A 57166-nucleotide genomic window follows, 5' to 3' on the forward strand; every position below is an offset into this window, starting at 1 on the left:
CCCCCCCGCGCAGAAGCCACCGACCTGCGCGAACAACCCCTCGTCCCCTCGCCGCGGCCACCCGCCGTCACTACCGGCTCCCGCACCCCCACCTGATCAACACCGTTCGGCGGTGACGAAACTGTCGGGGGGTGCTGGGAGAATCGGGCCATGGCCATCCGACCTGCCACCGACAACCTCGTCCTCGCCGGGCGCCCCTTCCCCTTGGGCGCGCACCCGGAGGGCGGGGGCGTCCGGTTCGCCGTCACCTCGACCGTCGCCGACGCCGTCGAGGTGTGCCTGATCAGCGAGGACGGCTCCGAACGCCGGGTCGAGCTCACCGAACGCACCTTCGGCGTGTGGCACGGCCTGGTGCCCGGCGTGACGTCGGGCCAGAAGTACGGCTACCGCGTGCACGGCCCGTACGACCCGTCGCGCGGCCTGCGCTGCAACCCGGACAAGATCCTCGTCGACCCGTACGCCACCCGTATCACCGGCGCCCTCACCGACCTGACCGCCGCGCTCGGCTACGCGGGTGACCCGATGCACCACCGGCGCTCCAAGGTCGACTCGCTGGGCAGCGTGCCGCTGTCGGTGGTCACCTCGCACGGCGGCCCGGACACGGGCGTGAAGCCCGAGGTGCCGTTCGAGGAGTCGGTCATCTACGAGATGCACGTGAAGGGCTTCACGCAGCGCAACCCGGAGATCCCGGCGAACCTGCGCGGCACCTACCTGGGCCTGGCGCACCCGGCGGCGATCGAGCACCTGGTGCGGCTCGGGGTGACCGCGGTGGAGCTGCTGCCGGTGCACTGGTTCACCGAGGAGCCCTACCTGGTGCGCACCGGGCGGAAGAACTACTGGGGGTACTCGCCGCTGGGGTACTTCGCGCCGCACGCCGGGTACGCGAGCGAGCCGGGGCGCGAGGTCGCCGAGTTCCGCACCATGGTCGCCGCCCTGCACGCGGCCAACATCGAGGTCATCCTCGACGTGGTCTTCAACCACACCTGCGAGGGCGGCCTGGACGGGCCCACCCTGTCCTTCCGCGGCCTGGACGCCCCGGCCTACTACCTGCACGCCGGCCGCGGCAACGTCATCGACCTGACCGGCTGCGGCAACACGCTGGAGCCGCGTTCGCCGACGGTGATCCGGCTGGTCACCGACTCGCTGCGGTACTGGGCGACCGAGATGGGTGTCGACGGGTTCCGGTTCGACCTGGCCAGCACGCTCGGGCGGCCCGGGGGCGGCGCGTTCGACCGCGACTCGGCGCTGCTCACCGCGATCACCACCGACCCGGTGCTGTCCCGGTGCAAGCTGATCGCCGAGCCGTGGGACGTGACCGGCCACGGCTACCGCGTCGGCGACTTCGGGGCGCAGTGGGCGGAGTGGAACGGCCGCTACCGCGACACGGTGCGCGACTTCTGGCGCGGCGCGGTGGGCGTGGACGACCTGGCGTTCCGGCTGTCCGGGTCGTCGGACCTGTACGACCACAACCTGCGCCGCCCGTGGCAGTCGGTCAACTTCATCACCGCGCACGACGGCTTCACGCTGCGGGACCTGGTGTCCTACAACGAAAAGCACAACGAGGCCAACGGCGAGGACAACCGCGACGGGACGAACGACAACCGCTCGTGGAACCACGGCGCCGAGGGCGAGACCGACGATCCGGAGATCCGGGAGCTGCGGGCCAGGCAGGCGCGCAACCTGCTCGCGACGCTGCTGTTGTCGACGGGCACCCCGATGCTCGTCGCGGGTGACGAGCTGTGGCGCACCCAGGGCGGCAACAACAACGCGTACTGCCTGGACGACGAGACGTCGTGGCTGGACTGGTCCGGCGACCCGGACGCGACCGCGATGCTGGCCTTCACGCGACGGCTGGTGCACCTGCGGGCCGCGAGTCCCGCCCTGAGGCAGCCCGAGTTCTTCGAAGGCCGCACGACGCCCACCGGGCGGCCCGACCTGATCTGGTTCCGCCCCGACGGCGAGGAGATGACGGAGGAGGACTGGTTCGACGGCGGCCGCCGCACGCTGATGATGTGGATCGACGGGTCGAACAGCCAGTCCCGCACCCGTGAGGGCGAACTGATCGCCGACCACTCGTGGCTGCTGATCCTCCACTCCGGCGACGAGCCCGTGAAGGTCACCCTGCCCGGCCCGGAGTTCGGCGAGACCCTGAAGCCGACCCTGGACACCACGACACCGGACGGCAGCCCAGCCACCCCGGGTGCCCTCACGCCCGGCAGCAGGCTGACCCTGCCCGCGAGGGCGCTGCTGCTGCTCCGCGCCCCCCGCGACATCACGCCGAGGTAGACCGGCCGAGCGCTGTCACAGAGGTGGAGCACCGTGCGGCAGGAGCACGCCGCGCGGCGACACGTGTGGCGGCAGGTGGCACCGCGAACGCCAGCGCCGCGCTCCCCCTTGCGGGCGCGGCGCCACAGGCGGTCAAGGCGGGGCGAGCACCGTCCGCCCACGCCGGAGCGTGACCACCCCGGCAACCACCGCCCGATCCCCCTCCCCCACCAACCAGCACCACCCGCACCCCTCCACGACCACCGGAACAGACCAGCGCCCCCAGGGTTACCGGCGGGTACGACGGGGCACCCCGATCCCAGGCGTGGCAAGCCCTTCCGAGCTGACGCCCGTTGGTGTTACCCGACTTGCCTGAACGCCGTTGAGGGGTCGAAAGTGCGCGTGGAAGGCGCCGAAGCGAACCACGCCGTGACGCGTGGGTTACCAGTCGATGACCACACTGGACACACGTGGCCCGCCGACGGAGAGTGACACCCGAGGCGGTAGTTTGCGCACGTTCGCAGCTGGGTACCTCCTTCCGAAGACCTGTACGTCCCCACCGGGCCGTCGGGTGGGGCTGCATATTCGACAACAACGGTGAGAGGGGCGCTGCCGATGACCGGCCGGCTCGGCATCGACGACGTGACCCCAGCGGTCAGCTGTGGCCACTACCCGGCGAAAGCGGTGGTGGGGGAACACGTTCCGATCTCGGCGACGGTCTGGCGGGAGGGTCACGACGCGGTCGCCGCCACGGTGTCCTGGCGCGGCCCGCACGACCGGATCTCCCGCCGCACCCGGATGACCGAGCAGGGCACTGGTCTGGACCGCTTCGGCGCGGTCATCGTCCCGGACGCCGAGGGCCTGTGGACCTTCCGCGTCGACGCGTGGAGCGACCCCTGGTCGACCTGGAAGCACGCCGTCAAGGTCAAGGTGGCGGCCGGGCAGGACGCCACCGAGCTGGCCAACGACCTGGAGACCGGCGCCCGCCTGCTGGACCGCGTCTCGCGCCGCCCGGACCGCCGCCGCGAGCGCGCCCTGCTCACCAGCGCCGCGCACGCCCTGCGCGACACCGACCGCTACCTCGCCGAGCGCGTCGGCCCCGCGCTGTCGGTCGACGTGGACCGGATCATGCACGAGTACCCGGTGCGCGAGCTGGTCACCAAGGGCAAGCCGATGCGCATCTGGGTCGACCGGGAACGCGCCGCGTTCGGGTCCTGGTACGAGTTCTTCCCCCGCTCCACCGGCGGCTGGGACGAGCAAGGCCGTCCCGTGCACGGCACCTTCCAGACCGCGGCCAAGGCCCTGGACCGCATCGCGCGCATGGGTTTCGACGTCGTCTACCTGCCGCCGATCCACCCCATCGGCCGCGTGAACCGCAAGGGGCGCAACAACACCCTCACCCCGGACGAGACCGACGTCGGCTCGCCGTGGGCCATCGGATCCGACGAGGGCGGCCACGACGCGGTCCACCCGCAGCTGGGCACCATCGACGACTTCGACGACTTCGTCGCCCGCGCCACCGAGCTGGGCCTGGAGGTCGCCCTCGACCTGGCGCTGCAGGCCGCCCCGGACCACCCGTGGGTGCTGAAGAACCCGGAGTTCTTCACCACGCGCCCGGACGGCAGCATCGCCTACGCCGAGAACCCGCCGAAGAAGTACCAGGACATCTACCCGATCAACTTCGACAACGACCCCGAGGGCATCTACGCCGAGGTGCTGCGCGTCGTGCTGCACTGGGTTTCGCACGGGGTCCGCATCTTCCGGGTCGACAACCCGCACACCAAGCCGCCGGACTTCTGGGCCTGGCTGATCAAGACCGTGAAGGACGCGCACCCGGACGTGCTGTTCCTGTCCGAGGCCTTCACCCGCCCGGCCCGGCTGTGGGGCCTGGCCAAGCTCGGCTTCACCCAGTCCTACACCTACTTCACCTGGCGCACGACGAAGGAGGAGCTGACCGAGTTCGGCGTCGACCTGGTCGAGCACTGGGACGTCGGCAGGCCGAACCTGTTCGTCAACACGCCGGACATCCTGCACGAGTCGCTGCAGAAGGGCGGCCCGGCCATGTTCGCGCTGCGCGCCGCGCTCGCCGCGACGCTGTCGCCGACCTGGGGCGTCTACTCCGGTTACGAGCTGTACGAGCACGAGCCGGTGCGCGAGGGCAGCGAGGAGTACCTCAACTCGGAGAAGTACGAGCTGCGCCCGCGCGACTTCGACCAGGCGCTGGCGGAGGGCCGCTCGCTGGAGCCGTGGCTGACGAAGCTCAACTCGGTGCGCCGCGCCCACCCCGCGCTGCAGCAGATGCGCACGCTGCGGTTCCACCACGTGGACAACCCGGCGCTGCTGGCGTATTCCAAGCAGGATCCGGCGACGGGCGACACCGTCGTCGTGGTGGTGACCCTGGATCCGCACCAGGCCCAGGAGGGGACCCTCTGGCTCGACCTGGCCGCGCTCGGTTTCGACTGGCACGAGCGGCTGATCGCGCACGACGAGGTCACCGGCGAGACCTGGGACTGGGGCCAGGCGAACTACGTGCGGCTCGAACCCTGGCGTTCGGTCGCGCACGTCGTCGGCGTCCAGCGGCGCCTGGCCGGCCGCGACTGATCCGGCCCCGACACAACACGGTTTTTCCACGGAGAACCCCGCGCACCGACCGGCGCCGGGGTAGTCGAACGCACCCGGATGAGGTGGGGAGAGGTGGAGTTCATGGACGAAGACGCCCGGCCCGACGCGGCGCTCGGTCTGGAGGGCATCCCGCACACCGGTGAGGCGATGACCCCCGACGGGATGCTCGTCGAGCCGCAGGCCGACGACTTCAAGCACGCGAAACAGGCCCCGGACAACCCGCACTGGTACAAGAGCGCTGTCTTCTACGAGGTGCTGGTGCGCGCGTTCGCCGACTCCAACGGCGACGGCACCGGCGACCTGCGCGGCCTGGCCGGCCGTCTCGACTACCTGGAGTGGCTCGGCGTCGACTGCCTCTGGCTGCCGCCCTTCTACGCCTCGCCGCTGCGCGACGGCGGGTACGACATCAGCGACTTCCGCGCGGTGCTGCCGGAGTTCGGCACGGTCGAGGACTTCGTCTACCTCCTCGACGAGGCCCACCGGCGCGGCATCCGCGTGATCACCGACCTCGTCCTCAACCACACCTCGGACGTGCACCCGTGGTTCCAGCAGTCGCGGTCCGACCCCGACGGGCCCTACGGCGACTACTACGTCTGGAGCGACGACGACTCGCGCTACGCCGACGCGCGCATCATCTTCGTGGACACCGAAACGTCGAACTGGACCTACGACCCGGTGCGCGGCCAGTTCTACTGGCACCGCTTCTTCTCCCACCAGCCCGACCTCAACTACGAGAACCCGGACGTGCAGGAGGCCATGCTCGACGTCCTGCGGTTCTGGCTGGACCTGGGCATCGACGGCTTCCGCCTGGACGCGGTCCCCTACCTGTTCGAACAGGAGGGCACCAACTGCGAGAACCTGCCGCGCACGCACGAGTTCCTCAAGCGCTGCCGCAAGGTCGTCGACGACGAGTACCCGGGCCGGGTCCTGCTGGCCGAGGCGAACCAGTGGCCCTCGGACGTGGTCGAGTACTTCGGCGACCCGGCCACCGGCGGCGACGAGTGCCACATGGCGTTCCACTTCCCGCTGATGCCGCGCATCTTCATGGCCGTGCGCCGGGAATCCCGCTTCCCGATCTCGGAGATCCTGGCGCAGACGCCGAAGATCCCGGACGGCGCGCAGTGGGGCATCTTCCTGCGCAACCACGACGAGCTGACGCTGGAGATGGTCAGCGACGAAGAGCGCGACTACATGTACGCGGAGTACGCCAAGGACCCGCGGATGAAGGCGAACATCGGCATCCGCCGCCGCCTGGCGCCGCTGCTGGAGAACGACCGCAACCAGCTCGAGTTGTTCACGGCTTTGCTGCTTTCGCTGCCCGGGTCACCCGTTCTGTACTACGGTGACGAGATCGGAATGGGCGACAACATCTGGCTGGGTGACCGCGACGCGGTGCGCACACCCATGCAGTGGACGCCCGATCGCAACGCCGGTTTCTCGGGTTGCGACCCGGGCCGGATCTACCTGCCGGTCATCATGGACCCGGTCTACGGGTACCAGGCGATCAACGTCGAGGCCCAGCGGGACAGCGCGTCGTCGCTGCTCAACTGGACGCGGCGGATGATCGAGGTCCGCAAGCAGCACCACGCGTTCGCCGAAGGCGACTTCGTCGAGCTCGGCGGGTCCAACCCGAGCGTGCTGGCCTACAAGCGGACCTGGATCCGGCCGGACGGGCGGCTCGACATCGTCCTGTGTGTGAACAATCTGTCGCGATTCCCGCAACCGGTCGAGCTGGACCTGTCGGAGCATCACGGTTACACGCCCCTGGAGCTCACCGGCGGTGTTCAGTTCCCCGACATCGGGGAACTGCCTTATCTGCTGACGTTGCCGGGGCACGGCTTCTACTGGTTCCAGCTGCTGGACGCGGACGCGAAGGCGAGGCGAGGTGAGTGACTTGACCGATCCCCGTGAGCTGGTCGGCGCGCTGGTGACCGAACTGCCGGAGTGGCTGCCCACGCAGCGGTGGTTCGCCGGGAAGGACCGCCCGATCACCGCGGTGCGCCCGCTGAGCACGACGGTCCTGATGCCGGGCGACCCGCTCCTGCTCCACCTCGTCGTCGAGGTGGCGCAGGACGACCGGCGCGAGCCGTACCAGCTCCTCATCGGGAGCCAGGCCCACCTGCCGGAGTACCTCGGGTCGAGCTGGATCGGCACCGAGAAGGGCCTGCCCTGCTACGAGGCCACCGGCGACGCCGACCTGACGAGCAAACTGCTCGACCTGATCGCCGGGGACGCGCGGATCGGCTCGCTGCGGTTCGAGCGCGAACCGGGCACCGAGCTGCGGAGCGGGTTGCGGGCCCGGCCGGTGGGCGCGGAGCAGAGCAACACCTCGCTCGTGTTCGGTCACCACTACATCCTCAAGCTGTTCCGCAAGCTCACCCCGGGCGAGAACCCGGACCTGCGCCTGCACCGGGCGCTGCACGACGTGGGCAGCAAGCACATCGCCGACCTGCTCGGCTCGATCACCGGCGAACTCGACGGGGAGCCGGTCACGATCGGGATGCTGCAGAAGTTCGTGTCCGACGCGGTGGACGGCTGGGCCATGGCCACCACCAGCGTCCGCGACCTCATGGCCGATCCCGAGCTGCCCCCCGACGAGGTGGGCGGCGATTTCGCCGGGGAGGCGCAGCGGCTCGGCCAGGCTGTCGCCTCCGTGCACAGCGACCTGCGGCGGGCCCTCGGCGACGAGATCGCCGACGAGGGCGAGTTCGACCGCACGGTCAAGGCGATGCGGGATCGACTGGACACCGTCAGCCGCGCGGTGCCGCAACTGGCCGAGCACGCCCCGGCGCTGCGCGCCGCCTTCGAGAAGCTGCGGGAGGCGCGCGGACCGGTGTCCATGCAGTACATCCACGGTGACCTGCACCTGGGACAGGTGCTGCGCTGCGTCACCGGGTGGCTGCTGATCGACTTCGAGGGCGAGCCGGCCGCGCCGGCGGCCGAACGGGTGGCGCTGCGCTCGCCGCTGCGGGACGTCGCCGGGATGCTGCGCTCGTTCGACTACGCGGCGCACCAGATGCTGATCGGCCACGACGAGGACGATCCGCGGCTCACCGAGCGGGCGCTGGAGTGGGCGCGGCGCAACCGGTCGGCCTTCTGCGACGGCTACGCCAAGGCGGCGCCGGAGACGGTGGGCGACCCGCGGGCGCACGGCGACCTGCTGCGCGCGTTCGAGCTCGACAAGGCCGTCTACGAGGTGGCCTACGAACACGCCAACCGGCCGGAATGGCTGACCGTGCCGTTGGCATCCATCGCACGGATCACCGCAGGAGGCGAACAACCGTGAACGCGGTCCCAGCCGAACTGCCCGAGGCGGCCCCGCCGCCCGGCGACATCGACCGGCTGCTGGCCGGCTCGCACCACGACCCGCACTCGGTCCTCGGTGTGCACACCGTGGGCGACGCGGTGGTGGTGCGGGCGCTGCGGCCGGGTGCGCGCCGGGTGAGCGTGGTCGCCGCCGACCACAAGTTCGACCTGGAACGGGTCGTGGACGGCCTGTTCGCCGGAACGGTGCCCGAGCACCCCGGCGACTACCGGCTGGAGGTCGACTACGACGGGCAGGTGTGCACGCTCGACGACCCGTACCGGTGGCTGCCCACGGTGGGCGAGCTGGACCAGCACCTGATCGGCGAGGGCAGGCACGAGCGGCTGTGGGACGTGCTGGGCGCGCACCCCCGGTCCTACGAGACGCCGAGCGGGGTCGTCACCGGCACGTCGTTCGCGGTGTGGGCGCCGACCGCGCGGGGGGTGCGGGTGATCGGCGACTTCAACGGGTGGGACGGCCGGTCGCACCCGATGCGCTCGCTCGGCTCGTCCGGGGTGTGGGAGGTGTTCATCCCGGGCGTGGAGATCGGCACGCACTACAAGTTCCGCGTCCTCGGCGCCGACGGGCAGTGGCACGAGAAGGCCGACCCGATGGCGTTCGCGACGGAGAAACCGCCCGCGACCGCGTCGGTGGTCACCGCGTCGGCCTACGAGTGGTCCGACGAGGAGTGGCTGGCCAAGCGCAACGCCACCAACTGGGCGAACGCGCCGATGAGCGTCTACGAGGTGCACCTCGGTTCGTGGCGGCCCGGGCTGGGCTACCGCGAGCTGGCCGAGGAACTGGCCGACTACGTGCAGGACATGGGTTTCACGCACGTCGAGCTGCTGCCGATCGCCGAGCACCCGTTCGGCGGGTCGTGGGGCTACCAGGTCACCTCCTACTACGCGCCGACCGCGCGGTTCGGCCACCCGGACGACTTCCGGTACTTCGTGGACCGGCTGCACCAGCGCGGCATCGGCGTGATCGTGGACTGGGTGCCCGCTCACTTCCCCAAGGACAACTGGGCGCTGGCGCGCTTCGACGGCACCCCGCTGTACGAGCACGCCGACCCGCGCCGCGGCGAGCAGCTGGACTGGGGCACGTACGTGTTCGACTTCGGCCGCAACGAGGTGCGCAACTTCCTGGTCGCGAACGCGCTGTTCTGGCTGGAGGAGTACCACCTGGACGGTCTGCGCGTGGACGCGGTGGCCTCGATGCTGTACCTGGACTACTCGCGGCCGGAGGGCCAGTGGGTGCCCAACCAGTACGGCGGCCGGGAGAACCTGGACGCGGTGCGGTTCCTGCAGGAGCTGAACGCGACCGTCTACAAGCGACACCCGGGCGCGGTGATGATCGCCGAGGAGTCGACGGCGTGGCCGGGCGTGACGCGGCCGACGCACCTGGGCGGGCTCGGGTTCGGGTTCAAGTGGAACATGGGCTGGATGCACGACACGCTGCACTACCTGGCGCACGATCCGGTGCACCGGTCCTACCACCACAACGAGATGACGTTCTCGCTGGTGTACGCGTGGAGCGAGAACTTCGTGCTGCCGCTGTCGCACGACGAGGTCGTGCACGGCAAGGGCTCGCTGTGGGGCCGCATGCCCGGCGACGACTGGAACAAGGCGGCCGGCGTGCGGTCGCTGCTGGCGTTCATGTGGGCGCACCCCGGCAAGCAGCTGCTGTTCATGGGCGGCGAGTTCGGCCAGGAGCAGGAGTGGTCGGAGGAGCGGTCGCTGGACTGGCACCTGCTGGACCAGCCGCTGCACGGCGGGATCCAGAAGCTGATGCGGGACCTGAACGCCGCGTACACGTCGTCGCCGGCGTTGTTCAGCGCGGACACCACGCCGGAGGGCTTCGCCTGGATCGACGCGAACGACTCGGGCGGCAACGTGCTGAGCTTCCTGCGCATCGGCGAGGACGGCTCGCGGCTGGCGTGCGTGGCGAACTTCGCCGGGATGCCGCACCACGACTACCGGGTCGGGTTGCCCGCCGCGGGCCGGTGGCGCGAGGTCGTGAACACCGACGCCGAGATCTACGGCGGCTCCGGGGTGGGCAACTACGGCGCGGTCGAGGCCGAGCTGGAGCCGTGGCACGGACAGCCGGCGTCGGCGGTGCTGCAGCTGCCGCCGTCCGGGGTGCTCTGGCTCGCGCCGGAGGAGTGATCGTCGCCACCAGCACTAATGGCACGGGGTGCCACTCCTGCGGGAGTGGCACCCCGTGCCGTTTCAGTCGGCGGAGCGCAGCGCCTGGCTGATCTGGCGGACCACTTCGGACAGCGGGGCGGAGGTCTTGAGCACGGCGACCACCGACTCGTCGTCGCGGTCCGCGCGCGGGGCGGCGGTGTCCGCGAAGGCGTCGATCACCAGCGCGAACGCCTCCTTCGCGTGCGCGTGGGCGTCCTCGGCGCCGCCGCTGCGCAGCCACCGGCGCAGGACGTGGTTGTGGGCCGCCGCGACCGCCGCCGCGGCGACCGAGCCGCGCAGGTCCCACAGCGGGTCGCCGGCCGCCTGGAACCGCGCGCGCAGGAACGTGGCGAGCACGCGCTGGTAGCGGTCGACGCTCGCGACCTCCTTGTCCCGCAACGAAGGCACGGTGCGGGTGAGGGCGAAGCGCTTGACCGAGACGTCCGGGTCGGCGAGGTAGGAGTCGAGCACCAGCCCGACCCCGGCGCACGCCACTTCAAGGGGGTTCTGCCGCTCGTCCGCGGTGGCGAAGAGCTGCTCGATGCGCCCGAGGACCTCCTCGTGGTTCGGGAAGATCGCGTCCTCCTTCGACCGGAAGTACCGGAAGAAGGTGCGACGGCCGACACCGGCGGCCGAGGCGATCTCGTCGACCGTGGTGGCGTCGTACCCCTGCTCGGAGAACTTCTCGATCGCCGCCACGGTGAGGGCGTGCCGCAGCCGCCTGCGCCCCGCGGTGGTCCTGCCCACCCGCGGTCGCGGCGCGGACCGGGACTCGTCGGACATGAGGACGAAACTAACAGGCCGGTCTTGCTAAGGGCACGCAGTGCCATTAGCATCACAGTCATCCACCGCCGACTCGGGCACTGCCGCTCTGGTGCCCCGCCTCACCGGGAAGGGGGCTCGTCATGAGCGTCGATCACGATCTGGGCACCAAGCGTCCGGCCAGCACGCCCGTGGACTACCGCCGCACGTTCGGCTGGCCGGTCCACTGGCAGAACGGCACCCTCAACTTCGTGATCGGGGCGGGCATCGGCGCGGTCGCCGTGCCGCGGGCCCGGGCCGAGCAGGTGCTGGAGAACCTAACGCGCCAGGGCTGCCGAGGGCCCGCGCTGAGCGTGCCCACCAAGCACGGTTCGGTGGTCATCTTCCTGGTCGAGGCCGACATCCTGGGCAGCGACGCCGAGTTCCTCCCCCGCGACGTGCGGGTGCTGACGGCGGGCACCTCCATCCCGATGCCGGGCACCCACGGCCCCGCCGACCTCGCGCGGTGGATCGTGCCGCCGGACCCGCAGCAGCGCTGGCTGCCGAGCCTGACGGCGGTGCTGGCGGCGATCCGCTCGGCGGGCCGCTACCGCTGAGGTTCGTAAGCGGATTCCGGCCGCAGCGGGCTGTTCCTATCGCTTGGGCACGAGCGCTTCCCCGACGCGGAGACAGCGCCGCCGAGCGGGGGCGGCGCTGGCCGCCCCCGCTGCGTGAGCCACTACCGCTGAGCCTGTAAGCGTTTTCCAGCCGCAGGGGGCTGTTCCCCAATCGCTCAGGTACGAGCGCTTCCTCCGCGCGGAGGCAGCACCGCCGCGCAGCGCGGCGCTGGCGCCGTTCGCTCAGTGGGCCGCTGCCGCTGAGGCCAGTAGGCCCTTTCCGGCCGCGGCGGGCTGTTTCCTATCACTGAGGCGTGCGCGCTTCCCGGGCAGGAAGGCATCGCCGCCGCGGCGCGGCGCTGCCGACACGCACCCGGAGCGTCCTGAGCGGCGCGGTATAGATCGTTATACGCTCGGCCACCACGGCCCGAGGGCAGCGGCCGGGCCGTCCCCCTCGCCCGGGCGGCCCCCCGGAGTCAGCGGATGCGCATGCGCGCCACGTGGTCGTCCCGGAGGACGAACTCGAACGTGCCGGGTCCGTTGAAGCCGTTGCCGCTCACCTGGAGCGTCACCGTCGTCGTGTCGCCGGTCGTCCGGGCGTCCCGCACCTCGAAGTGCGCCTGCACGCCGATGTTCTCGCGGTCGTTCCAGCCCGCGATCTCGGCGCGGCCGGTGAAGGTGCGGCCCCAGTCGTCGACCTGGCCGTCCTCGGTGAAGGCGTCCAGGAACGCTTCGCTGTCACCACGGTTGGTGGCGTCGAACACCTGCTGGACGGCGGGCGGCAGCTCGGTCATCACGCCAGCTTAGACACCCGGCGGCAACCGCAACTGCAGCGACGCGAACAACCGCTCCAGCGGGTCCGCCAGGTCGATCCCCGCGACCTCCGCCGCTCGGCGGACCCGGTAGCGCACCGTGTTCGGGTGGACGTGCAGTGCGCGGGCCGCGGAACGGACGTCGCCCAGGGCGTCCAGGTACGCGAGCAACGACGAGGCCAGGTCCGGGTGCTCCGCGCGCAACGCCGTCAGCCTCGGGTCGCGCAGGCGCGGGTTGTCCGCCAGCACCGCGAGCGTTTCGCTGACCAGGACCTGCGACCGGACGTCCGCCAGCGTCGCCACCTCCAGGTCCAAGCCGCGCGCCATCGCGTCCAGCACCCGGTCCGCCTCCTGCCGCGACACCCCCACGTCCGCCACCGCCACCACCCGGCCGACCGCCGCCCGCACCGGCACCTCCGCCGACGCCACCATCTCGCGCGTCAGATCCAGCAGCGACACCCCCGCCGGCAGGTCGGGCAGGAACGCGTACGTCCGGTCGCCGAGCTGGGTCACCATCGCGCTGCGCCGGTACGCCGCCGCGTGCACCGAGATCACCGCCGCCAGCGCGGACCGCCGCAGCTCCAGCTCCGACCGGTCCACCGGCTCGGCCTCCCGTGGCGCGAAGGCGACCACGGCGGCCGGCTTCGCCGGGTCGGCCCCGATCTGCCGGGCGACCGACACCGGGTCACTGCGCCCCTCGAGCATCCCGGCCAGCAGGTTCTCCCGGAACCGCGTGCCCGCCGCGCTGCGCCGCCGGACCAGGTGCAGCGCGGCCACCCGCGCCGCGCCGATCAGGGCCTGCTCCGCCCTGGCGGCCAGCGGCGCGGCGCCCTCCTGCACCCAGATCGACCCGAGCGGCCGCCCGCCCGCGTGCACCCCGATCGCCAGCCGCGTGCGGATGCCCAGATCCGGCCGCTCCTCGATGCGCACGACCTCCTCGGTCGCCCGCAACCGCTGGTAGACGCCCCACTCGTGCAGCATCTTCAGGTACGGCGCCGGCCCCTGCCTGCCCAGGATCGACAGCCGCCGCAGCTCGTCCACCTCGTCGTCGGACCGCGAGTACGCCAGCACCCGGCTCGCGGTGTCCTCGATGCTGACGATCCCGCCTGTCAGCACGGCGATCGTCTGGGCCAGCGAGAACAGGTCGCCGAGCGTCTCCCCCGCGTCCTCGTCCGCCGCGCCGCGGGCGGCCTCCAGCACCCCGCGCACCAGCGTCGCGAGCTGCTCCCACCGCACGTCGGCCGCGACGGCCAGCAACGCGACCCCGGCGTCGGTGGCCGCGGACCGCAGCAGCGGCAACGCCGAATCGGACTCCACCTTGACCGCCACCGCGGCCGCGCCCCGGCGCCCGGCTGCCCGGATCAACGGCACCGCCGCCCGCCCGCGCGCCCCGATCACCAGCGCCAGATCGCCGCGCCGCAACTCCGGGTCGTCGTCGGGCTCCAGCACCACGACGTCGCCGACCTCGCCGTCCAGGCCCTCCGGCGCGACCTCCACCTCGACCAGCGGATCGCCCAGCGCGATCAGGACCTGCCGCAGTTGTGCCACCGGACAAACAGTAGCGCCGGAACTGGCCGAACTCACAACCTTCGGAGACCACGGCGTTCCTACCGTTGAGACATCCGACACCGAGGAGGAGCTGCCGTGGATGCCGTGACGACCGTGCCCACCCCGGCCAACGAGCCGGTCCTGCAGTACGCGCCGGGCAGCCCGGAGCGCGCCGAGGTGCAGGCGGCGCTGGCCGAGCTGACGAAGGAGCCGCTGGAGCTGACCGCGACGATCGGCGGCGAGCAGCGGATGGGCGGCGGGCCGCGGATCGACGTCGTCCAGCCGCACAACCACCGCGCCGTGCTGGGCGTCCTCGGTTCCGCGACCCAGCAGGACACCCGCGACGCGCTGGCCGCCGCCCGCGAGGCCGCCCCCGCCTGGCGGAAGCTGTCCTTCGACGACCGCGCCGCGATCCTGCTCCGCGCGGCCGACCTGCTCACCGGCCCGTGGCGCGCGAAGCTGAACGCCGCCACCATGCTCGGCCAGTCCAAGACCGTGCACCAGGCCGAGATCGACGCCGCCTGCGAGCTGGCCGACTTCTGGCGCTTCAACGTGGCCTTCGCCCGCCGCCTGCTGGCCGAGCAGCCCGCCAGCTCCCCCGGCGTCTGGAACCGCACCGACCACCGGCCGCTGGAGGGGTTCGTCTACGCGATCACCCCGTTCAACTTCACCGCGATCGCGGGCAACCTGCCCACCGCGCCCGCGCTGATGGGCAACGTCGTGCTGTGGAAGCCCTCCCCCACCCAGACCTTCGCCGCGCACCTCACGATGCGGCTGCTGGAGGAAGCCGGCCTGCCGCCGGGCGTGATCAACCTGCTGCCCGGTGACGGCCTGGCGGTCTCCGAGGTCGCGCTGGCTTCGCCCGATCTCGCCGGCATCCACTTCACCGGCTCCACCCGGACCTTCCAGCACCTGTGGTCGCAGGTCGGCGCGAACATCGCGAACTACCGCACCTACCCGCGGATCGTCGGCGAGACCGGCGGCAAGGACTTCGTGCTCGCCCACCCGTCCGCCGACACCGGCGTGCTGCGCACCGCGCTGGTCCGCGGCGCGTTCGAGTACCAGGGCCAGAAGTGCTCCGCCGCCTCGCGGGCGTACGTCCCCCGGTCGCTGTGGACGCGGATGCGCGACGACTTCCTGTCCGAGGTCGAGTCGCTGCCCATGGGCGACGTCACGGACCTGCGGAACTTCCTCGGCGCGGTGATCGACCGGCGCGCGTTCGACCGGCTGGCCGGGGTGCTGGACCGCGCCCGCTCCGACGACCGGCTGGAGGTCCTCGCCGGTGGCACCGCCGACGACAGCGAGGGCTTCTTCGTGCGCCCGACCGTGCTCGCCTCGGACCACCCGGAGCACGAGGTGTTCACCACCGAGTACTTCGGGCCGGTGCTCGCGGTGCACGTCTACGACGACGCCGCCTACGACACCGTGCTGCGCCAGCTGGAGGGCGTCGCGCCGTACGGGCTGACCGGGTCGATCATCGCGACCGACCGGGCCGCGATCGCCCACGCCACCGAGGAACTGCGGTTCGCCGCGGGCAACTTCTACGTCAACGACAAGCCGACCGGCGCGGTCGTCGGGCAGCAGCCCTTCGGCGGCGGGCGGGCGTCGGGCACCAACGACAAGGCCGGGTCGATCCACAACCTGCTCCGCTGGGTGAGCCCGCGCTCGATCAAGGAGACCTTCGTGCCGCCGACCACCGTCGGCTACCCGCACCAGGGCTGAGGAGGACCGCCGTGCTGCGCACCGCACTGCTCGCCGCGGCCGGGTCGCCGGCCTGCCGGTCCCTCGTCGAGCGGACCCCGCTGACCCGCCCGGTGGTCCACCGGTTCGTCGCGGGGTCCACTGTGGACGACGCACTCGCCGTGACCGCCAACCTGATCGGCAGCGGCCGGGCGGTCACGCTCGACCACCTCGGCGAGGACACCACCGACCCGTCGATGGCCGCCGCCACGGTGAAGGCGTACGCCGAACTGCTGACGCTGCTGGCCGACCACGGTCTCGCACCGGACGCCGAGGTGTCGGTGAAGCTGTCCGCCGTCGGGCTGCGCCTGCCCGACGGCGACCGCGTCGCCCTGGACAACGCGCGCCGCATCTGTGCGACCGCGGCCGCCGCGGGCACCACGGTCACGCTGGACATGGAGGACCACACCACGACCGACGCCGCCCTCGGCGTGCTGCGGGAGCTGCGTGCGGACTTCCCGTGGGTCGGCGCGGTCCTGCAGGCCTACCTGCGGCGCACCGAGCAGGACTGCCGGGACCTGGCGTACGCGGGCTCGCGGGTCCGGCTGTGCAAGGGCGCGTACGCCGAGCCCGCCTCCGTCGCATATCCAGACAAGTCCGAAGTGGACCGGTCCTACGTGCGCTGCCTGCGGGTGCTGATGGACGGGGCCGGGCACCCGATGGTCGCCACCCACGACCCGCGGATGATCGCGATCGCCGCGGAACTGGGGAAGGACCGCCCGGACTGGGAGTTCCAGATGCTGTACGGCGTCCGGGACGCCGAGCAGCGGCGGCTCGCGCGCGATCACGCGGTGCGCGTCTACCTGCCCTACGGCGACGAGTGGTACGGCTACTTCATGCGCCGCCTGGCGGAGCGTCCGGCGAACCTGGCGTTCTTCCTGCGGGCGCTGGTCACGCGGTGAGCTCGGCGATCCGGCGCGCGACCGGCCACGCGCCGTCGGAGGTGTTGGACAGCACCGTCCAGGTCGTCGCACCACTGTGGACGGTCCGGAACGACACGCCGGCGTCGTAGCCCTCCAGCCGGACCGCGTCGCCGTCGAGCCAGAACCCGAGCCCGTACCGCAGGCCCTCCTCCGGGACGTCGCTGCGGGGATCGGTCAGCCGGCGCACCCGCGACAGCGTCACGATCCGCCCGGCGGACAACGCCGTCCAGAACGCGTGGACGTCGGCGGCGGTGGAGTAGATCCCGCCGTCGCCGCTGCCGAGCACGGGCAGGTGGAACACGTTGGTCCGCCGCTCGCCGACGTAGCCGAGGGCGACCCCGGCCGCGGGCTCGTCGGAGCGGAGGAACGCCGTGTCCGTCATGCCGGCGGGCACGCACACCAGGTCGTGCACCAGGCCGGCGAACGGGCGGCCCGCGGCCCGCTCCGCGAGGAGGGCGAGCACCACGTAACCGCTGTTGCAGTAGGAGAACCGCTGCCCCGGCGGGAACTTCGGCGGATGCCCGTCCAGGACGCGCAGGTAGTCCTCGGTGGCGGCCAGCTCGTGCACCGGCACGGGCAGGATGTGGTCGGTGATCGGCCGGTCGACGTCCTCGTCGCAGTAGTCGCCGATGCCCGAGCGGTGGGCGAGGAGGTGTTCGACGGTGACCTCGTCGCCGATCAGCGGCAGGTCGTCGCCGAGCAGCGACCGGGCCGTGGTGTCCAGACCGAGCACACCGCGCTCGGCCAGCGCGGCGACGGTGAGCGCGGTGAGGCCCTTGGTGCCGCTGGCCAGCGCGAACCGGGTGCCGACCGTGTTGGGCACGCGAAGCCCGCGGTGGGCGAAGCCGTAGGCCTTGGCGAACGTGCGGCCGCCGGAGTCCACCCGGATCACCCCGGAGAACCCGGTGTCGTCAGCGAGCGCGTCGATCCCCTCCACCCGGGCCATCCTGCCGGGTGGAGGGGATCGGCTCACCTGGTTTTACCGAGCGGCCCTGAATTCACTGAGCTGCGACGTGCCGCTCCTCCCGCAGGGTGCTCCGCTGGTCGCGCGTGCCGCGCAGCAGGCCGCGGTGCGCCAGCTCGGGCAGCACGCCCTCGGCGAACCAGTACGCCTCCTCCAGGTGCGGGTACCCGGACAACACGAACTCCTCGATGCCGAGCGAGTGGTACTCCTCGATGAGGTCGGCGACCTCGCCGTGGCTGCCCACCAGCGCCGTGCCCGCGCCGCCGCGGACCAGGCCGATGCCGGCCCACAGGTTCGGGTGGATCTCCAGCCCGCGCACGCCGCGGTCCAGGCCGCCGCCGTGCAGGGCGACCATCCGCCGCTGCCCCTCGGACTCGCTGGCGGCCAGCTGCGCCTGCGCCTTCGCCACCTGCTCCGGGCTCAGCGCGTCCAGCAGCTTCTGCGCCTCCGCCCACGCCTCGGCCGAGCTGTCCCGGGACAGGGTGTGCAGCCGGATGCCGAACCGGATCGTCCGCCCCTGCGCCTCGGCCAGCTCCCGCACGCGCCGGATCTTGTCCGCGACCTGGGCGGGCGGCTCGCCCCAGGTCAGGTAGACGTCGGCGTGCCGGGCCGCGACCGGCAGCGCGGCCGGGGACGAGCCGCCGAAGTACAGCGGCGGCACCGGGTCCGGCGGGGCGAGCACCGTCGCGCCCTCGACCGAGAGGTGCTCGCCGGTGAAGTCGAACGGCTCGCCGCTCCACACCCCCCGCGCGATCGTGAGGAACTCGTCGGTGCGGGCGTAGCGCTGGTCGTGGTCGTGGAAGTCGCCGAACCGCTTCTGCTCGATCGAATCGCCGCCGGTGACGATGTTGAGCAGCAGCCGCCCACCGGAGATCCGCTGGTAAGTGGCGGCCATCTGGGCGGCCAGGGTCGGCGAGATGACGCCGGGGCGGAACGCGACGAGGTACTTGAGCCGCTTGGTCTCGCGGATCAGCGCCGCCGTGGTCAGCCAGGCGTCCTCGCACCAGGTGCCGGTCGGGGTGAGCACGCCCTCGAAGCCGAGCTGCTCGGCGGCGCGGGCGACCTGCGCCAGGTAGTCGATGGTGGGTTCGCGCTGCGCGACCGGCCCGAGGGACCGGTTGGCGTGGAACCGTTCCACGATGGTCCGGCCGTCGCCGGTGGTGGGCAGGAACCAGTGCGGTGTGATCGTCATCGTCATCCCCTCGCTGCGGCCAGGTCGGCGGCGAACCGGGTATCGGTGAACCCCGCGAAGTCGATCTTGCCGGGCAGCACCTTGTCGTCGGCGAACGCGTCGGCGAGCTCCTGCTCGGAGGCGATCACCTTGTCGTCCAGCGGCACGGGCAGGTCCGGGCCGTTCCCCACGGCGGCGAGCGTGACCTCCGGCTTCAGCCCGGTCTCCGCGGACCAGGCCTGGGCCCACTGCTCGCGGTGGGTGTCGGCCCACTGCTGCGCCTTGGCGATCCGCACGACGTAGTCGCGGATCGCGGCGTTCTTGCCGGCGTCGGACAGCGCGTTGTGCCCGGCGACCTGGAAGGTGTAGCCGTTGGCGACCCCGGTGCCGTCGGCCAGTACCCGGGCGTTCGCCTCCAGCTTGGCCTGCGAGGTGTAGGGGTCCCACACCGCCCACGCGTCGATCTGGCGCTGGGTGAACGCGCCGTAGGCGTCGGCCGGCTGCAGGAAGGACAGCTTGACGTCCTTCGTGGACAGTCCGTTCCTGGCCAGGGTCAGCAGGATCTGGCCGTGCGCCGAGCTGCCCTTGGCCACGCCGATGGTCTTGCCCTTGAGGTCGGCGACGGTCCGCAGGGGCGAATCGGCGGTCACCAGCAGGGCGTCGCTGGCGACGTTGCCCTGCGCGGAGCTGACGATCGAGATCTTCGCCTTCGCGGCCGCGGCGAAGATCGGCGGCGTGTTGCCGACGCCGCCGATGTCGATGGCGCCGGCGGAGGCGGCCTCCAGCAGCGGCGGGCCGGAGGTGAAGGTGGACCACTCGATCTTGTACGGCAGGTCGGTCAGCAGGCCGGCGGACTTGAGCAGGGCCTGCGAACCACCCTTCTGGTCGCCCACCTTCAACGTCACCTTCGCCAGGTCGGCCGCGCTGACCGGCGGCGGCACGGACGGGCTCGACGACGGCTCGCTCGCCCCGCCGCACGCGGTGAGTGTCAGCGCGAGCGCGGTGACGGCGGCGAGGACTCTAGGCAATCGCATGGTCGGTCACTCCCAGATCGGCCAGCACCCTGGCGCGAACGTCGATGTGGTCGGACACGGCGCGGGGCCGCGGGTGGTCCAGGACGTGCTCGGCGATGATCCGCCCCTCCCCCAGCACGAGGACGCGGTCGGCGAGCAGCAGCGCCTCGTCCACGTCGTGGGTCACGAGCAGCACGCCCGGCCGGTGCTCGCGCCACAGGTCCTCGACGAGCCGGTGCATCGCCAGCCGGGTCAGCGCGTCCAGCGCGCCGAACGGCTCGTCGAGCAGCAGCAGGTCCGGTTCCCGCACCAGCGCCCTGGCGAGCGAGACCCGTTGCGCCTCACCGCCGGACAGGGTGCGCGGCCAGGCGTCGGCGTGGTCGGCGAGGCGCACCTCGGCCAGCGCGCGCTCGGCGAGCGCCCGGTCGCGGCCGCGGTCGCGCAGGCCCAGGACGACGTTGCGCCACACCCGCCGCCACGGCAGCAGCCGGGGTTGCTGGAACGCCACGGACACCGCGCCTTCGACCCTGGCCTCGCCCTCGATGGCGGTGTCCAGCCCGGCGAGGATCCGCAGCAGCGTCGACTTGCCCGAGCCGCTGCGGCCGAGCAGGGCGACGAACTCGCCGCGCCCGATCTCGAGGTCCACATCGGACAGCACGGCGCGCTCGCCGAAGCGCTTGGTCAGGCCGTGCACCCTGGCGATCAGTTCCCGCGCCACCGCAGCGCCCTCCGTTCGATCAGGCGGACCAGCGCGTCGGTGATCAGGCCGAGCGCGGCGTAGACGATCAGGCCGACCACGATCACGTCGGTGCGCAGGAACTCCCGCGCGTTGTTGATGAGGTAGCCCAGACCCGCGTCGGCGTTCACGGTCTCGCCGACGATCAGCGCGAGCCACGCGACGCCCAGCGCCTGCCGCAACCCCACCAGTGTCTGCGGCACCGCGGACGGCAGCACCACGTGGACCAGCCGCTCCCAGCGGGTGTAGCCGAGCGCGGTGGTGGCCTCGACGAGGTGGTCGTCGACGTTGCGGATGCCGGAGTAGATGTTGAGGTAGAGCGGGAACGCAACACCCAGCGCGACCAGGACGATCTTCGGTTCCTCGCCGATGCCGAACCACAGGATGAACAGCGGGATCAGGCCCAGGAACGGCAGGGTGCGCAGCATCTGCACGGGCGGGTCGATGAGCACCCCGCCCCAGCGGGACAGGCCGGCGACCACGCCCAGCACCAGCGCGACGCCGGCGCCGATCGCGAAGCCGAGGCCGACGCGCACGATCGACACGGCGAACGCCTCGCCCAGTTCGCCGGACCGTGCGGTCTCGGCACCGGCCTGCAGGACCGTCCACGGTGAACTCAGTTTGTCCGGGGACAGCACGCCCGTCGAGGACGCGAGCTGCCACAGGGCGAGCAGCGCGAGTGGACTGATCCAGCGGCGCAGGTCGGGCAGGCGGCGTCTCCGGGCCGGACGCGGCCGCGTCCCGGTTGCCTCCTCCGGGCGCGCGAGAACGTCCGTTGCGGAAAGCGACACGGATCTTCTCCCATTTTTTCGGGGGTTTCACCGAAAATGCTTCCTCCCACGATCGGGTGGGTCAACGTGCTCCCGGATCGCGGAACCGGTTCCGCTGAGCAGGCCGGAGTTTCTTTCACCACTTGGGGAAACGTTGACAGGACAGCCGATCGGCGGTCAGGCTGCCCCGGTGACCGACTTCCAGCCACTGACCTCCGTCGAGGGACTCCCGCTCCTCGGCGGTTCCGGCCGCTTCCGCGTCCTGCAGAACACCGAGCGCGGGCTGCTGCTCGAACTGGAATACCCCGCCGGGGTGGCTTCGCCCGAGCACTTCCACGACCACGACAGCTTCATCTACGTGCTGTCCGGTGAGCTGACCGGCTCGGTGGACGGGCGGGAGGCGCGGCTCGGCGCCGGGGACACGCTGGTGCACCCGCGCGGGGTGCGGCACACGGTCGCCGCGGTGACCGACAGCCGGTGGCTGGAGTTCAAGGCGCCGCCGCCGGAGGTGGGGCGCGTGCTCAGGTGATGTCGGCGCGGCCGTCGAACCGGTAGCCGACGCCGCGCACGGTGGTGATCGAAAACCGGTCGATCTTGCTGCGCAGCTTGCGCACGTGCACGTCGATCGTGCGGCCGCGGCTCGGTCCGGGCAGGCGCCACACGTGCTCGGTGAGGGCCGCGCGGTCGAAGACCCGGCCGGGGTGGCGCGCCAGGAACAGCAGCAGCTCGTATTCGAGCCGGGTGAGCTCGATCTCGGCGCCGTGCGAGCGGACCCGGCGCGACGTGGTGTCGATGCGCAGTGCCGGTTCCGGCGCGGGTTCCAGCGCGCCGAGCGCTTCGCCGATCACCGCGCCGATGCGGTCCGGATCGCCGTGGACCACGATGTGCAGCTCGACCGCGCCGTCCGGCCGGTCGACCCGGGTGAGGGACTGCGTCATGATCCCAGCAAGCCACGACGGCCCTGGCCGGTCAATCGCGTCCCGGCAGGTGGGCCGGGCTCGCGCGGATCCGTGACACACTCGGGCCGTGCCCAGGCAGCCGACCGGTGAATCCGTCCTCTCCCGCGCGGTGCGGATCTTCGAGGCGTTCACGGCGGAGGAGCCGGTCCTGCAGGTCTCCGAAATCGCCCGGCGGACCGGGCTGCACCTGGCGACCGCGTCCCGCCTGGTCGCCGAGCTCACCGGCCACGGCCTGCTCACACGCGACGACGACCGGCGGGTGCGGATCGGCGTGCGGATGTGGGAGCTGGCCCTGCGCCTCCCCCACGGCCACGCTGCGCGACGCGGCCATGCCGTTCATGGAGGACGTCCACGCGGTCGTCGGGCACCACGTGCAGCTCGGGGTCCGCGACGGCGACGAGGTGATCTTCCTGGAGCGCCTCTCCGCCCCGAAGGCGGTCATCAACTACACCCGCATCGCCGGGCGGCTGCCGATGCACGCGTCCTCCTCCGGGCTCGTCCTGCTCGCCCACGGGCCCGCCGACCTGCGCGACCGCGTGCTCGCCGGGCCGATGCGGGCCTACACCGCGAACACGATCACCACCCCGGACCGCCTGCGGAGCACGCTCGCCGACATCCGCAAGCAGGGTTTCGCCTGGTGCCCGGGCCACATCCACGAGGAAGCGCTCGGCGTCGCCGTGCCGGTCAAGGACGCCCGCGGCGCCGTCGTCGCGGCGCTGTCGGTCATCGTGCCCAACACGGCCGAGAGCAGGGCGGTCACCGGCATCCTGATGGCCGCCGCGCGCGGCATCACCCGCTCGCTGCCGCCCTCGCCTCTCATTCATTGAGAACCCGGTCGCCGCCCGTCGTCGCGAAATCGCATCCTGCGTGCCAGCAACCCAGCGCAAGGAGGCGTCCGGTGAGCCAAGTCGTGACCCTGGAGGTCACCGCCCGCGAAGAACGCGCCGAGGGGGTGCTGGCGCTGACCCTGTCCCGTCCGGACGGCGGACGGCTGCCGGACTGGACCCCCGGCGCGCACATCGACCTCGTGCTGCCGAACGGACTGACCCGGCAGTACTCGCTGTGCGGCGACCGGTGGGACGCGCACCGCTACCGCATCGGCGTGCTGCGCGAACCGCGGGGACGCGGCGGCTCGGCTTACGTGCACGACCACCTGCGCGTCGGCGATCGCGTCGGGGTGGGCGGGCCACGCAACAACTTCCCGCTCGTGCCCAGCGACGGCTACCTGTTCGTCGCGGGCGGCATCGGGATCACCCCGCTGCTGCCGATGATCCACCAGGCGGACCTGCTCGGCGCCGAGTGGACCCTGCTCTACGGCGGCCGCCGTAGAGCGTCGATGGCCTTCACCGACGAGCTCGCCTCCTACGGCGACCGCGTCCACCTGGTGCCCGAGGACGAACACGGCCTGCTCGACCTGGCGTCCTGGCTCGGCACCCCGCGCCCCGGCACGAAGGTCTACTGCTGCGGGCCCGCTCCCCTGCTGGCCGCCGTCGAATCCGCGTGCCGCGACTGGCCGGCGTTCTCCCTGCACGTCGAGCGCTTCACGGCACGCGAGCAGGCGCCGGCGCGGGACGAGCCGTTCGAGGTCGAGCTGCGGCGGACCGGGGCGACCGTCACCGTCACGCCGGGGACCTCGGTGCTGGAAGCGGTGCGCGGCGCGGGGGTGGACGTGCTGTCCTCGTGCCGGCAAGGCACCTGCGGCACCTGCGAAACCGGTGTCCTGGCCGGAGTTCCGGACCACCGCGACTCGATCCTCGCCGACCACGAACGCGCCGCGGGCGAGGTCATGTTCGTGTGCGTGTCCCGCTCGTGCACCGACCGCCTCGTCCTCGACCTGTGACCTGAGGAGAATTCGTGATCACCGACGACACCGACCCGTTCGCGCCCGAGGTCCTGGCCGAACCGGAACCCCTGCACGCCAAGCTGCGTGACGCCGGCCCGGTCGTGCGCCTGAGCCGCTACGACGTTTACGCCCTCGCCCGCTACGAGCACGTGCACGCCGCGCTGACGAACTGGCAGGACTTCTCCTCCGCCGCGGGGGTCGGGCTGGCCAACTTCCACGTCGAGGAGCCGTGGCGGCCGCCGAGCCTGCTGCTCGAGGCGGACCCGCCGCGCCACGACGCCCCGCGCCGGGTGCTGTCCGGCATCCTCGGCCCGCGCGCGTTACGGAAGCTGCGCGAGGACTGGTTCGCCGCGGCCGAGGACCTGGTCGAGCGCGTGCTGGACACCGAGCTCGACGTCGTCCCCGCGCTCGCCGAGGCGTTCCCGCTGCGGGTGTTCCCGGACGCGGTCGGGATCGGCCGCGCGGGGCGCGAGAACCTGTTGCCCTACGGCAATTTCGCCTTCAACGCGTTCGGCCCGCGCAACGAGCTGGTCACCGCGCTGGCGCCAGACATGCCGCGGTGGTCGGGGTGGGTGAACGAGCAGTGCGCCCGCGACCGGCTCACCGGCGACGGCTTCGGCGCGGCGATCTGGGCGGCCGCCGACCGCGGCGAGATCACCCACGAGCAGGCGCCGCTGGTGGTCCGGTCGCTGCTCACGGCCGGGGTGGACACGACGGTGCACGGGCTGGCCGCGGTGCTCTACGCGTTCGCCACGCACCCGGGCCAGTGGGACCGGCTGCGCGCGGAACCCCGGCTGGCCCGCGCTGCCTTCGACGAGGCGGTGCGCTGGCAGTCGCCGGTGCAGACGTTCTTCCGCACGGCCACCCGGGACACCCGGGTCGCGGACGTGACGATCCCGGCCGGGCACAAGATCCTGATGTTCCTCGGCGCGGCGAACCGGGATCCGCGCCAATGGGCCGATCCGGACGTCTTCGACCTCGGCCGCGACCCGTCCGGCCACGTCGGGTTCGGGATGGGCCTGCACCAGTGCGTCGGCCAGCACGTCGCCCGGCTGGAGGCCGAGGCGCTGCTGACCGCGCTGGCGAAGCGGGTGCGCCGGTTCGAATTGCTCGGCCCGGGCACCCGCCACCTGAACAACACGTTGCGTGCCTGGCGGTCGTTGCCGATGCGGCTGCACCTCACTCCGCCGCACCGGTGAGCGACACCGGGTTGGGCCGGGTCGCGGACAGCGCCGTCCACGCGCTGGTCGCGCCGACCACCGCGAACGCCCCCAGCACCACGACCGCGATCAGCGCCCACGGCACCACCAGGACGCTCTGCCCGGCGATCCGTCCCGCCGCGGCGGAGATCCCGATCAGGGTCGTGGTCGCGGCGAGGCCGCCCAGCACCAGTCCGATGCCGGTGACCGCGCCGGACTCCAGCACCGCGGACCGCACCACCTGCGCGCGGGTCAGGCCGGTCACCCTGGCCACGGCGAACTCGCGGCGCCGGTCGGCGGCGGCGATGACCACGGCGTTGACCACCGCGATCAGCGCGTACAGCCCGGACAGGCCCATGATCACGGTCATGATGCCCGTGCTGGTGTCCTGCTGCTCTGCGCTGTTGGCGGCGATCCAGTCGTCCACTGTGGTCACTTCGCCGCGGCCGGCGAGCGCGCTCGCGTCCGCGCCGGGCCCCAGCCGGACGATGGATTCGGTGGGCGCGGCGGACAGCACCGCGGCGGGCACGATCTCGCGCGGCAGCAGGAAGTCCGCGCCGCCGCCGAGGGTCGCCGGCAGCACGGCCACGACCCGCAGGTCCAGCTCGCTGTCGCCGATCCGGGCGGTGACGGTGCTGCCGACCGGCTGGAACCCGGAGGCGACGGCGATGGTCGGCCCCGTCAGGTCGGCGAGCGATCCCTGTTCCGGGCCGCGCACGTGGGTCGCGGCGTAGGCGGCGGGGTCGATCGCGGCGGCGTAGCCCTGTTCGGTGTCGGTGTCGTCGTCGCTGTAGGTGACGACCGAAACCGGCACCCGGGTCTGCGGGGACACCGCGGCGACGCCGGGACCGTCCAGATCGGACGGTCCGGTGGTGGTCACCACGAGGTCGCCGCGGATGTCGGCGCGCTGCTCGATTTCGGCGCCCTTGCCGATGGTGGCGAGCGTGCCCGCCTGGGCGACCAGCAGCGCGACGAGCACGATCAGCGGCGCGGCGGTGGAGGCGCTGCGGCGGACGCCGTCGCGCAGGTTCGCCTCGGCGAGCCGTCCCAGGGGCCCGCGCAGGACCAGCCCGGCGATGCGCCCCGCCGCGGGCACGACCAGCGGGCTCAGCGCGGTCAGGGCGACCGCGGCGGCGAGCGCGGTGTTGATCGACAACGCGATGGCGCCCTCGGGCGGGGCGAACGCGGACACGATCGCCATGGCGACCGCCCCGGCCAGGAACAGCACGCCGAAGAACCAGCGAGCGCCGGTCATGACGCGGGCCGCCGCGCCGGTCTCGCGCAGGGCTTCCAGCGGGCGCACCTTCGCGGCGCGGCGGGACGCGGCGAGCACCCCGGCGACCGCGACACCGAGCCCGATGCCGGCGGACACGCCGAGGATCCAGTCCTGCCAGCGCGGGGTGAACGCGGACGGGACGAAGCCGAGTTCGCGCAGCAGCCAGGTCTGGATCCGCATCACCAGCAGGCCGAGCGGGACGCCGAAGGCGGTGCCGAGCACGCCCAGCAGCACGGCCTCGGACAGCAGCAGGCGGCGGACCTGGCCGCGCCCGCCGCCGACGAGCCGCAGCAGCGCCAGGTCGCGGCGGCGCTGGGCGACGGTGAAGGCGAAGGTGGAGCTGACGATGAACACCGCGAGGAACGCCGAGATGCCCAGGGTCAGGCCGAGCAGGGTGACCGCCTCGACGACCTCGCCGCCCGCGGTCGCCGCGGAGACGAGGATCAGCAGGGACGACTGGACGAGCGCGACGCCGAGGCAGACGGTGAGGATGGCGCCGAGGAACAGCGTCCAGCGGTCGGTGAAGGTGTTCCAGGACAGTCGCAACACGGTCAGGCCTCCAGCCGGGCGAGGCGGTCGGCGACCTCACGGGCGGTCGGGGTGACGGCGTGGTCGACGACGCGGCCGTCGCGGAGGAACACCACGGAGTCGGCGCTGGCCGCGGCGGCCGGGTCGTGGGTGACCATGACGATGCTCTGGCCCGCGGTGACGAGGTCGCGCAGCAGGCCGAGGACCTTGCGGGCCGCGGCGGAGTCGAGGGCGCCGGTGGGTTCGTCGGCGAAGAGGACGCGCGGGCGGGTGACCATGGCCCTGGCGATCGCGACGCGCTGCTGCTGGCCGCCGGACAGCTCGCGGGGCCGGTGCCGGCGGCGGTCGTCGAGCCCGACGGCGGCGAGCACGGCGCGAACGTCCTTCGTGGACGGCCGGGTGCCGGCGAGCTTGAGCGGCAGTGCGACGTTCTGCTCGGCGGTGAGTGAGCCGATGAGGTTGAAGCTCTGGAAGACGAAGCCGATCTCGCTGCGGCGGAGCGCGGTGAGGTGGGCGTCGTCGGCGGTGGTGATGTCCTCGCCGCCGAGGAGGACCTGCCCGGTGGTGACGCGTTCCAGGCCGGCGGCGCAGTGCAGGAGGGTCGACTTGCCGGAGCCGGAGGGCCCCATGACGGCGGTCCAGGACCCGGCGGGGAAGGCGACGGTGACCCCGTCGAGCGCGCGGACCTCGTGCTGGCCGGCGGCGTAGGTGCGGGAAACGGCCCGAAGCTCGACGGCCGGCTCCCCGTGCGGCCGAAGCCGGCCGGCGACGGCGGTTTCCAGAGGCGTTGTCATGGGTTAGATCCCATCGCGGATCGGGGCGCCGGTCAGCGGTGCCGACCACCGAATCCCCGGTGGGGCTGGCCCTACCCCCGGCTCCCTGCGCGGCCTGCGGGGGCGCACCGGCCCCCCGGCCGCACCGCCTCCCGAACTCGGCCCCCGCAGCGGGGCCTGAGTGTGCAGCCCGCCCAGCTGCGCGACCGAGCGACCCGGCTATCCGCTCCTCGCGCGACCTGCGCGCTCAGCCGGCCTGCGGCCGCACGACCAGCACGGGACAGTCGGCGTGGTGGATGAGCGCCTGGCTCGTCGACCCGAGCACCAGTCCCCGGAACCCGCCGCGGCCGCGGCTGCCCACGACGACCAGCTGAGCGTCCCGGCTGCGGGCCAGCAGCTCGTCCCGCGGGCGGTCCCGCACCACGACCCGCTCCACGCGCACGTCCGGGTAGCGCTCCTGCCTTCCCGCCAGGCGTTCGGCCAGCAGCCGCTGCTGTTCGCGCTCCACCTCGGCCCAGTCGAGGTCCGGGGCGGGCAGCGGGACACCGTAGTCGGCGTCGCTCCAGGCGTGGATCGCCACCAGCGGCACCTCCCGCCACGCGGCCTCGTCGAACGCCACCTTCAGCGCTTCCTCGCTGGTCGGGCTGCCGTCGACGCCCACGACCACCGGGCCGGCCGCGTCCGGGCGGCCGCGGACCACCGCGACCGGGCACGACGCGTGCGCGCTGACCGACACGGCCGTCGACCCGGCCAGCATCCCGGTGAACCCGCCCCGCCCGGACGAGCCGAGCACGACCATCCGGGCCGTGCGGGAGCACTCCAGCAGCAGGGGCACCGCCGGCTCCAGCGGCATCTCCGTCGACACGGTCACCTCGCCCGCCACGGCCGCCGCGTCCGCCAGCAGCTGCTGCCCGGCGCGCTGCAGCTCGTCGAAGAAGCTCTGTGGTACCGGCAGCCCGCCGTCGAACCGGCCGCCCGTGACGTCGGCCGCGTAGACCAGGCGCAGCGCCAGCTTCCGCAACGCGGCCTCGCCCGCCGCCCACCGGACGGCGTCCAGCGCCGCCGCCGAACCGTCCACCCCGACCACGATCTCGTCCGCCATGCCGCCCACGCTACTCACGCTTGACCTCCAGCGCGGTGGAGGTTGCAGCCTGGCCCCATGCGCGTGATCGAGGCGGTGCGGTTCGGCGGCCCCGAAGTGTTGCGGGTGAAGCGGGTGCCGGACCCGCACCCGGGGCCCGGGCAGGTCGTGGTCGAGGTGAAGGTGGCCGGCGTGCTGTGGATCGACACGGTGATCCGCCGCGGCGAGGCCGGGCACCTGTTCCCGGTGACGCCGCCGTACGTGCCCGGCGCGGGCGCCGCCGGACAGGTCACGGAGATCGGCGTGGGGACGGACCCGTCGTGGTGCGGCGAGTGGGTGCTGGCCGACGTCGACGGCGCGTACGCCGAACAGGTGCCGGCCACGCCCGGGCAGCTGATCCGCGTCCCGCCGGGCGTGGGGTTGCGGGAGGCGGTGGCGTTGCTGCACGACGGATCCACCGCGCTGGCGGTGTTCGAGCGGGCCGCGGTGCGGCGCGGTGAGCGGGTGCTGGTGCAGCCGGCCGCGGGCGGGCTGGGCACCCTGCTGGTGCAGCTCGCGCACGCGGCGGGGGCGTACGTGATCGGCGTGGCGCGGGGCGCGGAGAAGCTGGAGATGGTGCGCGCGCTGGGCGCGGACGCGGTGGCCGACTACAGCGAGCCCGGCTGGACCGACGAGGTGGGGCCGGTGGACGTGGCGTTCGACGGGGTGGGCGGCGACCTGGGCCGGGTGGCGGCCAAGCTGGTCGTGACGGGCGGGCGGTACTCGAACTACGGGTGGGCCGGCGGCGCGCCGGTCGCGGTGGACGAGGTGCGGCCGGACGTGACGGCCTACGGCCTGGAGCAGTTGCGGGAGTACGAGCCCGGCCGCCGCGCCCGCACCGAACGGATGCTGCGCCTGGCCGCCCGCGGCGCGGTGCGCACGGTCATCGGGCAGACCTTCCCGCTGAGTCGCGCCGCGGACGCGCACCGCGCGCTGGAGTCCCGCTGCGCCAAGGGGAAGACGCTGCTGGTGATCTAGCGGCCAGTACCGCACCGGCCAGAACCATGGCGCAGCCGAGCAGCTGCGGTGGCGACAGCCGTTCCCCCAGCACCAGGGCGCCCAGCACGACCGCGCCCACCGGGGTGAGCAGGAGCAGCACCGCCCCGACCGCGCTGGGCAGCCGCGGCGTGTTGGTCGCGACCAGGAGCCAGCCGACGACCTGCCCGCACACCGCGACGACCACCAGCCAGCCGATCGCGGCCCACCCCGGCGTCAGGTCGAGCCCGTAGCCGAGGAACCCGGCGGCCAGCGACACGACCGCGGCGGAGGCGGTGACGACGAGGTAGGACCGCCGGGTCCGCCCGTCCTGCCCGCCGCGGCGCAGCAGGTACAGGAAGCCTGAGTAGCACAGGGCGGCCAGTGACGCGTGGATCGTCCCGGCCACCGACGCCGGGCCGCCGGTCACGCCCGCGGCGAGCACCACTCCCGGCAGCACCAGCGCGACCGCCGCGAAGTAGCGGCGGGACACCGGCTCCCGGTCGGCTGCCCAGGCGATCACCGGCACGAGCACGACCTGCAGGTTGACCAGCACGGTGGACAGCCCGGCCCCGATCTCGCCGATCGCCTGTGTCCACAGCAGACTGTCCCCGGCGAACAACGCGCCCGCCAGTACCGCGCGCACCCGTTCGGATCGGTCGAGCGCGCCGCCGTGTTCGGCGCGGGCGAGCACCGCCAGCGGGGCCAGCGCGAACAGGCACCGGTAGAACGAGGCGGTGCCCGGCGCCGTCCCGGACAGCTCGATCAGCACGGCCGACGCGGAGACGGCGAGCGCCCCCGTCGCGACACCCCAGGCAGGTCGCATACCCCTCGGCTACCCGTGGACCTAACGGCCAAACACCAGTTATGCTCGTTAGATGTTCGTCGGCGGTCACGTGGTGCTCGACCTGGTCAACACGGTCGCGTGGCGCCTGGACCCGGCACGCCGCGAGGAGCGGCTACCGGACGACGACGCGCTGCGGCGCTGGGCCGAGGCGGCGGGGTTCACGGTGGCTCCGGACGGTGGCGTGGCGGAGGTGCGGGAGGCGGCCCACCAGGTGCCGGAGCCGGGCGGTGGCGTGGCGGAGGTGCGCGAGCTTCGGGAGGCGGCCCACCAGGTGCTGGAGCCGGGCGGTGGCGTGGCGGAGGTGCGCGAGCTCCGAGAGGCAGCCCACCGGGTGCTGGAGCCGCTGGCGACCGGCGCGGAGCCCGGGGACGTCGAACCGTTGCGGCGGCTGATCGTGGGTGCGCTGGCGCGGGCGGAGGTCGTGTCGGTGGTGCCGCTCGAGTGGCGGATCCCGCTCCACGGCACGCGGGACCTGCGCGACGCGCTCGCGCTGGAGACGTGGCGGCTGCTGCAGTTCGAGGACCTGACCCGGCTGCGCCGCTGCGCCGACGACGGCTGCGGCTGGCTCTTCCTGGACCGCAGCCGCAACGGCTCCCGCCGCTGGTGCAGCTCCGCCGACTGCGGCAATCGCGAGCGGGCCCGGCGCCACTACCACCGCGCCCGCCGCTGACAGGCCACGCCCCCGCGCGCGGCGCGCAGCGCCGGCAGGGTCAGACCGTCGCCCCGCGGCAGTGGCCTCGCTCGTCGCGGGCCGGCCGCCACTACCACCGCGCCCGGCGCTGACGGACCACACGCGCCCGGCCGTCCCCCCGAAACCACACAACCGGGGCGGGCATCACTCGTCGCGGTTGAACTCGGCTCGTACGCCCAGCAGGCGCACCGGCCGGGTCCACTCGAAACGGTCCAACAACGACAGTGCCGCGCGCTCGATCTCCACCGGATCGCTCGTCGGCGCGGGCAGGGTCAGGCTGCGCGTGTAGGTGAGGAACGGCTTGAACCGCACCTTCACCCCGATCCGCACCGCGGGGCGCCCCTCCCCCACGACGTCCTCCGCGACCCGCGCCGCCAGTGCCGACACCTGCGCGTCCACCGCGGCGCGGTCGTCCAGATCCGTCTGGAACGTCGTCTCCCGGCTCCGCGACCTCGCCAGGTACGGCGTCGCCGTCACCTCGGTGTCCCCCGCGCCCTGGGCGAGCAGCCGGTACCACGGCCCCATCGTCGGCCCGAACCGCTTCGCCAGCTCGTCCGGGTCGGCCGTGCCGAGGTCCCGCACCGTGGTCAGCCCGGCCTCCGCCAGCTTCTTCGCCGTCTTGCGCCCGATCCCCCACAGCGCGTCGGTGGGCCGGTCGGCCATCACCGCGACCCAGTTCGCCCGCGTCAGCCGGTAGATCCCGCCCGGCTTGGCGAACCCGGTCGCGATCTTGGCCCGCACCTTGTTGTCCCCGATCCCGACCGCGCACGACATCCCGGTCTCCGCGGCCACCCGCGCCCGGATGTCCGCCGCCAGCGCCTCCGGGTCCGCCACCCGGGCGCCGACGAACGCCTCGTCCCACCCGATCACCTCCACGACCACCGGGAAGCCCCGCAGCGTCGCCATCACCCGCTCCGAGACCTCTTCGTAGGCCTCCTTGTCGACCGGCAGGAAGACCGCGTCCGGGCACCGCTTCGCCGCCGTCCGCAACGGCATGCCGGACTGGATCCCGAACTCGCGCGCCTCGTACGACGCGGTCGCCACGACCGCCCGCTCGGAGGGGTCCCCGTTCCCGCCGACCACCACCGGTTTCCCGCGCAGCTCGGGGTGCCGGGCGACCTCGACCGCCGCGATGAACTGGTCCAGGTCCACGTGCAGGACCCAGTCGTCCGCAGACACGCCACCCAGGCTAGCCGGACAGCTCGATCTCCATCGCCAGCAGACGCGAACTCAGCCCCTTGCCGTGGGTGTCCAGCGCGAGCGACGTCGTCACCCCGCCGTCGAGCGCCTGACGGCACCGGAACTGCAGCGCACACAGCTTCGGCAGCACGTAACGCACCACCTCGCCGCGCACCTGACCAGCGAGGTGTTCCCGCACCCGCTCCGCAGTCACCTCGCGCTCCAGCTCCGCGAAATGCCGGTCGTCGAAGGGGAACAGCGACAGGATCGACGTGTCGCCCTTGTCGCCGGCCCGGCAGTGCGCGACCTCGTGCAACATCACCCGCACGACGGAACTCCGATCACGGTCACCGCGGGCTCGACCCGGTCCCGGTCGATCAGCGTGGACACGATCCCGATCACCTCCGTCACGGCCGTCCGGACGCCTCCGCCCCCGGCCGGCCCGTTCGTGTAGAGCGCCTCCACCTCGTGGCACACGACCTCGGCCGACGCCCGGTCCGCGGCCGACGCGGCGATCCGCAACCGGCACTCCGGCGACCCCTCCGCCCCCAGCACGTCGGCCCGCACGCGGGTGCCCGCGAGCCGCCGCAGGACCACCTCACCGGCCAGCTCGGCGCGCGCCCGGGCGCCTGGTCCGGCGTAGGAAATCCCGGCTTCGGCCCGCCACCCGGCGCGGTAGCCGACGCTGACCTTGAACTTCTCCGGCCGCGCCCGCCCGACCGCGCCGCGCACCGCCACCCGGTCCGGCCCGGTCTCGGCGACGGTCACCCCGCGCAGGTCGAGCGTGACGTCCGGGGTGAGGTATGCCGTCGGGTCGGTCACCTCGTACAGCAGTTGCTCCCGCACCGTCGCGCGGGACACCAGACCACCGGTGCCGGGCAGCTTCGACACCTCCACGTCGCCGTCGGCGGTCACGTCGGCGTACGGGAACCCCAGCTCGGCCAGCCCGGGCACGTCCTTGCGGCCGGGGTCGGCGAAGTACCCGCCGGTGAGCTGCCCGGCGCACTCCAGCAGGTGCCCGGCCACGGTCCCGGCGGCCATCGCCGCGGGATCGCGCAGGTCCCACCCGAGCCGCTGGGCCAGTGGCGCGGTGAACAACGAGGGATCGGCGACGCGGCCGGTGAGCACCACGTCCGCACCGGTCTCCAGTGCCGGCATGATCTGCTCGGCGCCGAGATAGGCGTTGGCGGACACGAGTTCCCCGTGCTCGGCCAGCGGGCGGCCGGTTTCCAGCGCCGGGGCGGACGGGTCGATCCGGTCGAGCACGTCGTCCCCGGTCACCACCGCGACGGACAGGCCGAGGCCGAGCCGCTCGACCAGCTCCGCCGTCACCCGGCCGGCGGCAAGGGGGTTCGCCGCGCCCATGTTCGTGATCACCCGCACGCCCCGCGCGGCGCAGAGAGGCAGCAGCCGTTCGAACCGGGCGAGCAGCCGCGGGTCGTACCCCGTCGCGGGGTCGGCCAGCCTGCGCTGCTGGCCGAGCGCGATCGTGCGCTCCGCCAGGCATTCCAGCACGAGGTCGTCGAGCTCCCCGTCGCGGGCGAGCGCTTCCGCGGGCTCGAACCGGTCCCCCGCGAAGCCGGCTCCCCCGCCGATCCGTACGCAGTTCATGCTCTCCCTCAGATCGCGCCCACGGCCAGGGCGACGGCGGTCATCACGACGGTGGTCCCGAACGCCCACTTGAAGGCGAACCGCTGGTGCTCGCCCAGGTCCACGCCCGCCATGCCGACGAGGATGAACGTGGACGCGGTCAGCGGGCTGAGCGGGAACCCGGTGGTCATCTGCCCGAGCAGCGCGGCGCGGGCGATCTCGGCCGGGTCGCCGCCGAGCGCGGCGCTGGTCTCGGCGAGCACCGGCATCACCCCGAAGTAGTAGGCGTCGGGGGTGAACACGAGGCTCAGCGGCATCCCGGTCAACGCGGTCAGCGCCGGCAGCGCGCCGCCCGCCCAGTCCGGCACGACGCTCACCAGCGCCCGCGCCATCGCCTCGATCATCCCGGTGCCGGACAGGATCCCGGTGAACACCCCGGCGGCGAAGATCATCGTGGTCACCAGCACCACGTTGTGCCCGTGCTTTTCGAACAGCTCCTGCTGCTGGCTCCACTTCGGACGGTTGATCAGCAGTGCGAGCACGAACGCGCCGACGAACAGCACCTCCAGCTTCGCCACCTGGGCCAGCAGGGCGGCCACCAGCGCGAGGGTGAGCACGACGTTGGCCCAGTACCGGACGCGCTCGGCCCGGGTGCGTTCCACGGCGGCGGCAGGGCCGTCCAGGTCGAGCACCCCGATCCGCTTGCGCTCGGCGCGGCCGATCAGCCACGCGGCGACGAGCACCCACGCGATCCCGGCCAGCATCGCGGGCAGCAGCGGCAGGAAGATGCGGCCGCTGTCGGCGTTCAGCGCGGCCATCGCCCGCGCGGTCGGCCCGCCCCACGGCACCAGGTTCATCACCCCGGCGCCGAGCGCGACGACCCCGGCGAGCACCAGCCGGCGCATCCCCATCCGCTGGTAGATCGGCAGCAGCGCGGACACCGTGATCAGGAACGTCGAGGCGCCGTCGCCGTCGAGGGCGACCAGCACGGTGAGCGCCGCGGTCCCGACCGTGATCTTCAGCGGGTCGCCGCCCGCCCACCGCAGGATCCGCCGCACGGCCGGGTCGAACAGGCCGGCGTCGATCATCAGGCAGAAGTAGAGGACCGCGAAGGTGATCATGATCGCGACCGGGGCGACGGTGGTGAGCCCCTTGCCGATCAGCTCGCCCAGCCGCGGGGCCGCGCCCACGGCGAGCGCGGCGACGACCGGGACGACGGTCAGCGCCAGCAGGACCGAGACGCGGCGCGAGAGCACCCCGGCGAGGAACACGCCGATCGTCAGAAAGCCCGCCAGGGCAAGCATCTCGGGGACCTCCAGTGCGCTGTCGACGGTGACGTCTGCCGACTCTGCGGCATCACAGCTATCGAGGTCAAACAAGAGTTGGGCATAGACTCATGCACCATGCGCATGGATCTGACGGTGCAGCAGCTCCGGGCCGTGGTCGAGGTGGCCGACGCGGGCGGGTTCACCACGGCCGCCCAGCGGTTGCACCTGGCCCAGTCGTCGCTGAGCCGCACGGTCGCCGAGGTGGAGCGCAAGGTGGGTGTGGCGTTGTTCGAGCGGACCACCCGGCGGCTCGTGCCGACCGCGGAGGGCGTGGAGTTCACCCGGATCGCGCGTGAGGTGCTGGCCTCGTTCGACGCCGGGCTGCGGCACTTCACCGGATTCCTCGCCGGCACCCGCGGGCACGTCCGGGTGGCGACCCTGCCGTCGCTGGCGGCGATCCTGCTGCCCCCGGTCATCGCCCGCTACCGCCACGAATGGCCCGGCGTGGAACTGTCCATCGAGGACTGCCTGTCGGACGAGGTGCTCGCCCGGGTGCGGTCGGGCGCGGTGGACCTCGCGGTCACCGTCGTCGGCGAGGCCCCGGACGACCTGGAGGTGCAGCCGCTGGCCGCCGACGAGTGCTGCTGCGTCTTCCCGCCCGGCCACCCCTTCGCGGACGCGGAAACCCTGTCCTGGCAACGGATCCAGGGCGAGCCGTTCATCGCCTTCTCCCCCGGCAGCAGCATCCGCCCGCTGGTCGACCACGCGCTCGCCGAGGCCGGGGTCGCGCCCGGCCACACGATCGAAGCACGCAACATCGCCGCGGTCGCCGGGCTCGCCGCCGCCGGGCTGGGCGTCTCCGCGATCCCCGGCCTGGTGCTGCCACTGGTCGCCTTCGCCGGGCTGCGCAGCCTGCCGCTGGACGGGCCGCGTGCCGAACGCACGGTCGCGCTGGTCCGCGACCCGTCCCGGCCGCGCCCGCGGGCCGTCGCCGCGTTCACCGAGGCCCTCCTCCAGGCCCGGGACCGCGGCGACGGCCTGCCGGCTCACACGCGCTGGCTCACCCGCCGTGGCAGTGACCGCCCGTCGACGGCGGCACGTCCAGCGTCGGGTTCCGGTCGAAGAACCCCACCGGCTTGAGCTTGAACCCGGTGTAGTCCACCGGCATCACCGGCCAGTCCTCCGGGCGCGGGAAGTGCGTCAGCCCGAAGGTGTGCCACAGCACGATGTCCTCGCCGTCGATGTCCCGGTCGGCCGCGGTCCACGCGGGCAGCCCGGCGCCGCCGGGGTTCTGGTTCACCAGGTCGCCGGCCGGGTAGCGCTCGGCGTCGGAGTAGCGGGTCACCCACAGGTGCTTCGTGGCGAAGGTGGCCCGCGCGTGCACCGACGAGGACTCGTCCGCCAGCAGTGTCGGCTGGCCCTCCGGGTAGAGCACGTAGGCCGGGTTGCGGCCGAAGCGGTTCTGCCGCTCCGGGTTGACGATGTGCCACACCCGGCCGCGGGTGTTGTCGGCCGCCCGCGCCGCTTCGGACTCACGGGTCAACCGCGTGCGCGCCTCGCGGAAGGCGTTGCCGTACGGGTTGGCCTCGCTCACCGGCACCCGCACCGCGTCGACCTCGTCCACGGCGTTTCGGTCGCCGTCGACGCTGACGTCCAGCCGCGCGCAGAACAGGTGCTGGTGGTAGGGCGCGCCGAGGCCGGGCGCCATTTCGGTGGCGTACTCGTGCCCCTCCGCGGGGTAGGCCGAGGTGAACGTGACGCCGGTGGCCTTGGCCTCCAGCTCGATCGTGCCGTCGAGGTAGAAATACCAGTAGAAGCCGTAGTCGTAGTTGCCGATCGTGGTGAAGAACGACACCACCAGCCGCCGCTGCCGCCGCGTCTCGTGGGAGCCGGCGAACATGTCGCTGTGCTTCCACAGCACGCCGAAGTCCTCTTCGTGCATGCAGATCGCGTTGCGGATGGTGCGCGGCTCGCCCAGGTCGTCGGCCACCACCGCGTCGAAGTAGCGGATCTCGCCGAGGCAGTCGCAGCCCAGCTCCAGCGAGTTGGTGTAGCGGGCGAACATGTACTCGCCGCAGTCGAAGTAGTTCTGCCAGAACCGCACCGGCGACGGGTCGGCGTAGGGCACCACCATCTCGGCCACCGACGCCCGGTACAGGACCGGCCGCTCGTGGAACGAGATCTCGTGCAGGGTGAGGCCTTCCCGCTCGTTGAAGCCGATCCGCAGGTCCCAGTTCTCCCACCGCACCCGGCTGCCCTCGACCGCGTAGCTCGGGCCGTCCGGCTGGGTGATCTCGATCGGCTTGAGCGTGGTGCGGTGCGGCCCGGTCTGCGCCGGGTCGTCGAAGTTGCCCGGCTCCTGCGGCACCGGCAGCTCCCGGTGGTCGATCACGGTCGTCACCGCGCGGGCGGTGAGGTCGACGTAGGCGACCAGCCCGTCCACCGGGTGCGCCCACGGGTGGTCCTTCTCGTGGAGCTGCTGGAAGCCCAGCGCCCGCACCACGCGGCGGCCGGTCTCCCCGGGGTGGTCGTAGGAACCGGCGGACAGCGGCACCGCGCGCACGGTGGCCGGGTCCAGGCCGCGCTTGCGCAGGGCATCGGTCCACCGCGGTTCGGCGTTGAGGATGTCCTCGATGAGCTCGAACTCGGTGTCGATGATCGGCGGCTGGCCGTCGGCGACCGGGTCGATCTCCCGCAGTTCGTCCACAGTGGACCGGGTGGCCGACACGACGACGTCCTTCGAGGAGCCGTCGGCCAGGTCGAGCAGGATCGCCCGGAACCGGCGGTCCACCTCGTCGCCCGGCCGGTGCGCGCGCACCACGGCCTTGCCCGGCTCCTCCAGCGCCAGGAAGGCGAACCGGACGGACTCCCCCAGCAGCCCGGCGGCGCTGAGCACCTCCCGGACCACGCGGACCTCGTCCTCGGTCATCGGGTCGAGCGGATGCGTCGTGGTGGTGCGTTCTTCGGCGAGTGTCATCGGCGATCCTTTCAGGCGAGGGCGGGTTCGGTGGCGGGCGAGCGCAGGACGGCCGAGAGCACGGCCCCGAGGGCGAACGCTCCGGCGAGCACGGCGAAGATGACGGCGGCCAGGCCGAACGAGCCGCCGATGAGCGTCGGGAAGTTGAGCACGGTCAGCACCAGGCACGTGCCCAGCCCGGCCAGGCCGAGCACCGGCGCGGCGAACGTGTGCCAGGCGCGCCGGTCCACCCGCGTGCGGCGGAAGAACACCACCACAGCCGAGCACGTGAGCGTCATGAGCACGAGCACGCCGAGGGTCGCGGTGCCGGCCATCCACGAGAACACCTGGGTGACCGGGTCCATCCCGGCCAGGGCGAACACCGCGATCAGCACGACCGCGCTGACCGACTGCGCGAGCGAGGAGACGTGCGGCGAACCGTGCCGGTGGTGGCTGCGGCCGCAGGCGGCGGGCAGCGCGCCGGAGTTGCCGAGCGAGAACGCGTACCGGGCGATGACGTTGTGGAACGACAGCAGCGCGGCGAACAGGCTGGTGATCAGCAGGACCTGCACGACGTCGGCGCCCGCGGTGCCCAGGTAGCGGCCGACCGTGGTGATCAGCATGTTCCCCGGGTCCGCGCCGGCCTGCTCGACCGCGGCGCTGTCGCCCCACGCGGAGACGACCGCCCAGCTGGACAGCGTGTAGAACCCGGCGATGAGCAGCAGCGACAGGTAGGTGGCGCGCGGGATCGTGCGGGCCGGGTCGCGGGCCTCGTCGCGGAACACCGCGGTGGCCTCGAACCCGATGAAGCTGGCGATGGCGAACATGATCGCGATGCCCACCGAGCCGGAACCGATCTGCGCCGGCTCCAGGAACGCCGTCGACAAGCCGCCATCACCACCGCGCGCGGTGACGACCGCGTCGAAGACCAGCACGATCCCGGCCTCGCACAGCAGCAGCACACCGAGCACCTTGCTGCTCAGCTCGATGTGCCGGTAGCCGAGCAGGCCGACCACGGCGAGCGCGGCCAGCGACCACACCCACCACGGCAGCGCGCGGCCGCCGTAGTGCTGCACCAGCCCGTCGAGGGCGGCGCCGAGGTAGCCGTAGACGGCCAGCTGCACCGCGGTGTAGGTGACCAGGGCGAGGAACGCCGCGCCGAGGCCGGGCGCGCGGCCGAGACCCTCGCGGACGTAGGCGTAGAAGGCGCCCGCGTTGGGCACGTGGCGGCTCATCGCACAGAACCCGACCGCGAACAGCAGCAGGACCACGCAGCACAGCACGAAGGTGGCGGGGAAGGCGGCGCCGTTGCCGAGCGCGACGCCCAGCGGCACGCTGCCGGCGACCACCGTGAGCGGCGCGGCGGCCGCGACGACCATGAAGACGATGGAGCCGGCGCCCAGTGAACCGGTCAGCGACCGTGGCGTATCCATGAGACCTCCGGGGACTCAGCGGGGATTTCCGGTGACGGCTGCACAGCGTTGAGCAGCAACGTTGCGCCGCCGTCAGCCGCCGGTCAAACCCCGGTCTCCGCCGCCGGGAAGTCCCGCGGTGGCGTTCTCCCAACGCGGGAACGGCTCCGGCGTTTTTCTCATTTGACGCTCGCGGCCATGTCCTCGGACGTAACCCCGGAGTTACAGTGCCGGGTTACCGTCCACAGAGGAGGAAATGCCGGATGTCCGTGCCACCCCGGGTGCTGCCGCCGTTGCGGCGCGAGTCCCCGATGTCCGGGCTCGACCGCCGCAACCTCGGTCCGCTGCAGGTGTTCGCGCAGTCGATCTCGGCCGCGGCGCCGTCGGCGGCCATGGCGGCCGCGCCCGCGGTCGCCGCGGCAGGGGCCGGGACCGGGGTGCTGTGGTCGTTCGTCGTCGCGACCGTGCTCGCGCTGCTCATCGGGCTGGGGATCGCGCAGTTCACCCGCCGTATGGCGGCGGCCGGGTCGCTGTACAGCCTGACGGCGAAGGGGCTCGGCCCGGCCGCGGCGTTCGCGTGCGGCTGCGCGTTGCTGATCGGCTACGGCCTGCTGACGATGGCCGCGCTGACCGGGTCCGGCGTCTACCTGCAGGACCTGCTGCGGCGCGCCGGGCTGGACCTGGGCTGGGGGCTGGTCGCGGTGCTCGTGCTGGTGCTGGGCGGGCTGGCGACGGCGTGCGTGCTGCGGGGCGTGCGGTTGTCGGCGACGGTGGTGCTCGTCGCCGAGGCCGTGTCGATCTCGCTGATGCTGGTGGTGTTCGGGTTGCTGCTGGCCAGGGTCGGCCCCGGGCTGGCGCCTGCCGCGCCGGACCGGGGCGTCGGCGGGATCGCGGCCGGGGTGCTGCCCGCGCTCGGCGCGTTCATCGGGTTCGAGGCGGCGGCGTCGTACGGGGTCGAGGCCCGGCGGCCGTTCCGGACCGTGCCGCGGGCGGTGCAGGGCACGGCCGCGTTGTGCGGCGTGCTGTACCTGGTGGCGGCGTACACGCAGGTCATCGGCCTGGGCGCGCTGCCGGGCGGGCTCGCCGGGCAGGCCGAGCCGGTCAGCACGCTGGCCGCGCTGCAGCAGCTGCCGTGGCTGTCCTACCTGCTCGACCTGGGCATCGCCGCGTCGTTCCTGGCGTGCACGCTGGCGACCGGCAACGCGCTGGTGCGGGTGCTGCTGTCCATGGGGCGCGAAGGGGTGGCGCCGGCCGCGCTGGGCCGGACGCACCCGCGGTACCGGACGCCGCACGTCGCGATCCTGGCCGTGCTGCCGCCGGTCGCTGTCGTGCCGGTCGTGCTGATGGCCGCCGGGATGAGCACCACGTCGGTGTTCGTCACGCTGCTCAACGTCGCGGTGTTCGGCTACCTGGTGGCCTACCTGCTGGTGTGTGTGGCGGCGCCGGTGTTCCTGCACCGGATCGGCGAGCTGACCCGGGGGGCGCTGGTGGTCGGCGCGATCACCGCGCCCGCGCTGCTTGCGGCGCTGGTCGTGTTCACGGCCGACAACCTGGGCGGCCCGTACCCGGCGGTGTTCGGGCTCTGCGCGCTCGCCGGCCTGGCCTGGTTCGCCTGGCTGCGCCGGCGGCGGCCGCGGGACCTGGCGCGGGTCGGGATCTACGACGAGACGTCCGAGGCCGACCTGCTTGGCGGCGAGCGGTGAGCCCGGAGACGCCGCTGTCCGGCCGCCAGCCGAAGGCGGTCCGCAGCGCGCTGGCGGTGCTGGAGGAGGTCGTGGCGGCCGGGCCGGGGGTCACGGCGAAGGAGATCTCGGCCGCGTTGAAACTGCCCCCGGCGACGACCTACCGGCTGCTGAACCTGCTCGTCGGCGAGGAGTACCTGGTGCGGTTGCCGGACCTGCGGGGGTTCGCGCTGGGCCGTCGCGCCGGGCGGCTGGCGACCCCGGTGCCGGTGCGGCCGCCCGCGGCGGCCAGGGCGATCGTGGAGCACCTGCGGCAGCGGGTGCGGTGGGGTGTGCACCTGGCGTCCTACCGGACCGGGCGGCTGACGCTCGTCGACCCGGACCCGGACCACCCGCCGTCGGACGGGGCACTGCTCGCCCGCTACCCGCACGTGTCCGCGCTGGGCAAACTGCTGCTCGCCGAGCAGGCCGACTGGCGCGCGGTGGTGCGGGAGCTGCGGTCGTTCACCGAGCGGACGATCGTCGACGCCGAGCGCCTGGACGCCGAACTCGCCGCGGTCGCGCGCGACGGGCTGGCCCGGCAGTGCGGTGAGCTGCTGGAACGCAAGGGCTGCCTGGCGGTGGCGATCCGGGACGTGGTCACCGGCGAGCTGGTCGCCGGGCTCGCGGTGAGCGGGCCCGCGGAACGGGTCGCCGAGCCGAACGCCGAGCTGGTGGCGCTGGTGCGCGACCACGCCGGGCAATTGGCGCCACTTCTCGCGTGAGCGATGTCGAGAACGCGGAAGCGGCTCCGTCCCCGGCCTGACACACCCCGGAAACCGGAGGAGACGGACATGGATGTCACCGCTGAACTGGCCAAGCCGATCGCGCGGGAGCTGCTGCAGTCGAACATCCCCGCGCGGCTGGCGTACGACGGACTGGACGGCGAGCCCCGGGTGATCCCGATCGGGTTCTGGTGGGACGGCGAGCACCTGGTCATGGCCACCGTGCCGAAGTCGGCGAAGGTCGCGGCCCTGCGCCGCAACCCGCGCGTGGCGATCACCATCGACCGCATGGACCCGTGGCCCCCGCGCGTGCTGCTGATCCGCGGCACCGCACGCCTGGAACTGGTCGACGGCGTCCCCGACGCCTACATCGAGGCGTCCCGGAAGGTGACGCCCGCCGAGGTGTTCGAGTCCTGGGAGCAGGGCGTGCGGGCGCTGTACGAGCAGATGGTGGTCATCACGATCGAACCGGACTGGGCCAAGCTGCTCGACTTCGAGACGACGCTGCCCAAGGCGGTGGAGGACCTGCTCGCCTCCCGCCAGGGCTGACGGTTCAGCCGCCACTGGGCGATGCGCCCTGCCCGGCGGCGGTCATGACCACCCGACCCGCGCCGACGTCGGGGCAGCAGCACCGCTCCAGCGGCCACGAGTCCACCTGGAATCCAGGCTAGGGTGCCACGCGGCTGGCCCTGCTGCGTCCGCGAAGAGCCGCCGCACGCTCCGGCAGTGCGCCCATGGCGCCGGGGCGGCGATCCCGCCTAGGCTCGCAGCGTGCGGATCGTCTCCTTGTTGCCCGCCGCCACCGATCTGGTGGCCGAGCTGGGGCTGGCCGGGCAGCTGGTCGGGCGGACGCACGAGTGCGACTGGCCGCCCGGCGTCGAGGACGTGCCCGTCGTCACCGGCAGCGGCCTGCACACCGCCATGAGCAGCCGCGAGATCTCGCAGGCCGTCGGGGGCGCCCACGCCGGCTCCGCGCTCTACGCCCTCGACGCGGCGAAACTCGCCGCACTCCGGCCCGACGTCGTGCTCACCCAGGACCTCTGCGAGGTCTGCGCGGTGTCCTACCGCCGGGTCACCGACGCAGTCCGCATGATGGACGCCGGGCCGCGGGTGCTGAGCCTCGAACCCCGCACGCTCGCCGAGGTGCTGGACTGCCTGCTGCTGCTCGGCGACGTCCTCGGCGTGCCGGACGTCGCCCACGCGAAACACGCGGAACTGCTCGCCCGCCTCGCGGACCTGCGGGAGCGGACCCGGGACCTGCCCCGGCCCCGGGTCGCCGCGATCGAATGGCTCGACCCGGTCTGGCCCGCCGGGCACTGGGTGCCCGAACAGATCGCCGCCGCCGGTGGGGAGCCCCTGCTGGCCCGGCCGGGCGAGCACACGAAGGCCATCGACTGGGCCGCGGTGGCCGCCGCCGAACCCGACGTCCTCCTCCTGCTCCCCTGCGGCCTGCCGCCGGAGCGCACCGAGGCCGAACTCGGCCTGCTCACGAGCCGGCCGGGCTGGGCGGACCTGCCCGCCGTGCGCGCCGGGCAGGTGTGGATCCTCGACGGCCCGTCCTACTTCAACCGCCCCGGCCCGCGCGTCGTGCGCGGCGCGGAGATCCTCGCCCACGTGCTGCACGGCATCGGGACGGTCGAGCCGGATCAGGCGAGGCGCACCTCGATCTCCGGCGGCGTCCGCAACGTCTGATACACCACGCAGTACCGCTCGGTCAGTTTGCGCAGCGTCGCGAGCTGCTCCTCGGACGCGTCGGTGTCGAGGTCGAACGACAACCGGATCGCCTGGAAGCCCACCGGCGCGGACTTGTCGACGCCGAGTGTGCCGCGGAAGTCCAGGTCGCCCTCGGCCCGCACGGTCCCGCCGCGGATCTCCAGCCCCAGCGACGTCGCCACCGCCCGCAGCGTCACCCCGGAGCACGCGACCAGCGCCTCCAGCAGCATGTCGCCGGAGCACGCGAGGCTGCCGTCGCCACCGGTGGCCGGGTGCAGGCCGGCCTCGACCACCGCCCGCCCGGTCTCCACCTTGCACGAGATGCCCAGCCCGTCGAGCTCCGCGTTGGCGCGCAAGGTGATCAGCGCCTGAGCCGGGTCCTCCCGGTAGCGCTCCTTGAGCGGCGCCTGCAGTTCCCTGAGTTCGCCTGCGTCCATGCCCGCCAGTATGACCGCGTGAACGGGCTCACGCCGGTGTCAAGGCCGGATCAAGACCGGGCCCGCGCGTGTCATCGCCGCGTCAGCCCGGGGTCCGCGCGGGCCGCCACGGAGATTTCCTTCGGTGCAGGGAAACCGAAGGAGGACTTCATGACACTCGCCGAGGTGCTGCCCAGTGTGGGGCTCGCCGGAGAACCGCCGCTGGAACCCGGCCTGTGGCCGCGCACCACCCGCCTCGCCGAGGGCGGCGACCTGACCTGCGGCGGCGTGCGCCTGACCCGGCTCGCCGCGCGGTTCGGCACGCCGGTGCAGGTCTTCGACGAAACCGAGATCCGCGGCCGCGCCGAATCGCTGCGCGCCGCGTTCCCCGGCGCCGAGATCGCCTTCGCCACCAAGGCCCTGCCGGTGCGCGGTGTGCTCCGGGTGCTGGACCTCAGCGCGGACGTGTGCTCGGCGGGCGAGATCGCGATGGCGCGCTCGGCCGGCGTGCCGGGCGAGCGGATCCTGGTGCACGGCAACGTGAAGACCCCGGAAGACCTCAAGGCCGCCTTCACCGCCCAGGCCGGCCGGATCGTCGCCGACTCCGCCGACGAGATCGACCAGCTCGCCGCGCTCGCCCCCGCCGGGCAGCGGGTCCTCGTGCGGGTCACCCCCGGCGTCGACGCGCACACGCACCGCGCGCTGGCCACCGCCGTCGAAGGCCAGAAGTTCGGGTTCTCCCTCGCCTCCGGCGCCGCGCTGGACGCCGTCGGGCAGGTCCTCGCCCAGCCGGGCCTGCGCGCCGCCGGGTTGCACTGCCACCTCGGCTCGCAGGTGCGCGACACGGGCGCCTACGCCGAAGCCGTGCGCCGCATGGTGCGGCTGCTGGCCGAGGTCCGCGAGCGGCACGGGGTGACGCTGGACCAGCTCGACCTCGGCGGCGGCTTCGCGGTCCCCTACCGCGCCGGCGAGCAGGCGTTCGACCTGACCGGCGCCGCCCGCCGGATCCTCGGCACGCTGCGCCTGGAGTGCGAGCGTCACCGGCTCCCGGTGCCGCGGCTGGTGCTGGAACCCGGCCGCTGGCTCGTCGCGACGGCCGGGATCACGCTGTACCGGGTGGCCGCGGTCAAGAACGGGTTCGTCGCCGTCGACGGCGGCATGAGCGACAACCCGCGCCCGGCGCTGTACGGCGCGCGCTACACCGCCCGGCTCGTCGGGCGGCACACCAAGGCGCCGCGCCGCCCGTGGACCATCGCGGGCAGGCACTGCGAGGCCGGCGACGTCCTGGCCGAGGACGTGCCGCTGCCCGCCGACATCCGCCCCGGCGACCTGCTGGCGGTGCCGGTGAGCGGCGCCTACCACCACGCGCTGGCCTCGAACTACAACCTGGTGGGCCGTCCGCCGCTGGTCGCCGTGGCCGACGGCGCACCGCGCGTGCTCGTGCGCCGCGAAACCGAGGAGGACCTGCTGCGCCGCGACCTCGGCTGACCGTGCGGGCTACGTTGAAGATCATGAACGACACCCCTCGCCTCCCCGGACTCCGGCTCGCCGACGCCGATGCGCTGGTGAACAGCGCGCTGGGCGTCGCCGCGGAGCGGGGCTTCCCGCCACTCGCGGTGGCCGTCCTCGACGTCGCCGGCGAGGTGATCGCGCTGCGGCGGGCGGACGGCGGCATGCCCATGACCAGCCGCATCGCGGTGGCCAAGGCGCGCACCGCGTTGCTCACGCTGCGGCCGTCCGGGGCGCTCGAGCTGCCCGGCGCGATCGTCGGCAGCATCCAGCACCTCTACGACGGCGACTACGTCCCGTTCGCGGGCGGGGTCCTGGTCACCGACGGGGATGTGGTCCTCGGCGCCGCGGGCGCCTCCGGCGGTCACGCCCGCGAGGACGACGAGGCCGTGCGCACCGCCGTGCAGCGCTGGCAGGAGGACCTGCTGCGCCGCGACCCCGGCTGATCGGGGAAGCTCGGCGCATGGTCTCGGTATTGCAGAACGTCGCGATCGACTGCGCGGACGCCTACGAGCTGGCCCGGTTCTGGAGCGCGGTGACCGGCCGTCCGCTCCACCCGGACGACCGGCCGGGCGAGCCGGAGACGCAGGTGCTGCTCACGGAGGGTCCGGTGCTGCACTTCAACCAGGTGCCGGAGCCCAAGACGATCAAGAACCGCATCCACCTGTGCCTGCGCCCGGAGACCTCGCGCGACGAGGAGGTGGCGCGGCTGCTGGGCCTCGGCGCCACGTTCGTCGCCGATCACCGGAACCCGGACGGGTCCGGCTGGGCCGTCCTCGCCGACCCCGAGGGCAACGAGTTCTGCGTGCTCCGCAGCGACTCCGACCGGGCCGCCATGGAGTCCTGACCGGCCTGGGCAGTCCCGAGCGTGGTGTCGATGAAGGCGCGCGTCGCCGCGGTCACCGGGCCGCCGCGGTGCACCAGCCACTGCGGCAGCCGCTCCGGCGGGTCGAACCGGTAGACGTCCGCGCCCGCCCGCACCGCGAGGTCGGACCAGCCGTCCGGCATCAGCCCGGCGCCGATGCCCTTGAGCACCATCGGCAGCACCACGCCCCGGTCCCCGGCCTCGGCCGCGATCGTCATGTCGCCGACGGTCGCGGCCAGCCGGTCGAACAGGGCCCGCACCGCGGTGGCCGGCTTGGTGACCACGAACCGCATGCCGCGCAGCACCTCCGGGCTCACCGACGGCCCCGGCACGTCCAGCGCGCCGGGCGGCACGACCAGCAGGAACTCCTCGTCCCGCAGGTGGTGCGTCACCAGCCCCTGCCCGGACGGGCGCTCCGCGCTGCCGCACACCCCGACCTCGCACCGGCCCTGCAGGACCATCGCGACCACCTCGGCCGCCGACATCGCCGACGAGGTGCTGACGGTGACCCCCGGGTGCCGCCGGGCCAGCTCGGCGATCACGCTGGTCACCGGTTCCAGCCCGGACGACGAGGTCGCGGCGACGTCCACCCGCCCGGCCGCGCCGTCCCCGATCGCCCCCGCCGCGGCCCGCAGCGCGTCCAGGTCGCGCAGCACCAGCCGGGCCCGGTCGGCCAGCGCCTCCCCGGCGGTGCTCAGCACGGCGTGCCGCCCGACCCGGTGGAACAGCGTGACGCCCAGCTCGTGCTCGAGCTTGCCGATCGAGCGGGACAGCGAGGGCTGCGCGACGTGCAGCGCCTTGGCCGCCGCGGTGAACCCGCCGTGCTCGACGATCGCGACGAAGTACTCCAGCTGGCGGCGTTCCACCACACTCCCATCGATAGCGAACGGCTATGGCGATGGTGTCACAGATGTCTTGGACGTTCACCCGGTCGAGGGTGTCTACTCGAACCGTGTTCACCACCCGCCCGACGCTGCAGGGCACCCACGGCATGGTGTCGTCGACCCACTGGCTCGCCTCCGCCACCGCGATGGCGGTGCTGGAGGACGACGGCAACGCCTTCGACGCGGCCGTGGCCGCCGGGTTCGTGCTGCACGTCGTCGAACCGCACCTGAACGGCCCGGCCGGCGAGGTGCCGATCATCCTCGCGCCCGCCGGGCAGGCGCCGCGCGTCCTGTGCGGGCAGGGCCCGGCCCCGGCCGGGGCGACGGTCGCGCACTACACCTCGCTCGGCCTGGACCTGGTGCCCGGCACCGGCCCGCTGGCCGCCGCCGTGCCCGGCGCGTTCGACGCGTGGATGCTGCTGCTGCGCGACCACGGCACGAAGACGCTGGCCGAGGTGCTGAAGTACGCGATCGGCTACGCCGAGAACGGGCACCCGGCGGTGGAGCGGATCGGCTCGACCGTCGCCAGCGTGCGGGAGCTGTTCGAGACGGAGTGGACCAGCTCCGCGGAGGTGTACCTGCGCGACGGGCGCCCGCCGGCGCCCGGCGAGATGCTGCGCAACCCGGCGCTGGCCGCGACCTGGCGGCGCGTGATCGCCGAGGCCGAGGCCGCCGGCCCGGGCCGGGAGACGCAGATCGACGCCGCTCGCCGGATCTGGCGCGAGGGCTTCATCGCCGAGGCGATCGCCGAGGCCGCCGCCCGGCCCACCATGGACACCTCCGGCGAGCGGCACGCCGGCACCCTCACCGCCGACGACCTCGCCGCGTTCGAGGCGGGCTACGAGGCCCCGGTCACCTACGACTGGCAGGGCTGGACGGTCGCCAAGTGCGGCCTGTGGAGCCAGGGGCCGTCGTTCCTGCAGCAGCTCGCCCTGCTGCCGGACGGCCTCGAGTACGGCACCCCGGACTACCTGCACACGCTGATCGAGGGCACCAAGCTCGCCATGGCCGACCGCGAGGCGTGGTACGGCGACAGCGCGGACGTCTCCCTGGACACCCTGCTTTCCGTGTCCTACAACGAATCCCGCCGCGCCCTGATCGGCGAGCGAGCGTCGGCGGAGCTGCGGCCGGGTTCGCCGGACGGGCGCCGGCCGCGGCTGAGCAAGCAGGCCGAGCTGTCCGTTGGCGGCGCCGTCCCGCCGCCACCCGCCGCGGGCGCGGGTGAGCCGACCGTCGCCAAGGACGGCGCGACGCGCGGCGACACCTGCCACCTCGACGTGGCCGACCGGTGGGGCAACATGATCGCCGCCACCCCGAGCGGCGGCTGGCTGCAGTCCAACCCGGTCATCCCGGCGCTCGGTTTCCCGCTGGGCACCCGGCTGCAGATGTCCTGGCTGGACGAGGGGCTGCCCAACTCGCTGGTGCCGGGCCGCCGCCCGCGCACGACGCTGTCCCCGTCGATGGCGCTGCGCGACGGTGTGCCGGTGCTCGCGTTCGGCACGCCCGGCGGCGACCAGCAGGACCAGTGGAGCGTGCATTTCTTCCTCGCCGTCGCGTTGCGGCAAAAGGTGCGCGGAAGTCTCGATCTGCAGGGCGCGATCGACGCCCCGAACTGGCACACGGACAGTTTTCCGAGTTCGTTCTACCCGCGCACGATGCACCCCGGAAGTGTCACCGTGGAATCGCGGATCGGCGACCCCGCGATCACCGAACTGCGGCGGCGCGGGCACGACGTCGAAATCGCCGGCCCGTGGTCGGAAGGCCGCCTCTGCGCGGTCGCCCGCGACCCGGAAACCGGTGTCCTGTCAGCGGGTTCGAACCCGCGCGGCATGCAGGGCTACGCCGCCGGACGGTAGTCGGCGGCAATCCGGAAAACGGAAGACAGCGGTTCGGACCATCCCCCCGGACCGCTGTTTCTTCCTGCCCGCACCACAGCGGAAAATCGTTACCCGAATTAACCCGCCGGAAATCGATGACAAACAACGGGAAACTACCGTAAGCTGCGCACACGTTCGATCGCGCGGGAGTTTTCCATGGCCCTCAAGAATTCGCGGTGGCGCATTCTCGCGCCCTACGTGGCGCTCACCGCGGCACTGGCGGCGTGCGTGCCGGTGCAGCACGTGGCGAGCACCGCCGAGCACACCGACGACTACGGGACGCCCGTCGGCGCCCAGCCGGTCCGCTCCGGGGGCGAGCTCGTGATGGGCCTGTCGTCCGAACCGGACCGGCTCGACCCGACCACGTCCAGCTCGCTCTACACCCGGTACGTGATGAGCACGATCTGCGAGAAGCTCTACGACCTCGACGCGAGCGGGCAGATCGTGCCGCAACTGGCCACCGGCCTGCCCACGACGTCGCCGGACGGGCTGACCGTGACGATCCCGGTCCGCACCGGGATCGTCTTCGCCGACGGCACCCCGTTCGACGCCACGGCCGTGCGCACCAGCCTGCAGCGCCACCTCACGCTCAAGGGTTCCCAGCGCACCAGCGAGATGGGCCCGGTGCGCGCCGTCGAGGCGCCGGACCCCGGCCACGTCGTGCTGACGTTCAGCAGGCCGTTCGCGCCCATCACCGCCGCGCTGGCCGACCGCGCCGGGATGATCCTGTCTCCCGCGGCGCTGGCCGCGCAGGGCACGAACTTCGGCGATCACCCGGTGTGCGTGGGGCCGTTCAAGTTCGTCAAGCGGGTTCCGCAGACCTCGATCGAGGTCGAGCGCGACCCGCTGTACTACGACGCGGCGCAGGTCCACCTCGACCGCATCGTCTACCGGATCATGCCCGACGCCAACATCCGCGCGGCGAACCTGCGCTCCGGCGACATCCAGGTGGCCGACACGATCTCGCCGCAGGACGTAGACGCACTGGCCAAGGATCCGGACCTGAAGGTGCTGCAGTCCTCGTCGCTGGGCTACCAGGGCGTCACGATCAACACCGGCAACGTCGACGGCGCGGGCACCCCGGTCAAGCCGATCGACACCCCGCTGGCCCGCGATCCGCGGGTGCGCCAGGCGTTCGCGTCCGCTGTGGACCGGCAGACGCTCGTCGACACGGTCTTCAACAACTGGTTCGACGTCGCCTGCTCCCCCATCGCGCCGCAGTCGCCCTACGCCACCCCGGCCAGCGACGCCTGCCCGGCCTACGACCCGGCCCGCTCGCGGCAGCTGCTCGCCGAAGCCGGTGTGCCCACGCCTTTCACGGTGACACTGCAGGTGTCCAACACCCAGGACCAGCTGCGTTACGCCCAAGCGCTGCAGGCCAGCGTCGCCGAGGGCGGGTTCGACCTCAAGATCGTGCCGGTCGAGTACTCGACCCTGCTGGACGTGCAGAAGCGCGGGGACTTCGAGCTGCTGCAGCTGGGCTGGTCGGGCCGCATCGACCCGGACGGCAACACCGCGCGGTTCCTGTCCACCGGCTCCGGCGGCAACTACGGCGGGTTCTCCTCGGCCGAGCTGGACGACCTGCTCACCCGCGCCGCCCGCGCCGCCACCACCGCCGAACGCGCTGATCTCTACGGCCAGGCGACGAGCGTGATCCAGCGGGAGAACCCGATCGTCTACACCTACCGGCTGCGCAACCTGACCGTCCACTCGGCACGGATCGCCGGCGTGGAGGTCTACTCCGACGGCGTGGTCCGGCTCGGCAGGGCCGCCTTCCGCGCGGACCAGGAGGGCTGAGACCGATGCTGCGTCACCTTCTGCACCGGCTCTGGCAGTCCGCGCTGACCCTGGTGCTCGCCTCGATCGTGGTGTTCGCCGGCGTGCGGGCGCTGCCCGGCGACCCGGCACTGGCGATGGCCGGTGAGGAGGCCGATCCGGAGACGCTCGCCGCGGTGCGTGCCCAGCTGGGCCTCGACGAACCGCTGCCGGTGCAGTACCTCAAGTTCCTCGGCCACGCGCTCACCGGCGACTTCGGCCGGTCGACCCGCACCGGCACCCCGGTGTCGGAGATGATCGGCACGACCCTGCCGGTCACCGTGCAGCTCGCGGTGTACGCGATGCTGATCGCGGTGCTGGCCGGGCTGTTGCTCGGCGTGCTCGCCGCGGTGTTCCGCGGGCGCTGGCCGGAGTGGGCGGCCAACGGGTTCTCGCTGTTCGCGCTGTCGGTGCCGACGTTCTGGCTCGGCATCCTCGCGGTGGTGTACCTGTCCGTCCAACTGGGATGGTTCCCGGCGTCGGGTTACGTGTCGCCACTGAAGGATCCGGTGCGCGGCCTGTACTACCTCACGCTGCCCGCGGTGATCCTCGGCCTGTCGCACGCCGCGGTCGTGCAGCGGCAGACCCGGTCGTCGATGGTCGGCACGCTCACCGCCGACTACGTGCGCACCGCCCGCGCGAAGGGGCTGGGGCGCGGCGCGGTGGTCTTCCGCTACGGGCTGCGCAACAGCCTGATCGTGGTGACCACGATCGTCGGACTCCAGCTCGGCGGGCTGATCGCCGGTGCCGTGGTCACCGAGCGGATCTTCAGCCTGCCCGGCATCGGCAAGCTCACGCTCGACTCGGTGTTCAGCCGCGACTACCCGGTGATCCAGGCCGTCGTGCTGGTGATCACCTTCGCCTACATCGTCATCAACCTGCTGGTCGACGTCCTATACACGGTCATCGACCCGCGGGTCCGGGTCTCCGGGAGGGCCGCATGACCGCGATCGCCGAACCGCCTGCCCCCGTGGGCCGGGTGCGCGGCCGGGTGCTGGGAAACCTGCTGCGCAACCCGATGGGCGTCACCGGCGGCGTGCTGCTGCTGATCGTGCTCGTCGCCGGGGTGTTCGCCCCCTGGCTCGCCCCCTACGCACCGTCCGAAGTGCACTTCACGACCCCGTTCCAGCAACCGGGAACCGTCGGGTTCGCGCTGGGCACCGACGACCTGGGCCGCGACGTGCTGTCCCGCGTGCTGTACGGCACCCGCACCTCGCTCGAGGTCGGGCTGTTGTCGGTGGCGCTCGCGATCGTGGTCGGGGTCCCGCTGGGACTGCTGTCCGGGTACTGGCGGTGGCTGGACGCGATCGTGTCCCGGCTGACCGACCTGATGCTCGCGTTCCCGTTCCTGCTGCTGGCGGTCGGGCTCGCCGCGATCAACGGCGGCGGCCTGGTCAACGCCGCGGTCGCGCTCGGCATCGGCAACATCCCGGCGATGATCCGCGTGGTGCGGGCCGAGACGCTGCGGATGAAGGACAGCGACTTCGTGCTCGCGGCGCACACCATGCACGCCGGGCCGTGGCGGATCCTCGGTCAGCACGTGCTGCCCAACGCGGCGTCGGCGATCATCGTGCAGGCCACGGTGATCATGCCGCAGGCCGTGCTCGGCGAGGCGATCCTGTCCTTCCTCGGGCTGGGCATCCAGCCGCCAGAGCCGAGCCTGGGGATCATGCTCTCCGACGCGCAGCAGTACCTGTTCCGCACCGTGTGGCCCGGGGTGTTCCCGGGCATCGCGCTGGCCCTGATCTGCCTGGGCTTCAACCTGTCCGGCGACGCGCTGCGCGACGCACTCGACCCGAGGAGCTCCCGATGACGGAACCGTTGCTGCGGGTCGAAGATCTGCGGGTGTCCTTCGGCGGCACCGAGGTGGTGCACGGCGCCGACCTGACGATCATGCCCGGCGAGCGGGTCGCCGTGGTCGGCGAGTCCGGGTCCGGCAAGTCCACGACGGCGCACGCGGTGCTGGGCCTGCTGCCCGGCGCCGGGCGGGTCACCGGCGGGCGGATCGCGGTGCGCGGCGAGGACGTCACCCACGCCGGCGAGAAGCGGATGCGGCGGCTGCGCGGCCGGGAGATCGGGCTGGTGCCGCAGGACCCGATGACCAACCTCAACCCGGTGGCGCGCGTCGGCAGGCAGGTCGCGGAAACGCTGGTGACGCACGGACTGGCGACCCGGCGGGAGGCGATGGCGCGGGCGGTGGAGATCCTCGGTGAGGCCGGGTTGCCCGAGCCGGCGCGGCGAGCGCAGCAGTACCCGCACGAGTTCTCCGGCGGCATGCGGCAGCGGGTGCTGATCGCCATCGGGCTGGCCTGCCGCCCGGACCTGCTGATCGCCGACGAGCCGACCTCGGCGCTGGACGTGACCGTGCAGCGGCAGATCCTGGACCACCTCGACGGGCTGACCCGCGAGCTGGGCACGGCCTTGCTGCTGGTGACCCACGACCTCGGCCTGGCCGCCGAACGCGCGGACCGCGTGGTGGTCATGTCGCAGGGCCGCGTCGTGGAGTCCGGGCCGGCCCGGCGGGTCCTGACGGCGCCGGAGCACAAGTACACGCGGCGGCTGATCGCGGCCGCGCCCTCGCTCAAGGACCCGATGCCCGCCGTGGACCCGGCGCCACCGGTGCTGGAGGTTTCGGGGGTGTCGAAGGAGTTCCGGATCCGCGGCGGCGGGGGCGTGTTCACGGCGGTGGCGGACGTGTCGTTCACCGTCGAACGCGGCCGCACCACCGCGATCGTCGGCGAGTCCGGCTCCGGCAAGACAACGACGGCCCGGATGGTGCTCGGGCTGGTCCCGGTGTCCGGCGGCACGATCCGCCTCGACGGCGAGGACGTGCTCGGCCTGCGCGGCGCCCGGCTGAAGGCGGCGCGCCGGGCGATGCAGCCGGTGTTCCAGGACCCCTACGCCTCGCTCGACCCGCTGTTCACCGTCGAGCGGCTGATCACCGAGCCGCTGCGGATCTTCCGCGTCGGTGACAAGGCGAGCCGGGCGGCGAAGGCGCGGGAGTTGCTCGACCAGGTGGCCCTGCCCGCGTCGACGGTGCACCGCTACCCCAATGAACTGTCCGGCGGCCAGCGTCAGCGGGTGGCGATCGCCCGCGCACTGGCACTGGGCCCGCGGCTGGTGGTGTGCGACGAGGCGGTGTCCGCGCTGGACGTCCTGGTGCAGGACCAGATCCTCACCCTGCTGCGCACCCTGCAGGAGGAACTGGGGCTGAGCTACCTGTTCATCTCGCACGACCTGGCCGTGGTGAAGGCCATCGCGCACGACGTGGTCGTGATGCGCGCCGGACGGGTCGTGGAACAGGGCCCGGTCGCGAAGGTGCTCGAAGCCCCCGAGGAGCCCTACACGCGGCAACTGCTGGACTCGATCCCCGGCGCGGGTGTGCTCGCCTGAGGCCTCAGCCGTCCGCGAGCACCGTCTCGAAGGCCAGCTCCGCGGCGCCCAGGAGCTTCGCGTCCGTGCCCAGCGCGGACGTCGCCACCCGCGTCCCGGCGAGGGCCCTGCTCACCAGGCTCCGCTCCCGCACCGTTCGCTCCACGTGCTCGACCAGCGCCGGGGGCAGGGCGGTGAACAGGTCGCCCAGCACGACCAGCTGCGGGCACAGCAGGTTGACCACGTTGCCGAGCCCGAGCGCGAGCCATTCGGTGAACTCGGCGAGCACGTCCGGCGCCTCGCCGTCGGCGGAGAGCAGCCGCAGCTCGTGCACGATCGCGCCGACCGGGCTGTCCTCGTCCAGCCCCAGCGCCCGCGCCAGCGCCCGCTCCCCCACCTCGGTTTCCCAGCAGCCGTGCGACCCGCAGTAGCACTGCCGCCCCTGCGGCCGCACCACCATGTGCCCGACCTCGCCCACGTGGTGGCCGCCGGCGCCGCGCATGGACACCCCGTTGGAGATCACGCCGCCGCCGACGCCGACCTCGGCGCCGATGTAGACGAGGTCGTCGTAGCCGCGCGCCACCCCGCGCAGGTGCTCGGCGAGCGCGCCCAGCTCGGCGTCGTTGCCCATGTGCACCGGCAGCTGCAGGGCCCGCGACAGCCAGGCGCCGAGCGGGATGTCGGTCCAGTGCAGGTTCGGCGCCTCGTGCACGAACCCGTCCTGGTGCCGCACCACGCCCGGCACCGACACGCCCGCCGCGACCGGGTGGACGCCCAGCTCGTCGATCAGCGGGCCGGCCGTGTCGACGATCTTGGTGAACACCTCGCGCGGGTCGTTGGTGGTGGAGCGGATGTTCCACCCGCCCCGCCCGAGGATCTCGCCGCCGATGCCGACCAGCGCCATCCCGGCCCGCTCCACCCGGATGTCGATCGCCAGCACCACCGCGGCCTGCGGCTGCGGCAGCACCAGCAGGGACGGGCGGCCCGCCCCGCTGCGCTGAGCGGGCACCCGCTCCTCGACGAGCCCGTCCTCGGCCAGCCCGTCCACCAGCGCCTTGATCGTGCTGCGGTTCAGCCCGAGGTCGGTGGCGAGACTGGCCCGTGTGGACGGGCCGTGGACGTGCAGCCGGCGCAACAGGGCGGCCCTGTTGTGCCGGCGCACGTCGTCGGGGCGGGTGCCCGCGGTCGGTGTGGTCGTCACCTGCGCTTCCCTGCTGGCCGGTGGTCGGCGGTCCTCACCCGTGCCTCAGCGCGCGACCGCGGCACGCTTGCGGGACAGCGCGTCGACGGCTGCCGCCACCAGAAGGACCAGGCAGGTGATGATGTTAACCGTAGCCGCCTGGAACCCGAGCAGGCCGAGGCCGTTCTGGACGGTCGCCAGCACCAGACCGCCGATCACCGCGTCGCGCAGCCGCCCGCGGCCGCCGAACAGCGACGTGCCACCGATGACCGCCGCACCGACGGCGAACAGCAGCGTGTTGCCGCCACCGGAGTTGCCGTCCACCGCGCCGACCTTCGAGCTGTAGACGATGCCGCCGATCGCCGCGACCGCCGAGCAGATCAGGAACACGCTCATCCGGATCTTGTCGACCTTGATGCCCGCGCGCCGCGCGGCCTCCTTGTTGCCGCCGACCGCGTAGATGTGCCGCCCGTAGCGGGTGCGGTCCAGCACGAACGTGCCCGCCACCAGCAGCACCAGCACGATCGGGACGACGTAGGGCACGCCGGCGATCGTGGTCAGGTTCGGGTTGGGCGAGCGGTTGGTGTTGAGCAGGTAGGTCGCGACCGCGCCGAGCACCAGCACCGCGCCGGCCTTGACGACCACGATCGTCGTCGGCTGCGCCACCAGTCCGCGCCGCAACCGTCCGAAGTGGCGGGTCAGGACCACCGCGGCGTAGCCGCCGGCGGCGACCACGAACATGATCCAGCCGCCCAGGATGGACAGGTTGCCGTTGGCGACCTGGTAGAGCACGTCGCTCTGCCGGATGGAGATCGTGCCGCCCTCGCCGACCAGCTGCAGCAGCAGCCCGTACCAGCCGATGAACAGCGCCAGGGTCACCACGAACGACGGGATGCCGATCTTGGCCACGATGGTGCCGGTCAGCGCGCCGATGACGACGCCGACGCAGATCGCCAGCACGATCTCGATCCACGGGTTCGCGGCGAACCCGGCGAGCATGAACACCGGCACGACGAGCGAGAGCACCGCGCCGATCCAGACGCGCATCCACACGCACAGCG

Annotated in this window: 50 protein-coding genes and 1 pseudogene (1 of these 51 cut by a window edge); 28 read left to right on the plus strand and 23 right to left on the minus strand. The window is 72.9% G+C overall.

The features are described 5' to 3' along the window. Nucleotides 1-150 precede the first annotated feature (150 nt). The 5 genes from glgX (at nucleotide 151) to glgB (ending at nucleotide 10356) form a co-directional block, all read left to right on the plus strand. Nucleotides 151-2286: a glycogen debranching protein GlgX gene (glgX, locus tag AMY39116_RS0326225; protein ID WP_020420583.1), complete on the plus strand. Its 2136-nt coding sequence runs from the start codon at nucleotides 151-153 to the stop codon at nucleotides 2284-2286. Between the two features lie 594 nt (nucleotides 2287-2880). Further along, nucleotides 2881-4866 (plus strand): maltotransferase domain-containing protein, encoded by a 1986-nt coding sequence (locus AMY39116_RS0326230; RefSeq protein ID WP_020420584.1) that lies wholly within the window; start codon nucleotides 2881-2883, stop codon nucleotides 4864-4866. Nucleotides 4867-4968: 102 nt separating this feature from the next. Next, the gene (gene treS / locus AMY39116_RS0326235) at nucleotides 4969-6780 is read left to right on the plus strand and encodes a maltose alpha-D-glucosyltransferase (protein WP_027936240.1); all 1812 of its coding nucleotides are present in this window, start codon (nucleotides 4969-4971) and stop codon (nucleotides 6778-6780) included. A gap of 1 nt (nucleotide 6781) precedes the next feature. Next, the gene (locus AMY39116_RS0326240) at nucleotides 6782-8173 is read left to right on the plus strand and encodes a phosphotransferase (protein WP_020420586.1); all 1392 of its coding nucleotides are present in this window, start codon (nucleotides 6782-6784) and stop codon (nucleotides 8171-8173) included. Next, on the plus strand, nucleotides 8170-10356 hold the full coding sequence (gene glgB, locus AMY39116_RS0326245; RefSeq protein ID WP_020420587.1) for a 1,4-alpha-glucan branching protein GlgB: 2187 nt from the start codon (nucleotides 8170-8172) through the stop codon (nucleotides 10354-10356). The genes AMY39116_RS0326240 and glgB overlap by 4 nt, the downstream gene beginning before the upstream one ends. 63 nt (nucleotides 10357-10419) lie before the next feature. Here glgB and AMY39116_RS0326250 read toward each other — a convergent pair whose 3' ends face one another. Further along, nucleotides 10420-11160, minus strand: a complete 741-nt coding sequence (locus AMY39116_RS0326250; protein WP_027936241.1) for a TetR family transcriptional regulator — start codon at nucleotides 11158-11160, stop codon at nucleotides 10420-10422. 122 nt (nucleotides 11161-11282) lie between these two features. Between AMY39116_RS0326250 and AMY39116_RS0326255 the strand changes: the two genes are divergently transcribed. After that, complete coding sequence (locus AMY39116_RS0326255) at nucleotides 11283-11735, plus strand: hypothetical protein (protein ID WP_020420589.1); 453 nt, start codon at nucleotides 11283-11285, stop codon at nucleotides 11733-11735. Nucleotides 11736-12211: 476 nt separating this feature from the next. On the opposite strand, the gene AMY39116_RS0326260 is transcribed toward AMY39116_RS0326255, so the two are convergent. Continuing rightward, nucleotides 12212-12529 (minus strand): nuclear transport factor 2 family protein, encoded by a 318-nt coding sequence (locus AMY39116_RS0326260; protein WP_020420590.1) that lies wholly within the window; start codon nucleotides 12527-12529, stop codon nucleotides 12212-12214. Between the two features lie 9 nt (nucleotides 12530-12538). Further along, nucleotides 12539-14095: a CdaR family transcriptional regulator gene (locus tag AMY39116_RS0326265; RefSeq protein ID WP_020420591.1), complete on the minus strand. Its 1557-nt coding sequence runs from the start codon at nucleotides 14093-14095 to the stop codon at nucleotides 12539-12541. A 96-nt stretch (nucleotides 14096-14191) separates the two neighbouring features. Here AMY39116_RS0326265 and pruA point away from each other — a divergent pair, with 96 nt between their 5' ends. Then, nucleotides 14192-15817 (plus strand): L-glutamate gamma-semialdehyde dehydrogenase, encoded by a 1626-nt coding sequence (gene pruA / locus AMY39116_RS0326270; protein WP_020420592.1) that lies wholly within the window; start codon nucleotides 14192-14194, stop codon nucleotides 15815-15817. Nucleotides 15818-15828: 11 nt separating this feature from the next. Beyond that, nucleotides 15829-16737 carry a proline dehydrogenase family protein gene (locus AMY39116_RS0326275; protein WP_020420593.1) on the plus strand — a complete coding sequence of 303 codons (909 nt, stop codon included), beginning with the start codon at nucleotides 15829-15831 and terminating at the stop codon, nucleotides 16735-16737. On the opposite strand, the gene AMY39116_RS0326280 is transcribed toward AMY39116_RS0326275, so the two are convergent. The 5 genes from AMY39116_RS0326280 to AMY39116_RS0326300 form a co-directional block, all read right to left on the minus strand. Then, a complete protein-coding gene (locus AMY39116_RS0326280) occupies nucleotides 16727-17695 on the minus strand; it encodes a serine hydrolase (protein WP_020420594.1) in 969 nt (322 codons plus the stop codon). The two genes, AMY39116_RS0326275 and AMY39116_RS0326280, sit on opposite strands and share 11 nt — an antisense overlap. 61 nt (nucleotides 17696-17756) lie before the next feature. Beyond that, the gene (locus AMY39116_RS0326285) at nucleotides 17757-18914 is read right to left on the minus strand and encodes an LLM class flavin-dependent oxidoreductase (protein ID WP_039791770.1); all 1158 of its coding nucleotides are present in this window, start codon (nucleotides 18912-18914) and stop codon (nucleotides 17757-17759) included. Nucleotides 18915-18916: 2 nt separating this feature from the next. Then, nucleotides 18917-19927: an ABC transporter substrate-binding protein gene (locus tag AMY39116_RS0326290; protein WP_027936243.1), complete on the minus strand. Its 1011-nt coding sequence runs from the start codon at nucleotides 19925-19927 to the stop codon at nucleotides 18917-18919. Beyond that, nucleotides 19914-20624 carry an ABC transporter ATP-binding protein gene (locus AMY39116_RS0326295; protein ID WP_020420597.1) on the minus strand — a complete coding sequence of 237 codons (711 nt, stop codon included), beginning with the start codon at nucleotides 20622-20624 and terminating at the stop codon, nucleotides 19914-19916. The genes AMY39116_RS0326290 and AMY39116_RS0326295 overlap by 14 nt, the downstream gene beginning before the upstream one ends. Next, nucleotides 20609-21433, minus strand: a complete 825-nt coding sequence (locus AMY39116_RS0326300; protein ID WP_020420598.1) for an ABC transporter permease — start codon at nucleotides 21431-21433, stop codon at nucleotides 20609-20611. Before AMY39116_RS0326300 ends, AMY39116_RS0326295 begins: the two co-directional genes overlap by 16 nt. A gap of 169 nt (nucleotides 21434-21602) precedes the next feature. Here AMY39116_RS0326300 and AMY39116_RS0326305 point away from each other — a divergent pair, with 169 nt between their 5' ends. After that, nucleotides 21603-21941 carry a cupin domain-containing protein gene (locus AMY39116_RS0326305; protein WP_020420599.1) on the plus strand — a complete coding sequence of 113 codons (339 nt, stop codon included), beginning with the start codon at nucleotides 21603-21605 and terminating at the stop codon, nucleotides 21939-21941. On the opposite strand, the gene AMY39116_RS0326310 is transcribed toward AMY39116_RS0326305, so the two are convergent. Beyond that, entirely contained in the window at nucleotides 21934-22350 is a 417-nt protein-coding gene (locus AMY39116_RS0326310; protein WP_020420600.1) for a winged helix-turn-helix domain-containing protein, read from the minus strand. The genes AMY39116_RS0326305 and AMY39116_RS0326310 overlap by 8 nt on opposite strands. 130 nt (nucleotides 22351-22480) lie before the next feature. Here AMY39116_RS0326310 and AMY39116_RS47625 point away from each other — a divergent pair. The 4 genes and pseudogenes from AMY39116_RS47625 to AMY39116_RS0326325 all read left to right on the plus strand — a co-directional run. Further along, nucleotides 22481-22561: pseudogene (locus AMY39116_RS47625) on the plus strand (helix-turn-helix domain-containing protein); the annotation flags it as partial. Between the two features lie 139 nt (nucleotides 22562-22700). Then, complete coding sequence (locus AMY39116_RS43590; protein WP_020420602.1) at nucleotides 22701-23198, plus strand: IclR family transcriptional regulator; 498 nt, start codon at nucleotides 22701-22703, stop codon at nucleotides 23196-23198. A gap of 83 nt (nucleotides 23199-23281) precedes the next feature. Then, nucleotides 23282-24211, plus strand: a complete 930-nt coding sequence (locus AMY39116_RS0326320) for a PDR/VanB family oxidoreductase (RefSeq protein WP_020420603.1) — start codon at nucleotides 23282-23284, stop codon at nucleotides 24209-24211. 14 nt (nucleotides 24212-24225) lie between these two features. Continuing rightward, nucleotides 24226-25413 (plus strand): cytochrome P450, encoded by a 1188-nt coding sequence (locus AMY39116_RS0326325; protein ID WP_020420604.1) that lies wholly within the window; start codon nucleotides 24226-24228, stop codon nucleotides 25411-25413. On the opposite strand, the gene AMY39116_RS0326330 is transcribed toward AMY39116_RS0326325, so the two are convergent. From AMY39116_RS0326330 to AMY39116_RS0326340, 3 genes are all read right to left on the minus strand, one after another. Further along, complete coding sequence (locus AMY39116_RS0326330; RefSeq protein ID WP_020420605.1) at nucleotides 25394-27238, minus strand: FtsX-like permease family protein; 1845 nt, start codon at nucleotides 27236-27238, stop codon at nucleotides 25394-25396. The two genes, AMY39116_RS0326325 and AMY39116_RS0326330, sit on opposite strands and share 20 nt — an antisense overlap. 2 nt (nucleotides 27239-27240) lie before the next feature. Beyond that, nucleotides 27241-28011 carry an ABC transporter ATP-binding protein gene (locus AMY39116_RS0326335; protein ID WP_020420606.1) on the minus strand — a complete coding sequence of 257 codons (771 nt, stop codon included), beginning with the start codon at nucleotides 28009-28011 and terminating at the stop codon, nucleotides 27241-27243. A gap of 226 nt (nucleotides 28012-28237) precedes the next feature. Beyond that, complete coding sequence (locus AMY39116_RS0326340; protein ID WP_039791771.1) at nucleotides 28238-29092, minus strand: universal stress protein; 855 nt, start codon at nucleotides 29090-29092, stop codon at nucleotides 28238-28240. A gap of 57 nt (nucleotides 29093-29149) precedes the next feature. Between AMY39116_RS0326340 and AMY39116_RS0326345 the strand changes: the two genes are divergently transcribed. Further along, nucleotides 29150-30088 carry a zinc-binding dehydrogenase gene (locus AMY39116_RS0326345; RefSeq protein ID WP_020420608.1) on the plus strand — a complete coding sequence of 313 codons (939 nt, stop codon included), beginning with the start codon at nucleotides 29150-29152 and terminating at the stop codon, nucleotides 30086-30088. On the opposite strand, the gene AMY39116_RS0326350 is transcribed toward AMY39116_RS0326345, so the two are convergent. Continuing rightward, a complete protein-coding gene (locus tag AMY39116_RS0326350; RefSeq protein WP_020420609.1) occupies nucleotides 29994-30911 on the minus strand; it encodes a DMT family transporter in 918 nt (305 codons plus the stop codon). The genes AMY39116_RS0326345 and AMY39116_RS0326350 overlap by 95 nt on opposite strands. 52 nt (nucleotides 30912-30963) lie before the next feature. On the opposite strand from AMY39116_RS0326350, the gene AMY39116_RS0326355 reads away from it, so the two are divergent. Then, entirely contained in the window at nucleotides 30964-31602 is a 639-nt protein-coding gene (locus AMY39116_RS0326355; RefSeq protein WP_020420610.1) for a CGNR zinc finger domain-containing protein, read from the plus strand. A 165-nt stretch (nucleotides 31603-31767) separates the two neighbouring features. On the opposite strand, the gene AMY39116_RS0326360 is transcribed toward AMY39116_RS0326355, so the two are convergent. From AMY39116_RS0326360 to AMY39116_RS0326375, 4 genes are read right to left on the minus strand one after another with little or no spacing between them, the layout of a single operon-like run. Next, a complete protein-coding gene (locus AMY39116_RS0326360) occupies nucleotides 31768-32802 on the minus strand; it encodes a DNA polymerase IV (RefSeq protein WP_020420611.1) in 1035 nt (344 codons plus the stop codon). A 10-nt stretch (nucleotides 32803-32812) separates the two neighbouring features. Continuing rightward, the gene (locus AMY39116_RS0326365; protein WP_235716226.1) at nucleotides 32813-33121 is read right to left on the minus strand and encodes a hypothetical protein; all 309 of its coding nucleotides are present in this window, start codon (nucleotides 33119-33121) and stop codon (nucleotides 32813-32815) included. Next, nucleotides 33121-34413, minus strand: a complete 1293-nt coding sequence (locus AMY39116_RS0326370) for an acyclic terpene utilization AtuA family protein (protein WP_020420613.1) — start codon at nucleotides 34411-34413, stop codon at nucleotides 33121-33123. The genes AMY39116_RS0326365 and AMY39116_RS0326370 overlap by 1 nt, the downstream gene beginning before the upstream one ends. Nucleotides 34414-34421: 8 nt before the next feature. After that, a complete protein-coding gene (locus AMY39116_RS0326375; protein WP_020420614.1) occupies nucleotides 34422-35696 on the minus strand; it encodes a CitMHS family transporter in 1275 nt (424 codons plus the stop codon). Nucleotides 35697-35795: 99 nt separating this feature from the next. Here AMY39116_RS0326375 and AMY39116_RS0326380 point away from each other — a divergent pair, with 99 nt between their 5' ends. Next, nucleotides 35796-36800, plus strand: a complete 1005-nt coding sequence (locus tag AMY39116_RS0326380; RefSeq protein ID WP_020420615.1) for a LysR family transcriptional regulator — start codon at nucleotides 35796-35798, stop codon at nucleotides 36798-36800. On the opposite strand, the gene AMY39116_RS0326385 is transcribed toward AMY39116_RS0326380, so the two are convergent. Together AMY39116_RS0326385 and AMY39116_RS0326390 are read right to left on the minus strand one after the other, a co-directional pair. Beyond that, entirely contained in the window at nucleotides 36721-38637 is a 1917-nt protein-coding gene (locus AMY39116_RS0326385) for a primary-amine oxidase (RefSeq protein ID WP_020420616.1), read from the minus strand. The genes AMY39116_RS0326380 and AMY39116_RS0326385 overlap by 80 nt on opposite strands. 11 nt (nucleotides 38638-38648) lie before the next feature. Then, nucleotides 38649-40049: an APC family permease gene (locus AMY39116_RS0326390; protein ID WP_020420617.1), complete on the minus strand. Its 1401-nt coding sequence runs from the start codon at nucleotides 40047-40049 to the stop codon at nucleotides 38649-38651. A 242-nt stretch (nucleotides 40050-40291) separates the two neighbouring features. On the opposite strand from AMY39116_RS0326390, the gene AMY39116_RS0326395 reads away from it, so the two are divergent. The 4 genes from AMY39116_RS0326395 to AMY39116_RS0326410 all read left to right on the plus strand — a co-directional run bounded on the left by AMY39116_RS0326395 (nucleotide 40292) and on the right by AMY39116_RS0326410 (nucleotide 44166). Beyond that, nucleotides 40292-41731 carry an APC family permease gene (locus AMY39116_RS0326395; RefSeq protein WP_020420618.1) on the plus strand — a complete coding sequence of 480 codons (1440 nt, stop codon included), beginning with the start codon at nucleotides 40292-40294 and terminating at the stop codon, nucleotides 41729-41731. Next, a complete protein-coding gene (locus AMY39116_RS0326400; RefSeq protein WP_020420619.1) occupies nucleotides 41728-42474 on the plus strand; it encodes an IclR family transcriptional regulator in 747 nt (248 codons plus the stop codon). Before AMY39116_RS0326395 ends, AMY39116_RS0326400 begins: the two co-directional genes overlap by 4 nt. 69 nt (nucleotides 42475-42543) lie before the next feature. Then, nucleotides 42544-43023 (plus strand): pyridoxamine 5'-phosphate oxidase family protein, encoded by a 480-nt coding sequence (locus AMY39116_RS0326405; protein WP_020420620.1) that lies wholly within the window; start codon nucleotides 42544-42546, stop codon nucleotides 43021-43023. A 222-nt stretch (nucleotides 43024-43245) separates the two neighbouring features. Then, nucleotides 43246-44166 (plus strand): ABC transporter substrate-binding protein, encoded by a 921-nt coding sequence (locus AMY39116_RS0326410; protein WP_020420621.1) that lies wholly within the window; start codon nucleotides 43246-43248, stop codon nucleotides 44164-44166. Here the strand turns inward: AMY39116_RS0326410 and AMY39116_RS0326415 are convergent. Next, nucleotides 44121-44624: an OsmC family protein gene (locus AMY39116_RS0326415; RefSeq protein WP_020420622.1), complete on the minus strand. Its 504-nt coding sequence runs from the start codon at nucleotides 44622-44624 to the stop codon at nucleotides 44121-44123. The genes AMY39116_RS0326410 and AMY39116_RS0326415 overlap by 46 nt on opposite strands. A gap of 150 nt (nucleotides 44625-44774) precedes the next feature. Here AMY39116_RS0326415 and lysA point away from each other — a divergent pair, with 150 nt between their 5' ends. From lysA to AMY39116_RS0326430, 3 genes are read left to right on the plus strand one after another with little or no spacing between them, the layout of a single operon-like run. Next, a complete protein-coding gene (gene lysA / locus AMY39116_RS0326420; protein ID WP_020420623.1) occupies nucleotides 44775-46091 on the plus strand; it encodes a diaminopimelate decarboxylase in 1317 nt (438 codons plus the stop codon). A 23-nt stretch (nucleotides 46092-46114) separates the two neighbouring features. Then, nucleotides 46115-46558 (plus strand): heme-binding protein, encoded by a 444-nt coding sequence (locus tag AMY39116_RS0326425; protein ID WP_020420624.1) that lies wholly within the window; start codon nucleotides 46115-46117, stop codon nucleotides 46556-46558. 17 nt (nucleotides 46559-46575) lie between these two features. Further along, nucleotides 46576-46959, plus strand: a complete 384-nt coding sequence (locus AMY39116_RS0326430) for a VOC family protein (protein WP_027936246.1) — start codon at nucleotides 46576-46578, stop codon at nucleotides 46957-46959. Here the strand turns inward: AMY39116_RS0326430 and AMY39116_RS0326435 are convergent. After that, complete coding sequence (locus AMY39116_RS0326435; protein WP_235716225.1) at nucleotides 46854-47843, minus strand: LysR family transcriptional regulator; 990 nt, start codon at nucleotides 47841-47843, stop codon at nucleotides 46854-46856. The two genes, AMY39116_RS0326430 and AMY39116_RS0326435, sit on opposite strands and share 106 nt — an antisense overlap. A gap of 86 nt (nucleotides 47844-47929) precedes the next feature. Between AMY39116_RS0326435 and AMY39116_RS0326440 the strand changes: the two genes are divergently transcribed. From AMY39116_RS0326440 to AMY39116_RS0326460, 5 genes are all read left to right on the plus strand, one after another. Continuing rightward, complete coding sequence (locus AMY39116_RS0326440) at nucleotides 47930-49717, plus strand: gamma-glutamyltransferase family protein (RefSeq protein WP_020420627.1); 1788 nt, start codon at nucleotides 47930-47932, stop codon at nucleotides 49715-49717. A gap of 177 nt (nucleotides 49718-49894) precedes the next feature. Next, on the plus strand, nucleotides 49895-51535 hold the full coding sequence (locus AMY39116_RS0326445) for an ABC transporter substrate-binding protein (RefSeq protein WP_020420628.1): 1641 nt from the start codon (nucleotides 49895-49897) through the stop codon (nucleotides 51533-51535). A gap of 5 nt (nucleotides 51536-51540) precedes the next feature. Beyond that, nucleotides 51541-52497 (plus strand): ABC transporter permease, encoded by a 957-nt coding sequence (locus tag AMY39116_RS0326450; protein ID WP_020420629.1) that lies wholly within the window; start codon nucleotides 51541-51543, stop codon nucleotides 52495-52497. Continuing rightward, a complete protein-coding gene (locus tag AMY39116_RS0326455) occupies nucleotides 52494-53366 on the plus strand; it encodes an ABC transporter permease (protein ID WP_020420630.1) in 873 nt (290 codons plus the stop codon). The genes AMY39116_RS0326450 and AMY39116_RS0326455 overlap by 4 nt, the downstream gene beginning before the upstream one ends. Beyond that, on the plus strand, nucleotides 53363-54946 hold the full coding sequence (locus AMY39116_RS0326460; protein ID WP_020420631.1) for an ABC transporter ATP-binding protein: 1584 nt from the start codon (nucleotides 53363-53365) through the stop codon (nucleotides 54944-54946). Before AMY39116_RS0326455 ends, AMY39116_RS0326460 begins: the two co-directional genes overlap by 4 nt. A gap of 4 nt (nucleotides 54947-54950) precedes the next feature. On the opposite strand, the gene AMY39116_RS0326465 is transcribed toward AMY39116_RS0326460, so the two are convergent. After that, nucleotides 54951-56126: an ROK family transcriptional regulator gene (locus AMY39116_RS0326465; protein ID WP_020420632.1), complete on the minus strand. Its 1176-nt coding sequence runs from the start codon at nucleotides 56124-56126 to the stop codon at nucleotides 54951-54953. A gap of 45 nt (nucleotides 56127-56171) precedes the next feature. Continuing rightward, nucleotides 56172-57166, minus strand: partial view of a sugar ABC transporter permease gene (locus AMY39116_RS0326470; protein WP_020420633.1) — the 3' portion only. It continues 436 nt past the right edge of the window; 995 of the gene's 1431 nt are visible here — the last part of the coding sequence; the start codon falls outside the window, past its right edge; its stop codon occupies nucleotides 56172-56174.

The organism is Amycolatopsis sp. ATCC 39116, from assembly GCF_000231075.2.
In the GTDB taxonomy this organism is placed as follows: Bacteria; Actinomycetota; Actinomycetes; order Mycobacteriales; family Pseudonocardiaceae; genus Amycolatopsis_E; species Amycolatopsis_E tucumanensis.

Bases quoted from the DNA above. Each gene is read 5' to 3' on its own strand.
- AMY39116_RS0326365 (WP_235716226.1), bottom strand. From the start codon at position 33,121: ATGTTGCACGAGGTCGCGCACTGCCGGGCCGGCGACAAGGGCGACACG.
- AMY39116_RS0326370 (WP_020420613.1), bottom strand. From the start codon at position 34,413: ATGAACTGCGTACGGATCGGCGGGGGAGCCGGCTTCGCGGGGGACCGG.
- AMY39116_RS0326395 (WP_020420618.1), top strand. From the start codon at position 40,292: ATGTCCGTGCCACCCCGGGTGCTGCCGCCGTTGCGGCGCGAGTCCCCG.
- AMY39116_RS0326255 (WP_020420589.1), top strand. From the start codon at position 11,283: ATGAGCGTCGATCACGATCTGGGCACCAAGCGTCCGGCCAGCACGCCC.
- AMY39116_RS0326250 (WP_027936241.1), bottom strand. From the start codon at position 11,160: ATGTCCGACGAGTCCCGGTCCGCGCCGCGACCGCGGGTGGGCAGGACC.
- glgX (WP_020420583.1), top strand. From the start codon at position 151: ATGGCCATCCGACCTGCCACCGACAACCTCGTCCTCGCCGGGCGCCCC.
- AMY39116_RS0326460 (WP_020420631.1), top strand. From the start codon at position 53,363: ATGACGGAACCGTTGCTGCGGGTCGAAGATCTGCGGGTGTCCTTCGGC.
- AMY39116_RS0326430 (WP_027936246.1), top strand. From the start codon at position 46,576: ATGGTCTCGGTATTGCAGAACGTCGCGATCGACTGCGCGGACGCCTAC.
- AMY39116_RS0326375 (WP_020420614.1), bottom strand. From the start codon at position 35,696: ATGCTTGCCCTGGCGGGCTTTCTGACGATCGGCGTGTTCCTCGCCGGG.
- AMY39116_RS0326415 (WP_020420622.1), bottom strand. From the start codon at position 44,624: ATGGACGCAGGCGAACTCAGGGAACTGCAGGCGCCGCTCAAGGAGCGC.
- AMY39116_RS0326455 (WP_020420630.1), top strand. From the start codon at position 52,494: ATGACCGCGATCGCCGAACCGCCTGCCCCCGTGGGCCGGGTGCGCGGC.
- AMY39116_RS0326385 (WP_020420616.1), bottom strand. From the start codon at position 38,637: ATGACACTCGCCGAAGAACGCACCACCACGACGCATCCGCTCGACCCG.
- AMY39116_RS0326340 (WP_039791771.1), bottom strand. From the start codon at position 29,092: ATGGCGGACGAGATCGTGGTCGGGGTGGACGGTTCGGCGGCGGCGCTG.
- AMY39116_RS0326285 (WP_039791770.1), bottom strand. From the start codon at position 18,914: ATGACGATCACACCGCACTGGTTCCTGCCCACCACCGGCGACGGCCGG.
- AMY39116_RS0326355 (WP_020420610.1), top strand. From the start codon at position 30,964: ATGTTCGTCGGCGGTCACGTGGTGCTCGACCTGGTCAACACGGTCGCG.
- AMY39116_RS0326290 (WP_027936243.1), bottom strand. From the start codon at position 19,927: ATGCGATTGCCTAGAGTCCTCGCCGCCGTCACCGCGCTCGCGCTGACA.
- treS (WP_027936240.1), top strand. From the start codon at position 4,969: ATGGACGAAGACGCCCGGCCCGACGCGGCGCTCGGTCTGGAGGGCATC.
- AMY39116_RS0326390 (WP_020420617.1), bottom strand. From the start codon at position 40,049: ATGGATACGCCACGGTCGCTGACCGGTTCACTGGGCGCCGGCTCCATC.
- AMY39116_RS0326380 (WP_020420615.1), top strand. From the start codon at position 35,796: ATGCGCATGGATCTGACGGTGCAGCAGCTCCGGGCCGTGGTCGAGGTG.
- AMY39116_RS0326425 (WP_020420624.1), top strand. From the start codon at position 46,115: ATGAACGACACCCCTCGCCTCCCCGGACTCCGGCTCGCCGACGCCGAT.
- AMY39116_RS0326405 (WP_020420620.1), top strand. From the start codon at position 42,544: ATGGATGTCACCGCTGAACTGGCCAAGCCGATCGCGCGGGAGCTGCTG.
- AMY39116_RS0326260 (WP_020420590.1), bottom strand. From the start codon at position 12,529: ATGACCGAGCTGCCGCCCGCCGTCCAGCAGGTGTTCGACGCCACCAAC.
- lysA (WP_020420623.1), top strand. From the start codon at position 44,775: ATGACACTCGCCGAGGTGCTGCCCAGTGTGGGGCTCGCCGGAGAACCG.
- AMY39116_RS0326310 (WP_020420600.1), bottom strand. From the start codon at position 22,350: ATGACGCAGTCCCTCACCCGGGTCGACCGGCCGGACGGCGCGGTCGAG.
- AMY39116_RS43590 (WP_020420602.1), top strand. From the start codon at position 22,701: ATGCCGTTCATGGAGGACGTCCACGCGGTCGTCGGGCACCACGTGCAG.
- AMY39116_RS0326445 (WP_020420628.1), top strand. From the start codon at position 49,895: ATGGCCCTCAAGAATTCGCGGTGGCGCATTCTCGCGCCCTACGTGGCG.
- AMY39116_RS0326345 (WP_020420608.1), top strand. From the start codon at position 29,150: ATGCGCGTGATCGAGGCGGTGCGGTTCGGCGGCCCCGAAGTGTTGCGG.
- AMY39116_RS0326450 (WP_020420629.1), top strand. From the start codon at position 51,541: ATGCTGCGTCACCTTCTGCACCGGCTCTGGCAGTCCGCGCTGACCCTG.
- AMY39116_RS0326335 (WP_020420606.1), bottom strand. From the start codon at position 28,011: ATGACAACGCCTCTGGAAACCGCCGTCGCCGGCCGGCTTCGGCCGCAC.
- AMY39116_RS0326350 (WP_020420609.1), bottom strand. From the start codon at position 30,911: ATGCGACCTGCCTGGGGTGTCGCGACGGGGGCGCTCGCCGTCTCCGCG.
- AMY39116_RS0326230 (WP_020420584.1), top strand. From the start codon at position 2,881: ATGACCGGCCGGCTCGGCATCGACGACGTGACCCCAGCGGTCAGCTGT.